83 protein-coding genes are annotated in these 49708 nt (G+C 54.0%); 53 read left to right on the top strand and 30 right to left on the bottom strand.

Annotated features, from left to right (window positions below; all coding sequences use genetic code 11):
* Positions 1 to 14: 14 nt before the first annotated feature.
* Positions 15 to 476 (bottom strand): hypothetical protein, encoded by a 462-nt coding sequence (locus ACIQY3_RS12245; protein WP_403019642.1) that lies wholly within the window; start codon positions 474 to 476, stop codon positions 15 to 17.
* A 259-nt stretch (positions 477 to 735) separates the two neighbouring features.
* On the opposite strand from ACIQY3_RS12245, the gene ACIQY3_RS12240 reads away from it, so the two are divergent.
* The 15 genes from ACIQY3_RS12240 (at position 736) to ACIQY3_RS12170 (ending at position 8164) form a co-directional block, all read left to right on the top strand.
* Positions 736 to 975 carry a hypothetical protein gene (locus ACIQY3_RS12240; RefSeq protein ID WP_403019640.1) on the top strand — a complete coding sequence of 80 codons (240 nt, stop codon included), beginning with the start codon at positions 736 to 738 and terminating at the stop codon, positions 973 to 975.
* 61 nt (positions 976 to 1036) lie between these two features.
* Positions 1037 to 1507 carry a hypothetical protein gene (locus ACIQY3_RS12235; RefSeq protein ID WP_403019639.1) on the top strand — a complete coding sequence of 157 codons (471 nt, stop codon included), beginning with the start codon at positions 1037 to 1039 and terminating at the stop codon, positions 1505 to 1507.
* Positions 1508 to 1565: 58 nt separating this feature from the next.
* On the top strand, positions 1566 to 1733 hold the full coding sequence (locus ACIQY3_RS12230) for a hypothetical protein (protein WP_403019637.1): 168 nt from the start codon (positions 1566 to 1568) through the stop codon (positions 1731 to 1733).
* 14 nt (positions 1734 to 1747) lie between these two features.
* Positions 1748 to 1978, top strand: coding sequence for a hypothetical protein (locus ACIQY3_RS12225; protein WP_403019635.1), 231 nt, complete (start codon positions 1748 to 1750; stop codon positions 1976 to 1978).
* 76 nt (positions 1979 to 2054) lie between these two features.
* Entirely contained in the window at positions 2055 to 2648 is a 594-nt protein-coding gene (locus tag ACIQY3_RS12220; RefSeq protein WP_403019633.1) for a hypothetical protein, read from the top strand.
* Positions 2645 to 3085 (top strand): hypothetical protein, encoded by a 441-nt coding sequence (locus tag ACIQY3_RS12215; protein WP_403019632.1) that lies wholly within the window; start codon positions 2645 to 2647, stop codon positions 3083 to 3085. The genes ACIQY3_RS12220 and ACIQY3_RS12215 overlap by 4 nt, the downstream gene beginning before the upstream one ends.
* Positions 3086 to 3098: 13 nt before the next feature.
* A complete protein-coding gene (locus ACIQY3_RS12210; RefSeq protein ID WP_403019631.1) occupies positions 3099 to 3431 on the top strand; it encodes a hypothetical protein in 333 nt (110 codons plus the stop codon).
* A gap of 13 nt (positions 3432 to 3444) precedes the next feature.
* The gene (locus tag ACIQY3_RS12205; protein WP_403019630.1) at positions 3445 to 3651 is read left to right on the top strand and encodes a hypothetical protein; all 207 of its coding nucleotides are present in this window, start codon (positions 3445 to 3447) and stop codon (positions 3649 to 3651) included.
* A gap of 456 nt (positions 3652 to 4107) precedes the next feature.
* A complete protein-coding gene (locus tag ACIQY3_RS12200; RefSeq protein WP_403019629.1) occupies positions 4108 to 4608 on the top strand; it encodes a hypothetical protein in 501 nt (166 codons plus the stop codon).
* 65 nt (positions 4609 to 4673) lie between these two features.
* On the top strand, positions 4674 to 5159 hold the full coding sequence (locus tag ACIQY3_RS12195; protein ID WP_403019628.1) for a hypothetical protein: 486 nt from the start codon (positions 4674 to 4676) through the stop codon (positions 5157 to 5159).
* Between the two features lie 252 nt (positions 5160 to 5411).
* Positions 5412 to 5759 (top strand): hypothetical protein, encoded by a 348-nt coding sequence (locus tag ACIQY3_RS12190; protein WP_403019627.1) that lies wholly within the window; start codon positions 5412 to 5414, stop codon positions 5757 to 5759.
* Positions 5760 to 6333: 574 nt separating this feature from the next.
* Complete coding sequence (locus tag ACIQY3_RS12185; RefSeq protein ID WP_403019626.1) at positions 6334 to 6747, top strand: hypothetical protein; 414 nt, start codon at positions 6334 to 6336, stop codon at positions 6745 to 6747.
* Between the two features lie 82 nt (positions 6748 to 6829).
* Positions 6830 to 7303, top strand: a complete 474-nt coding sequence (locus ACIQY3_RS12180; protein ID WP_403019625.1) for a hypothetical protein — start codon at positions 6830 to 6832, stop codon at positions 7301 to 7303.
* Positions 7304 to 7349: 46 nt separating this feature from the next.
* Positions 7350 to 7550: a hypothetical protein gene (locus ACIQY3_RS12175; protein ID WP_403019624.1), complete on the top strand. Its 201-nt coding sequence runs from the start codon at positions 7350 to 7352 to the stop codon at positions 7548 to 7550.
* A 179-nt stretch (positions 7551 to 7729) separates the two neighbouring features.
* Positions 7730 to 8164 carry a hypothetical protein gene (locus tag ACIQY3_RS12170; protein WP_403019622.1) on the top strand — a complete coding sequence of 145 codons (435 nt, stop codon included), beginning with the start codon at positions 7730 to 7732 and terminating at the stop codon, positions 8162 to 8164.
* Positions 8165 to 8185: 21 nt separating this feature from the next.
* On the opposite strand, the gene ACIQY3_RS12165 is transcribed toward ACIQY3_RS12170, so the two are convergent.
* Complete coding sequence (locus ACIQY3_RS12165; RefSeq protein WP_403019621.1) at positions 8186 to 8392, bottom strand: hypothetical protein; 207 nt, start codon at positions 8390 to 8392, stop codon at positions 8186 to 8188.
* Positions 8393 to 8455: 63 nt separating this feature from the next.
* On the bottom strand, positions 8456 to 9484 hold the full coding sequence (locus ACIQY3_RS12160) for a phosphoadenosine phosphosulfate reductase family protein (protein WP_403019620.1): 1029 nt from the start codon (positions 9482 to 9484) through the stop codon (positions 8456 to 8458).
* Positions 9485 to 9677: 193 nt separating this feature from the next.
* Between ACIQY3_RS12160 and ACIQY3_RS12155 the strand changes: the two genes are divergently transcribed.
* From ACIQY3_RS12155 to ACIQY3_RS12130, 6 genes are all read left to right on the top strand, one after another.
* On the top strand, positions 9678 to 10121 hold the full coding sequence (locus ACIQY3_RS12155) for a hypothetical protein (RefSeq protein WP_403019619.1): 444 nt from the start codon (positions 9678 to 9680) through the stop codon (positions 10119 to 10121).
* 263 nt (positions 10122 to 10384) lie between these two features.
* The gene (locus ACIQY3_RS12150; RefSeq protein ID WP_403019618.1) at positions 10385 to 10579 is read left to right on the top strand and encodes a hypothetical protein; all 195 of its coding nucleotides are present in this window, start codon (positions 10385 to 10387) and stop codon (positions 10577 to 10579) included.
* Positions 10580 to 10665: 86 nt separating this feature from the next.
* Positions 10666 to 11073: a hypothetical protein gene (locus tag ACIQY3_RS12145; RefSeq protein WP_403019616.1), complete on the top strand. Its 408-nt coding sequence runs from the start codon at positions 10666 to 10668 to the stop codon at positions 11071 to 11073.
* The gene (locus tag ACIQY3_RS12140; protein ID WP_403019614.1) at positions 11070 to 11240 is read left to right on the top strand and encodes a hypothetical protein; all 171 of its coding nucleotides are present in this window, start codon (positions 11070 to 11072) and stop codon (positions 11238 to 11240) included. Before ACIQY3_RS12145 ends, ACIQY3_RS12140 begins: the two co-directional genes overlap by 4 nt.
* Positions 11241 to 11420: 180 nt before the next feature.
* Positions 11421 to 11756: a hypothetical protein gene (locus ACIQY3_RS12135; protein WP_403019613.1), complete on the top strand. Its 336-nt coding sequence runs from the start codon at positions 11421 to 11423 to the stop codon at positions 11754 to 11756.
* Between the two features lie 110 nt (positions 11757 to 11866).
* Positions 11867 to 13618 (top strand): ATP-binding protein, encoded by a 1752-nt coding sequence (locus ACIQY3_RS12130; protein WP_403019611.1) that lies wholly within the window; start codon positions 11867 to 11869, stop codon positions 13616 to 13618.
* Between the two features lie 184 nt (positions 13619 to 13802).
* Here the strand turns inward: ACIQY3_RS12130 and ACIQY3_RS12125 are convergent, their stop codons facing one another.
* The 14 genes from ACIQY3_RS12125 to ACIQY3_RS12060 all read right to left on the bottom strand — a co-directional run bounded on the left by ACIQY3_RS12125 (position 13803) and on the right by ACIQY3_RS12060 (position 19988).
* The gene (locus ACIQY3_RS12125; RefSeq protein WP_403019610.1) at positions 13803 to 14321 is read right to left on the bottom strand and encodes a hypothetical protein; all 519 of its coding nucleotides are present in this window, start codon (positions 14319 to 14321) and stop codon (positions 13803 to 13805) included.
* Positions 14322 to 14391: 70 nt separating this feature from the next.
* Positions 14392 to 14670: a hypothetical protein gene (locus ACIQY3_RS12120; protein ID WP_403019608.1), complete on the bottom strand. Its 279-nt coding sequence runs from the start codon at positions 14668 to 14670 to the stop codon at positions 14392 to 14394.
* A complete protein-coding gene (locus ACIQY3_RS12115; protein ID WP_403019607.1) occupies positions 14664 to 15008 on the bottom strand; it encodes a hypothetical protein in 345 nt (114 codons plus the stop codon). The genes ACIQY3_RS12120 and ACIQY3_RS12115 overlap by 7 nt, the downstream gene beginning before the upstream one ends.
* A gap of 34 nt (positions 15009 to 15042) precedes the next feature.
* The gene (locus ACIQY3_RS12110) at positions 15043 to 15351 is read right to left on the bottom strand and encodes a hypothetical protein (RefSeq protein WP_403019605.1); all 309 of its coding nucleotides are present in this window, start codon (positions 15349 to 15351) and stop codon (positions 15043 to 15045) included.
* 5 nt (positions 15352 to 15356) lie between these two features.
* On the bottom strand, positions 15357 to 15689 hold the full coding sequence (locus ACIQY3_RS12105; protein WP_403019603.1) for a hypothetical protein: 333 nt from the start codon (positions 15687 to 15689) through the stop codon (positions 15357 to 15359).
* A gap of 207 nt (positions 15690 to 15896) precedes the next feature.
* Complete coding sequence (locus ACIQY3_RS12100) at positions 15897 to 16106, bottom strand: hypothetical protein (RefSeq protein ID WP_403019602.1); 210 nt, start codon at positions 16104 to 16106, stop codon at positions 15897 to 15899.
* Positions 16103 to 16354 carry a hypothetical protein gene (locus tag ACIQY3_RS12095; RefSeq protein ID WP_403019600.1) on the bottom strand — a complete coding sequence of 84 codons (252 nt, stop codon included), beginning with the start codon at positions 16352 to 16354 and terminating at the stop codon, positions 16103 to 16105. Before ACIQY3_RS12095 ends, ACIQY3_RS12100 begins: the two co-directional genes overlap by 4 nt.
* A 14-nt stretch (positions 16355 to 16368) precedes the next feature.
* Positions 16369 to 16722, bottom strand: a complete 354-nt coding sequence (locus tag ACIQY3_RS12090; RefSeq protein ID WP_403019598.1) for a hypothetical protein — start codon at positions 16720 to 16722, stop codon at positions 16369 to 16371.
* A gap of 164 nt (positions 16723 to 16886) precedes the next feature.
* Positions 16887 to 17504 (bottom strand): hypothetical protein, encoded by a 618-nt coding sequence (locus tag ACIQY3_RS12085; protein WP_403019596.1) that lies wholly within the window; start codon positions 17502 to 17504, stop codon positions 16887 to 16889.
* 58 nt (positions 17505 to 17562) lie between these two features.
* Positions 17563 to 17895, bottom strand: coding sequence for a hypothetical protein (locus tag ACIQY3_RS12080; protein WP_403019594.1), 333 nt, complete (start codon positions 17893 to 17895; stop codon positions 17563 to 17565).
* Positions 17896 to 18053: 158 nt separating this feature from the next.
* Positions 18054 to 18551, bottom strand: a complete 498-nt coding sequence (locus tag ACIQY3_RS12075) for a hypothetical protein (RefSeq protein WP_403019592.1) — start codon at positions 18549 to 18551, stop codon at positions 18054 to 18056.
* Positions 18548 to 19102, bottom strand: coding sequence for a hypothetical protein (locus tag ACIQY3_RS12070; RefSeq protein ID WP_403019590.1), 555 nt, complete (start codon positions 19100 to 19102; stop codon positions 18548 to 18550). The genes ACIQY3_RS12075 and ACIQY3_RS12070 overlap by 4 nt, the downstream gene beginning before the upstream one ends.
* Complete coding sequence (locus tag ACIQY3_RS12065) at positions 19099 to 19452, bottom strand: hypothetical protein (RefSeq protein WP_403019588.1); 354 nt, start codon at positions 19450 to 19452, stop codon at positions 19099 to 19101. Before ACIQY3_RS12065 ends, ACIQY3_RS12070 begins: the two co-directional genes overlap by 4 nt.
* A gap of 50 nt (positions 19453 to 19502) precedes the next feature.
* The gene (locus ACIQY3_RS12060) at positions 19503 to 19988 is read right to left on the bottom strand and encodes a hypothetical protein (RefSeq protein ID WP_403019585.1); all 486 of its coding nucleotides are present in this window, start codon (positions 19986 to 19988) and stop codon (positions 19503 to 19505) included.
* A 929-nt stretch (positions 19989 to 20917) separates the two neighbouring features.
* Here ACIQY3_RS12060 and ACIQY3_RS12055 point away from each other — a divergent pair.
* From ACIQY3_RS12055 to ACIQY3_RS11975, 17 genes are all read left to right on the top strand, one after another.
* Complete coding sequence (locus ACIQY3_RS12055) at positions 20918 to 21355, top strand: hypothetical protein (RefSeq protein WP_403019583.1); 438 nt, start codon at positions 20918 to 20920, stop codon at positions 21353 to 21355.
* Between the two features lie 51 nt (positions 21356 to 21406).
* On the top strand, positions 21407 to 21763 hold the full coding sequence (locus ACIQY3_RS12050) for a hypothetical protein (protein WP_403019581.1): 357 nt from the start codon (positions 21407 to 21409) through the stop codon (positions 21761 to 21763).
* Between the two features lie 93 nt (positions 21764 to 21856).
* Complete coding sequence (locus ACIQY3_RS12045) at positions 21857 to 22075, top strand: hypothetical protein (protein ID WP_403019579.1); 219 nt, start codon at positions 21857 to 21859, stop codon at positions 22073 to 22075.
* Positions 22076 to 22087: 12 nt separating this feature from the next.
* Entirely contained in the window at positions 22088 to 22318 is a 231-nt protein-coding gene (locus ACIQY3_RS12040; RefSeq protein ID WP_403019577.1) for a hypothetical protein, read from the top strand.
* Positions 22319 to 22331: 13 nt separating this feature from the next.
* The gene (locus tag ACIQY3_RS12035; protein WP_403019575.1) at positions 22332 to 22595 is read left to right on the top strand and encodes a hypothetical protein; all 264 of its coding nucleotides are present in this window, start codon (positions 22332 to 22334) and stop codon (positions 22593 to 22595) included.
* A gap of 96 nt (positions 22596 to 22691) precedes the next feature.
* Positions 22692 to 23030 (top strand): hypothetical protein, encoded by a 339-nt coding sequence (locus ACIQY3_RS12030; RefSeq protein WP_403019573.1) that lies wholly within the window; start codon positions 22692 to 22694, stop codon positions 23028 to 23030.
* A 118-nt stretch (positions 23031 to 23148) separates the two neighbouring features.
* Positions 23149 to 23358, top strand: coding sequence for a hypothetical protein (locus tag ACIQY3_RS12025; protein ID WP_403019572.1), 210 nt, complete (start codon positions 23149 to 23151; stop codon positions 23356 to 23358).
* A gap of 98 nt (positions 23359 to 23456) precedes the next feature.
* Positions 23457 to 23873 (top strand): hypothetical protein, encoded by a 417-nt coding sequence (locus ACIQY3_RS12020; protein WP_403019570.1) that lies wholly within the window; start codon positions 23457 to 23459, stop codon positions 23871 to 23873.
* 59 nt (positions 23874 to 23932) lie between these two features.
* The gene (locus ACIQY3_RS12015; protein WP_403019569.1) at positions 23933 to 24094 is read left to right on the top strand and encodes a hypothetical protein; all 162 of its coding nucleotides are present in this window, start codon (positions 23933 to 23935) and stop codon (positions 24092 to 24094) included.
* A 9-nt stretch (positions 24095 to 24103) separates the two neighbouring features.
* Positions 24104 to 24457, top strand: coding sequence for a hypothetical protein (locus ACIQY3_RS12010; protein ID WP_403019567.1), 354 nt, complete (start codon positions 24104 to 24106; stop codon positions 24455 to 24457).
* Positions 24458 to 24500: 43 nt separating this feature from the next.
* Positions 24501 to 24719, top strand: coding sequence for a hypothetical protein (locus ACIQY3_RS12005; RefSeq protein ID WP_403019565.1), 219 nt, complete (start codon positions 24501 to 24503; stop codon positions 24717 to 24719).
* Between the two features lie 415 nt (positions 24720 to 25134).
* A complete protein-coding gene (locus ACIQY3_RS12000; protein WP_403019564.1) occupies positions 25135 to 25698 on the top strand; it encodes a hypothetical protein in 564 nt (187 codons plus the stop codon).
* A gap of 184 nt (positions 25699 to 25882) precedes the next feature.
* On the top strand, positions 25883 to 26368 hold the full coding sequence (locus tag ACIQY3_RS11995) for a hypothetical protein (RefSeq protein WP_403019563.1): 486 nt from the start codon (positions 25883 to 25885) through the stop codon (positions 26366 to 26368).
* 48 nt (positions 26369 to 26416) lie between these two features.
* Entirely contained in the window at positions 26417 to 26914 is a 498-nt protein-coding gene (locus tag ACIQY3_RS11990; RefSeq protein WP_403019562.1) for a hypothetical protein, read from the top strand.
* 10 nt (positions 26915 to 26924) lie between these two features.
* A complete protein-coding gene (locus ACIQY3_RS11985) occupies positions 26925 to 27143 on the top strand; it encodes a hypothetical protein (RefSeq protein WP_403019560.1) in 219 nt (72 codons plus the stop codon).
* A 16-nt stretch (positions 27144 to 27159) separates the two neighbouring features.
* Entirely contained in the window at positions 27160 to 27540 is a 381-nt protein-coding gene (locus ACIQY3_RS11980; RefSeq protein ID WP_403019559.1) for an HNH endonuclease, read from the top strand.
* Positions 27541 to 27549: 9 nt separating this feature from the next.
* Entirely contained in the window at positions 27550 to 27945 is a 396-nt protein-coding gene (locus ACIQY3_RS11975; RefSeq protein ID WP_403019558.1) for a phage protein NinX family protein, read from the top strand.
* A gap of 10 nt (positions 27946 to 27955) precedes the next feature.
* On the opposite strand, the gene ACIQY3_RS11970 is transcribed toward ACIQY3_RS11975, so the two are convergent.
* The 7 genes from ACIQY3_RS11970 to ACIQY3_RS11940 all read right to left on the bottom strand — a co-directional run bounded on the left by ACIQY3_RS11970 (position 27956) and on the right by ACIQY3_RS11940 (position 31840).
* A complete protein-coding gene (locus ACIQY3_RS11970; RefSeq protein ID WP_403019556.1) occupies positions 27956 to 28738 on the bottom strand; it encodes a hypothetical protein in 783 nt (260 codons plus the stop codon).
* Positions 28735 to 29286: a hypothetical protein gene (locus ACIQY3_RS11965; protein ID WP_403019554.1), complete on the bottom strand. Its 552-nt coding sequence runs from the start codon at positions 29284 to 29286 to the stop codon at positions 28735 to 28737. The genes ACIQY3_RS11970 and ACIQY3_RS11965 overlap by 4 nt, the downstream gene beginning before the upstream one ends.
* Positions 29287 to 29433: 147 nt before the next feature.
* Complete coding sequence (locus ACIQY3_RS11960; protein ID WP_403019552.1) at positions 29434 to 29685, bottom strand: hypothetical protein; 252 nt, start codon at positions 29683 to 29685, stop codon at positions 29434 to 29436.
* A gap of 24 nt (positions 29686 to 29709) precedes the next feature.
* Positions 29710 to 29946, bottom strand: coding sequence for a hypothetical protein (locus tag ACIQY3_RS11955; RefSeq protein WP_403019551.1), 237 nt, complete (start codon positions 29944 to 29946; stop codon positions 29710 to 29712).
* Between the two features lie 622 nt (positions 29947 to 30568).
* Entirely contained in the window at positions 30569 to 30877 is a 309-nt protein-coding gene (locus ACIQY3_RS11950; protein WP_403019550.1) for a hypothetical protein, read from the bottom strand.
* Positions 30878 to 31205: 328 nt separating this feature from the next.
* Positions 31206 to 31517, bottom strand: coding sequence for a hypothetical protein (locus ACIQY3_RS11945; protein WP_403019549.1), 312 nt, complete (start codon positions 31515 to 31517; stop codon positions 31206 to 31208).
* 74 nt (positions 31518 to 31591) lie between these two features.
* Positions 31592 to 31840, bottom strand: coding sequence for a hypothetical protein (locus ACIQY3_RS11940; RefSeq protein ID WP_403019548.1), 249 nt, complete (start codon positions 31838 to 31840; stop codon positions 31592 to 31594).
* Between the two features lie 172 nt (positions 31841 to 32012).
* On the opposite strand from ACIQY3_RS11940, the gene ACIQY3_RS11935 reads away from it, so the two are divergent.
* The 6 genes from ACIQY3_RS11935 to ACIQY3_RS11910 all read left to right on the top strand — a co-directional run bounded on the left by ACIQY3_RS11935 (position 32013) and on the right by ACIQY3_RS11910 (position 36042).
* Positions 32013 to 32165 carry a hypothetical protein gene (locus ACIQY3_RS11935; protein WP_403019547.1) on the top strand — a complete coding sequence of 51 codons (153 nt, stop codon included), beginning with the start codon at positions 32013 to 32015 and terminating at the stop codon, positions 32163 to 32165.
* A 569-nt stretch (positions 32166 to 32734) separates the two neighbouring features.
* The gene (locus ACIQY3_RS11930) at positions 32735 to 33838 is read left to right on the top strand and encodes a hypothetical protein (RefSeq protein WP_403019546.1); all 1104 of its coding nucleotides are present in this window, start codon (positions 32735 to 32737) and stop codon (positions 33836 to 33838) included.
* A gap of 154 nt (positions 33839 to 33992) precedes the next feature.
* A complete protein-coding gene (locus ACIQY3_RS11925) occupies positions 33993 to 34514 on the top strand; it encodes a hypothetical protein (protein WP_403019544.1) in 522 nt (173 codons plus the stop codon).
* 88 nt (positions 34515 to 34602) lie between these two features.
* A complete protein-coding gene (locus tag ACIQY3_RS11920; protein ID WP_403019543.1) occupies positions 34603 to 35184 on the top strand; it encodes a hypothetical protein in 582 nt (193 codons plus the stop codon).
* A 57-nt stretch (positions 35185 to 35241) separates the two neighbouring features.
* Positions 35242 to 35547 carry a hypothetical protein gene (locus ACIQY3_RS11915; RefSeq protein ID WP_403019541.1) on the top strand — a complete coding sequence of 102 codons (306 nt, stop codon included), beginning with the start codon at positions 35242 to 35244 and terminating at the stop codon, positions 35545 to 35547.
* 114 nt (positions 35548 to 35661) lie between these two features.
* Positions 35662 to 36042, top strand: a complete 381-nt coding sequence (locus ACIQY3_RS11910; protein ID WP_403019540.1) for a hypothetical protein — start codon at positions 35662 to 35664, stop codon at positions 36040 to 36042.
* A 139-nt stretch (positions 36043 to 36181) separates the two neighbouring features.
* Here ACIQY3_RS11910 and ACIQY3_RS11905 read toward each other — a convergent pair whose 3' ends face one another.
* Together ACIQY3_RS11905 and ACIQY3_RS11900 are read right to left on the bottom strand one after the other, a co-directional pair.
* A complete protein-coding gene (locus tag ACIQY3_RS11905) occupies positions 36182 to 36388 on the bottom strand; it encodes a hypothetical protein (protein ID WP_403019538.1) in 207 nt (68 codons plus the stop codon).
* An 85-nt stretch (positions 36389 to 36473) separates the two neighbouring features.
* Positions 36474 to 36641, bottom strand: coding sequence for a hypothetical protein (locus tag ACIQY3_RS11900; RefSeq protein WP_403019536.1), 168 nt, complete (start codon positions 36639 to 36641; stop codon positions 36474 to 36476).
* A gap of 212 nt (positions 36642 to 36853) precedes the next feature.
* On the opposite strand from ACIQY3_RS11900, the gene ACIQY3_RS11895 reads away from it, so the two are divergent.
* From ACIQY3_RS11895 to ACIQY3_RS11860, 8 genes are all read left to right on the top strand, one after another.
* The gene (locus ACIQY3_RS11895; RefSeq protein ID WP_403019535.1) at positions 36854 to 37186 is read left to right on the top strand and encodes a hypothetical protein; all 333 of its coding nucleotides are present in this window, start codon (positions 36854 to 36856) and stop codon (positions 37184 to 37186) included.
* 246 nt (positions 37187 to 37432) lie between these two features.
* Positions 37433 to 37591 (top strand): hypothetical protein, encoded by a 159-nt coding sequence (locus tag ACIQY3_RS11890; protein WP_403019533.1) that lies wholly within the window; start codon positions 37433 to 37435, stop codon positions 37589 to 37591.
* 164 nt (positions 37592 to 37755) lie between these two features.
* Entirely contained in the window at positions 37756 to 37938 is a 183-nt protein-coding gene (locus tag ACIQY3_RS11885; RefSeq protein WP_403019532.1) for a hypothetical protein, read from the top strand.
* A gap of 13 nt (positions 37939 to 37951) precedes the next feature.
* The gene (locus ACIQY3_RS11880) at positions 37952 to 38410 is read left to right on the top strand and encodes a hypothetical protein (protein WP_403019530.1); all 459 of its coding nucleotides are present in this window, start codon (positions 37952 to 37954) and stop codon (positions 38408 to 38410) included.
* Between the two features lie 111 nt (positions 38411 to 38521).
* Positions 38522 to 38839: a hypothetical protein gene (locus ACIQY3_RS11875; protein ID WP_403019697.1), complete on the top strand. Its 318-nt coding sequence runs from the start codon at positions 38522 to 38524 to the stop codon at positions 38837 to 38839.
* A gap of 99 nt (positions 38840 to 38938) precedes the next feature.
* Positions 38939 to 39199 carry a hypothetical protein gene (locus ACIQY3_RS11870; RefSeq protein WP_403019529.1) on the top strand — a complete coding sequence of 87 codons (261 nt, stop codon included), beginning with the start codon at positions 38939 to 38941 and terminating at the stop codon, positions 39197 to 39199.
* A 222-nt stretch (positions 39200 to 39421) separates the two neighbouring features.
* Positions 39422 to 40297, top strand: a complete 876-nt coding sequence (locus ACIQY3_RS11865; RefSeq protein WP_403019528.1) for an LPD29 domain-containing protein — start codon at positions 39422 to 39424, stop codon at positions 40295 to 40297.
* Between the two features lie 451 nt (positions 40298 to 40748).
* On the top strand, positions 40749 to 41351 hold the full coding sequence (locus tag ACIQY3_RS11860) for a hypothetical protein (protein ID WP_403019526.1): 603 nt from the start codon (positions 40749 to 40751) through the stop codon (positions 41349 to 41351).
* A 242-nt stretch (positions 41352 to 41593) separates the two neighbouring features.
* On the opposite strand, the gene ACIQY3_RS11855 is transcribed toward ACIQY3_RS11860, so the two are convergent.
* From ACIQY3_RS11855 to ACIQY3_RS11840, 4 genes are all read right to left on the bottom strand, one after another.
* Entirely contained in the window at positions 41594 to 42133 is a 540-nt protein-coding gene (locus ACIQY3_RS11855) for a site-2 protease family protein (RefSeq protein ID WP_403019525.1), read from the bottom strand.
* Positions 42114 to 42851, bottom strand: a complete 738-nt coding sequence (locus ACIQY3_RS11850) for a hypothetical protein (protein WP_403019523.1) — start codon at positions 42849 to 42851, stop codon at positions 42114 to 42116. Before ACIQY3_RS11850 ends, ACIQY3_RS11855 begins: the two co-directional genes overlap by 20 nt.
* A gap of 567 nt (positions 42852 to 43418) precedes the next feature.
* Positions 43419 to 44369, bottom strand: a complete 951-nt coding sequence (locus tag ACIQY3_RS11845; RefSeq protein WP_403019521.1) for a SprT-like domain-containing protein — start codon at positions 44367 to 44369, stop codon at positions 43419 to 43421.
* Positions 44370 to 44394: 25 nt separating this feature from the next.
* Positions 44395 to 44967, bottom strand: a complete 573-nt coding sequence (locus ACIQY3_RS11840; protein ID WP_403019520.1) for a hypothetical protein — start codon at positions 44965 to 44967, stop codon at positions 44395 to 44397.
* Positions 44968 to 45588: 621 nt separating this feature from the next.
* On the opposite strand from ACIQY3_RS11840, the gene ACIQY3_RS11835 reads away from it, so the two are divergent.
* Complete coding sequence (locus ACIQY3_RS11835) at positions 45589 to 46314, top strand: hypothetical protein (protein ID WP_403019518.1); 726 nt, start codon at positions 45589 to 45591, stop codon at positions 46312 to 46314.
* Positions 46315 to 49708: the final 3394 nt, after the last annotated feature.

Here is a 49708-nt window from a genome sequence, read left to right as displayed (position 1 = left end):
TGCAACACGACGTTTTAGTTGGGACGGTGTAGAGCGAGCTCAGACTGTTCATCACAGTGAGTCTGGTAGCCCGCCAGCCAGTGACGCGCCAGGACATCTCCACCATCACCGACTGCAAAGCCTTCGATGAGGCGGCCGTACTCAGGGCATGAAGCTGGTGCACGTGAGTGATTGGCAGCGGCGGCCGAGTATCCAGCTGCACGTGCCAGGTTTGCTTTCTCAGCAGTGATCTTGGGGTGCTGAGGTGCTGGAATACACCACAATGCCCAATACTCGCCGTGGCGATCCTTATTCTTCACTGCCCAAACCAGGCGAACAGTGAAAGGAACTTGGAGCTCTCGACCGATGATGCTCGACTTGTACTTGCCGCGATCAAGCCTCTCCTTGGTGCACGCCGCCAGAGAGCCGTATTCGTCAGGCTGAAACAAGCTGTTGGCGATTTTGTTTTTCGCGTCGGTCGCGCTGAGAGCTATCATCGATTCCTGTCCTGGTAGGGTTACGACAGACACATAGGTATCCGTTTCGATGAGCCATTATGAAATATGCTTCACTTCAAAAGCAAGAAGTATATTTCCCGTGCCAACAAGCCCCACTCAGCGGTGAACCGAGCGACAGGTACGCAAGCTTCAATGCCTATGAGTACCCAGATCGCGCACAAATGGGAAATATATTGCTTTACATGTTGTGAAGCATGCTTCATATTTTCGCTATCGAATCAGCTACGGATCAACTGAAATGGGCCCAAACGTCGAATCAATCCGCAATGTAGGCGTTCGCCAGATCCGAGGGCGAGTTCCCGTTCAAGTCCGCAAAGAGTTGATGGGCGCGGTTAAAGCAGGAGAGCTTGGACGGCTGAAAAGAGACGGTTTGAAGCCGGAATTCTTTTTCCATCCTGAGAAAATTCAGGAAGCGATCGATCTGCAACAACGCGAAGCTGAGCACTCAATTGCACTTCTGAGTAAAGTCCTCGCATAGCTGCGCGGCCTTTGTCTCGCAGTACTTTTGACTGACATCAAATCAACTTTGGAGTAGGCGGATGACGATTCCAATTGCTGACATTCAACCATGCTCTGAAGGGATGAGCCGAGCTGTCGCTGCGCTTGAGTTCAGCGGAAAATTTCGCATCGGCGCTATTGCCATGCTCGATGATGAGCACCACGAATTGGTTGTGGAAGTACGTGACCTTTCTGACAAGACCCTAGACAGCAAGGCCTTTGCAATCTTCGTTTACGATGCGCCCGATGGCGCGGTGAAGTTCTCTGCCATTTTGAGCCATGAAGACTTCCCGACCGAGCAGCTCGATGCAGCACGCGAGGCCACGCGGATTGAAGCCGAGAACGTCGGGTATCCCATTATCTTGGCCGTAAGCGAAACAGGCAATTTGGAGCCGGAGCTCCTCGTGAAAAGCGAGGATCCCCTCACGTCCCTCGCATCAGCCTTTGATGCATTCGTGACCACTTCAATTTCCCTCGACGGAGTGTTTGAAGAGCTACTCCCGCTTCCATGAAGTGGGGCCCGCTGTATCAAGATACGCCCCCCCCAACAAAATGAGCAGAGCACAGGCTATGGCGCAGCAAATGTATCGTGTGGTTGAAGCAGTTTTTGAGGGGCGCTCCCGAATCGAGCGGGACATCGGCTGTACCTGGAAACCTGAAAAAGCGGCCAAAGCAGAGTTGAAAACGATGCAGCTCAAGGCCCCTAAAAAACTGCTTTCCATTCAGAAGAAGCCCTAGCTCAAGGAAGCATCATGAACCTGATTTTATGGACAGTCGCTCGATTCCCTTCCGGAATGTGGTGCGCGGGCGGGAAGGTATCAGACCCTGATTACTCGAAATGCGAGGTGTACCAGATCCCGGATGAAAACCGCGAGAAGGCGACTAAAAGAGCGCAGGGGATTCGTTCGCGCCTTGTGAAGACCGGAAGCCAGCTCCCGACTCAAGCCGCCCCGTATAAACTCGAAATCAGCGCCAAAGAGTGACCGCTCCAACAGGCCCCGGAAGCGGGGCGTTGCCAGTATCGTGGGCATAGCCGCCCATACAATCGAAGGAATGAATATGGGTACCGCTCAACAGACGACATCAGTGCAAACCCAAAAGGTTCTTCTGGAGAGGATCCGCTCTCGCCTCATCAAGCTCGGCGAGATCGACGATTTCGCCCAGGAACTTTTCCAGCTGCTGAACGTGGCGCAGCCTGAGGATCCCGAGATCACCCGACTGAAGCGAGAGATCTCGCAGCTGCGCCAACACAAAAACGAATACATGGAAGCAGCTACTGAGACCGCTGGCGCTCTGGAGCGTCAGATAGTTGAGCTGAGATCGTTGATCGTCGACATCGGCGCAGACCCAGCCGTCCTCAATATGAACGACGCGTTAACCGAACGCATGCAAGCGGCACTGTGTCGCCGAATTGCTACATCCCAGTCTGTAAAGCTGGGCCCAGACAGTAACGAAGATGCCGCCCTGGCGAACACCACATTGAAGGAATGCCCAGTTATGACCGGCACCCCGGACACAACCAAAGAACAACAGAACACCTGGACACGGGGCGGCCAAGCGAAGTCCTCTGATGCGACGGCGGTGGCCAAATTCCTGACATTCCAGACACCTAAGCAGAACCAGCCCAAGCAAGTGGGAAAAGAAAATCGATGAACTCGCTCGAACGTTCAATACGCCGGACGAATTGGGGATTACTGCTTTGTGGGTTGGCCAGCCTTATTACGTGGTGCGGAGTGATGCTTTACATCTGGACGCACCCATTCACTGGCCCGGATCTGCGCAACGAATTCAGTATGTTTCTGTCGCCTGTATTTGCTATCGGAATCACGTTTACTGCTTGGGGCGGCCTCGAATTGATTCGGGACGGCAAGAAGTCAGCCAATAGAAAACGGCCTTTGAACAAATTTTTCTTGTGGGCGGTGGTTGACCTTGTTCTCGCCCTTGTACTGATTGCCGAATTGGCTACTGCCTGCCTGGCAGATCTGTTGGGGCTGGAGGTTTTTGTCATCCCATTGACGCTATTTGCTCTGGGGTTAGTAGTGCTAGCCGGTCGTCAGCATTGGAGTAAATGGAAACAGCAGCAAGGATAGGAGAAAAGTGCCCATGCCTAAGCCCAGTACAAAAAGCGTAAAGATGGTAGCTCTGTGCCAATGGTTTGAACGCAATGCCGCGACCTATATGTGGGAGCCATTGGACAATGAAATCGTCCGTTGCCCTGCACTGGTGGGTCAAAGGAAGGTAACGGTCTGGCTACCCAAAGGTGCAAAAATTCAGCGGCGCTATGATTTCGCTAAGACCTCTCCTGAGGGTGGCCCATTGGTCATTCCACCGACTTACAAGCTCAACCACGCTTTCGGGCGGATGCACACTGCGCTAAAGGTGAAGTCCGATTTGATTGAGTTTGTTTTGGTGCCGGCAGATAACCAACCTGAATGAGAGGACAAGCAATTTGAAAAAGACTCGTGTAGTCGAAATCGTAGACGTTTTCTGCGATGTGTGTGGCGATGTGTGCGGTAACCACGCGGTTCACACCGATGCCAAGGGCAACGAGTTTCATGCGTGCCTGAAGTACAACGAGCAGCTGGGCAAGCAGTGCGCCACGGTTCTTGAGGAGCGCCTGTTTGCCGTCACGATTGTGAGCCGCACATCGGCGTGAGATCGAGGAATAGCGGCTGTGAGCGACCAGGACGAATTCACCCGCGTGGTGTAGGACGACTTATCGGCTCTAGTCCGACAACTAGCATCAGCTCACCGGACACAAAACTGCGCGGGAAGGAAGTTATTGACATGCTCGCGCTGAAAAACACCGCTGTATAGGAAATGTCATTTGGGCTGCCGCGTTGCCATCGTGACATTCCACCGACTTCGGCGCGGGGTGGGTTCTACCTCATCAGAACAGCAATATACTTCGCTCCTTCAAGCGCATTTTTAGTAACCGATAAATTTAGGCCCTAAAGCGACTTAATCCATAACTGCTGAGTTTTCTGAGATGCCCAAGGCCATGACTCGGTACACAGTGGAAACTGGCGCTCACAGACAGGAAATATATTGCTTTACTGAGTGTGAAATATGCTTCATATTAGAAGCATCAAAACACACATCGGATCGCAACATGAAACTCATCGAAAACAACCGCAAAGTTCGTGCCGCTGGCGTTGACGTAAACGGCATGCAGAAAACACCGGGACACGATGGCATGGTTTGGTCGTGCTCTGTTTATCTCGACGGGGCGAAGATCGGCGGTGTTCAAGAGGACGTGAATGGTGCAGGCCTGTGGGTCAATATCAGCCCAGAATGCCAAGCCAAATTTGTCTCCGCCCTCAAAGGTGTGGACTACCCGGTAAACGACTTGGCTTTTGAAGATTTGGGAATGACCTGCCCTGAGGAAGACACGGGCTATATCGAGTGGGTTGTGCCCAAAATCGTCAATGAACTTATGGCATTGAAGCCACTTAAGAAAAAGTGCAAAACCATGACTCTCTACCAGCTGAGCACGGATGAAGACGCCAATTACTGGTTTGTCTCAGAGCCATTTACGCCAGAATTGAAGGAACAACTTCAGGCAAAATATGATGTGAAGCTGTTTTTGAACGAAGCACTTGCAGAATTCTGACTGCAACGGCCCGCGATAGCGGGCCATTGCCGCCACCAATGTCAATCACCCCCACCGGAGGAGCTGTGGCTTCTATTCAATTTTTCATCCGCACCGACCACCCCGCCCGGCTGAAGGAATTTCTTGATAGAGCCCTCAACCTCAACATCGAGTTGGAGTCCATTGACGACATCAGGAGCTGGGAGTGGGCTGACGCAGACAAGTCGATCAGCGCGGTGGCCGGAGTGTATTGGCGTGGTTGGCGCGAGTGGTACACCTACACCGACACGCTGAGCTTCGACCATTGCCTCTACTTGGCATTGCTTGAATCATGCTCAAGCCTCTACACGGATATTCGAGAAAAACACAGCACCTACGTCGATACGGTCTGGATGCCCGGCGCTGGCGCTTGCTTTGATCGTTCAGCTTTCATCGCGCACCTTGAGAAATACCGATCCTCAACGGAATGGCGTGATGAAGAAGGAAATGTCCGACTGCCCTACCCGCAAGAAGTGGTAGACGCCGGTAAAGAAAAACCGGAATACGTCAGTCAGTTCAGAGTTGTTTCATGACCATCGGAGGGTGATGCAATGCGTTATGGAATCAGTGTAGCGATGCACTATTTGACCGGGAAAATTACTACGCACCATGCGATTCATGCGCTCCGGTTTAAACCGATAGCAGTGGCCAGTAAAGGCCGAGTCTGGATTATCGAACCCGGTTTCCAGATCTAAGCAAATTCCGGTGCCTGCCGACAGAACCTCGATCACGGGGTTTTGCCGGTAGGGATGAGATCTCCCCATCCCAAGCAAACAAGGAGCTGTATGAAAATGAAGGTCATAGCCCGCGTTGGATTGGCTTTGATAGCTGCCGCTGGTCTCTTTGCGGCGGTTGTGTCGGTTCAGATTTACAACACCATGAAACAGGACAAGGTCGCTCGGAACATGGCCATCGAGCAGTGGCTGGCGATCAATCCAGACGGCAACCACGTCGTCAACAGTTACAGAGCGTTGTGCGAGGGTGGGCCTACGGCAAGCACTTTTCGCTCTGGTGAGTCGTACCCGCTGACATTCGCTGAGTGCTCAGCCCAGGCTGGATCTGCGTCTTTGGCCCAGGCAATCGAACAGGCCTCCGCCACGGTAGTTGCGCCCGCACCACTGCGCTGGTTGTAAATCGCCCCTTTGAGCCGCCTGCGTTGGCCGCAGGCGGTTTCGCCGGGCCGACACAATCTATTCAAGATCCGGAGCCATGCCATGACGTTTCTCTCGCAACTTTTGATCGCATTACTATCCCGCCTGGGAGTAGCACAGAGTCTCGGATCTGCGCCGCACATGGCGATTGGGAGAATTTCGTCAGTGCGCAGACCCGAGGTAGTTGCACCGGAGAAAATCAGTACGCTCGAAGTTCGCAAGCCACTGTCACAAGATGAGTTCACCATGCTGCGCTCGCTTTTGAAGTTTGGCTCTTTGTTTGAAGGTGATAGTCCGTCCTGGCGCACCAATGGCCGTGGCAGATGGGATCGACACCTAAGCCGGTCTAAAGCGGTAGATGTTTGCGAGGATCTGATTCGACGGAACTTGGTGGAGTACAAGCCCGCTCACTGCTGCGCAGATCACGCAACGACGCACAGGGTGTTTTCATTGACGCCCAGTGGGCGCTCATTCATTGAGCAAGCGAATACCCCCAACCACCCAACTCACGCCAGGGCGATGCCGACTTCGCTCTCTCAGCTTTCCGGATCGCGAAATGAATATTTTTAACCCAAAAACTGCTCTGGATTTTGCCGCGAAGAAAGATGACGAACTTGTGGATGGTCTCCACTACTGGTTTGCCATCCAGCGTGATAGCAACGCCTTGCTGATCGAACACATCAACGCTCAGCCAAGCGAACGTCAGCTCGAAGACGCCCTTGCATACCTGGAAGAAACCACTGACTTGGCGTGGACAACTGCCCAAGTAACCATGCTCATCAGCCTTTATCCTCGCGCTCGGATAACTTTGGCTGCTGGCGGGACAGCCCACGAACAACTTGCATTTGCAGTGGCTCACTTCTTCCTCAATACCTCATGGCCGACTTATGGGGATAAGATGGACATGAGTGCATTTGTCGAGTTGCTCCAGCGGCAAGCAATGCTCATGGGGTTTCGCAAAGCGGCGTAAATGGGTTTTGCATGTAAAAGCAAAACAGGTCGCAAATTATTCAAGCGCCAGCAGACGCTGGTGATCACAACAGGTCTAGCCAATGACAGAAACATCACTCTCCAGACGTGATCCCTTCCCGCCTCTGCTGTTTACCGAGGGCGAGGGCCCTTGGCTGGTTTTCTGGAAGGATGAGCTCGTTGCCGAGGACACTGAGTGGGCAGAACTCGCCTCCCACTCCTGCAACGGATTCCGTTGCGATCATTTGGACGGCTATGTGATCCCGCTCACGCCTGAAACGCCCGCAGTCGCCGAGCTTTTAAAGGAGATCGCGTTGGAGGCTTTCTGCGTTGGCTGCGCCGCGCCAGATCTGGACTACGGCGTTGAACCTGAACATCCGACAGCCTTTTCCCGCTGGCTTGAGGATCGAGGGTTGGCAGCAGGTGAAATCTCGCTTCTGATGCAGGCTGTTTATCCATTGCAAGCCTCGGAAGCTGTGCTGCTGGCGCTCGGTTTACCTGGCGTTGTAATTCCACCAGGCGCACACCTTTTGGTTCTAGGCTGGAATTGCGATTGATGGAGTACACCGGTTCAAACCGGATGATCAAGACGAAGGAGCTAAGATGATGGGAAACGTGAATTCACCAAGCAACTTTGATATCGGACAGCAGGTTGAATGGGAGAGCCAATCCAACGGCACCAGCAGCCTAAAACAGGGCGTGGTGGTTTTGAGTGAGTCCGAAGCACGTAAGCGCTTGCCAAAGCAGCCACGCGTGTCAGGAAACCCTGTACGAGCCTCTCAACCGTTGTTTGCAGAACACTGACTTATGTTCGACGGAATTAGCTGGGGCGAAGGGCGTGTAATCGTCGAGGTGGCGTCCTTGAAGGGGGAGCCTGCCCTGTATATGCCAAGGCTGGGCAATCTGCGCGTGCTGGCCACTGACTGACACGCGAACGCTGACTTAAGGGGCGCTGGCCTCGCCCCTGAGCTGGAGCAAGTAGCATGAACGGTTTCAACGAATGGCTGTATCACAACGAAGGCGAACGTTACGAAGGGTTGCGCGAAGAGTTTTTCGAGGGTGGCGGTGAACCTGGAAATTTTTTGGACTGGGCGGAAGACAAGTACACCGCCGAGCAAAAGAAGAAAGTAGCTAGCAAGGCGGATTCGCCACCTACCAAATGGCCCAGCACCGGCATGCTCGTTGGTGTGGATGCTTTCAACACGGCTCTGTATCAGTACCGTGATGCGGCCGGTGAACTGGCCACCGCCCGGATCCAGGCTGAGCAAGTTAAAGGCGGGGATTATGACCAAGATGTGCGCGAACGCGTGTGCACCTTCCTTGTGTTGTGCGAACAACGTTTCGCAGAAGCAGCTCAGTTACTGGCTGAACAGGTCGACGCGGCGGTGGCGACCGCCGACACTCGAAACTGCGACTGACGGTGGCCACCAACGGCCAGCTTATGCGAGAAGGTGGTGCGCCGCATCGGCCTTCGATGCGAACAGATGGGCTACGTGCCGCCCTTCATAGAACAAGTCTTTATCGCCCGCCAGGCGCGCATCCTGAACGGTGTATCCCCGCGCCTCCAGATCTGCAATAGACAGCGGCTCTCTCGACCAACTGCGTTTGTCCCCAGTCACACAATAAAAACGTTCATCGTTCGCCATATAACCTCCGGGATGTAACAGGTCTGTGATGATTTGTTGTCCGCATTGCTGGCGCTCACCTGATCAGTAGGCAGTCGCCACGCAGTGACCATGACTCATTCGGTATTCACGCACCCGCTCATCACTCCAGTCGGCGAATTTTTCTTTCGCCTCCCGGATTTTGACTGGTAGGGGCATCGTGCCGAACACGCCGTAGTTTTTGTTGACTGTCTTAGTGCCAGTTGCCGTCGGTACCAGTACCAATTCTTTGTCCCGATGCTTTTCGAGCTTGGCGGCCTCAAGCCCAACCCAGACGTCCAGATGCTCGGCGTGGAATCGACGGAGGTACTCCAGCTCTTCAAGGCTCAGCCATGGGCAAGAACGGCAGTTGGATGGGATGGGGACGGGAAGCCCTTGGTTGGCGATGTACGCCTGACATGCAGCGCGATCCATACCGAGGTCAATCAGGGGGTAAATGTTGTGGATACTGTCGCGGTACCAGCGGTTTGGGTTTTTCGCCGGATCCGCAACCCTCCTCTCCTCCCCCTTGGCGATACCGATCATTACTTGGATCTTGCCGTGCATCATGGCGAACTCACGGATGCCCTTTTTGTGGTGACACTGAACGCCATACTTCTTGCTCAGCCAGTTCTCCAGAAACCGATAGATCGGCTGCAATTTGAGCCGGTCGGTGCAGGTTTTGGGAAACGCCTTGGAGCCGATGGTGTTCTTTGCCTGGAAGAAGTTCAGCAGACTTGTCCAGTCACCTTGGTGCCAGCCCTGATCAGCAGTAAGGAAATTGAACTCGATCCCGTGACTGGCGCACCGCTCGCGCATTTTTTCAACGTGGGCGTAGGTCTCGGGAAACTCATCCCCGGTGTCGCTCATCACCACCATGAAATCGCGAGGGGCGTAACGTTTCCGGAACGCCGGATCGTTGATGTACAGCTCAAGAAGCGCCGTCGAATCCTGCCCGCCGCCAAAGCTTAGGACAGTTAAGAGTGGCTCAGTTGCCGCAAAGAGATCCGGCTGCGCTTCCATAGCGTGAGCTGGCGCGGACTGGTCGGCCTCGGTCGTAACATTTGCTGGAGAACTTTGGGTAATAGTGCTCACGCGGCATTCCTTGAGTGTTTTTGAATATGGACTCAGCGGCCCATCGAATGACGCCATTGTGAAATATGCTTCACCATCAAATCAAGAAATATATTTCTCACTTGTGGATTGCCAGCAAGTGAAACATACTTCATACTCGTTTTCATCAAAACCCAATACCACCAACCATTCCGACACCGGCAGGAGCCTCCTGATGAATACCACCCAACCCAAAGTCGACGTAGCCAAAATCGCCAAGGAAGTGCATGACTACGAAGCCGCTGGCGCAACTGATAGCGAAATGGCAAATGCCTACGAGTTCGTCCGTGCCAATGCGGAAGCGGGCGGCTATGAGGATGAACTCGAACTCGCGCTACAGCGCATGACGTTCTCCAAAGCGTTGTCCTCGTACCGAGGGCTGTTGGATAGCAAGCCTGGGCACGCACTCAAGATTGGAGAAGACAGCGCGGCGCTCATTGTTGAAGGGCGTCTGTGTGCTGCTCACATCCATGCTCAACCCGCTGGTTTCAAACTGGGCAAGGCTTTTGAATTTGATGAGAGCGGCTGGGACAGCGACAACGAATGCTGGGACAACGACATCAGCACCATTGCCACAACTAAATACATCAAGAACCCTGAATATCTCCCGCTCGCCTAATTCAGCGCAGCTGGCCACCGCCGCCCTCGGAGGACACTCCTATGTTCAAGCATGTGATCGGTGTCAATGATCCTAAGCCCGCTGAGCGCCCTGCCAGCGGCATGAAGTGGGTTCGAATGAAAGGAGGCCCCCGCGATGGCCAGTGGGTTCAAAAGCCCAAGTAGGCGTACTCGACGTCAAAACCGAGCCCCGGCCAACCGGGGCTAGATCAGTAATCGGCCGCTAGCGTGCCGGCCCATAAACCAAGATTGGATAACCGCCTCATGAGTATGAGCGTCGCAGTAGATACAGTAGAAAAAGGTGACAGAGTCGAACTGTGGATCGGGGAGGCTCCCCAAGTCTGGGTGATCGATGGAATCACTGAAGGAGGCGCGACACGAACTTTCCACGTTCGCGTCAGCAACCAGACGATGGAGCTGTTCGTGCAGCGCGGCCAGACAGTAACCCTGATGGCGTAATTCATCAGTGCGAAATTTGACTACCGCCGCCCTGCCACCCTTCATTGGGGGTTTGGCAGTCAAGCACTCACATTTTGGAGGTTCCAATGGACGCAGCGTTGATGTTTAAACAGGCATGCCGCCTGCACCTTGACCACGCAATCCATCGTTACTTGATGAGCAATGCAGCAGGCCGACTCAACGGCGCAGAGAAAGCAACGCGCCACATCGAGTTGTGCACTTTCTACGTGGCAACGGTGCGGGGTGTTGATGATCTGGACACCGTCCGGCGTAGCGTTGGCGGCGAGGCTGACTACCAGGCTGTGCACCGCGCTACTCAAGCCTTAACCGACCATTTGGACGAAGTTATTGGCTTTCCGCTTGAGGGCCGCCCGGATTACGGCGCACTCGCTCCAAAGTTCTTCGAACACTTCCATGAACTCGCCATGAAAGCCCTTGGCATCACTCAACTACATGATCCAGCGCAATCACCTCTGCCGGAGAGCCGTCCATGAGAATCATCACACTGGCAGCGTTGATAATGCTGGTCGCCGGTATCGCTCTACTGGACGTCATTCTCGGTGCGCTGGGCGTTTCAGCGCTTGCTTTTACTGCGGCATCCGCGCTGGCCGACAACCTGCCGCCGGAAACCCTAAGCCCATCACTCAACAGTCGCTCCTAGGGCATCTCCCAATAGTTTAGGATGCCGCGCCTGGCTTGACGCATGACGCGAATCCACCGGCTACTCAGGCCTACATGGCAGCCGCTCGAACGATTTATATTTGGTACCGGAAGAAAGAGATGAAACAACGGACATTTATCTTTGCAGCGATACTGTGAACCTGATTCAGTAAGGAAAATCATGAGCAATTACAAGCGCAGCTTCGTTCAGACCTCTAGAGCTTGGTATGCAACGTCAGCCCTTTATAGGGAAGCACACGAGCGATTCATTGTCAGCGTTGAAGCCGGCGAAAACTACCAGGGCGAGTTTGAAATCTCCTGGCCGATGATTTCTCCTGCTGGTAGTGCAGAGTTGCGCGTCCTTGATGACGGTTGGCGCGCACTCTCACTCTGCAATGATTTGATTGCTGTAGTCGCAGGTATTGGGCCTATGAAACTGACTGTCGAAGCATTTCAGGAACATTTGGCCAAACTAGGCTTTGAGGACGCTACAGAAACTGAGCGGCAATCTACATAGGAAATGTCGGCACCATGGTGCGGACTTGTATCAACACGGTTCACAGACTGGCAATGCGTACTTTGTTGGCGCGGCAACGACGTTGATCATTTATATTAGGCGGGGTCTAAATGGGTAGTCCTGAGGTCAGGCAGTTCAACGTTCATCCAGGGATAATTAAACACCTGATTAAAGAGCAGGCCGGTACTTTCGTGAAGGCCGTTGTAGAGCTGGTGATGAACTCCATCGATGCGGGGGCAACGAGAGTAGATCTCATCTTTTTGGAGAACGGGACGTTCACTGTAAAAGATAACGGACGGGGTTTTGCTGATCGAAGAGAGATCGAAATGTTCTTCGAGACCTTCGGTACGCCTCATTCTGAAGGTGATGCGCGATTTGGCCGGTTTCGTATTGGGCGTGGGCAGATCATGGCTTATGCCAACACCGTATGGCGCAGTGGCAATTACAAAATGGATGTGCGTCTTTTGTCAGAAGATGCCCCGCTCGGTTACAGCCTGCATGAGACTGTTGAGGAGCAGGCTGGCTGTCACATCGATGGAGTTGTCACGGATGAATCTGTGCTCCGCGAACTCCATTACTCGGGATTGATGAAGACTCCATGGTGCCGCCCTGCGAACTCCGATTTCGCGAGAGCCATACGCTACCTGGATGTCCCGGTTTATGTGGATGACGAACAATTAAATACCTCTCCAGCAACTTGTAAGTGGTCCTTCGAAGACGATTATGGTTACTATCTGTTCGACGAGTCATCTGAATTTATAGTATATAATTTAGGCGTTTACGTTGCATCCGCTAAACGAAGGGATTTTTTTGTTGGCGGAATCTTCGTTTCCAAAAAGCCAATCAAACTAAATATGGCCAGAAATGCTTGGCTAAATCACGGCTGCAAGGTTATAGAAAACCTCATAAAAGTCACAAATCGAGAGTTTCGCAAATCGGTCGCAAAATCGGCCAACATGAACGATGCAGACCTAGGCGCTCTCATCTACAAAGTTGCTCGCCAAAGTGAAGATATTAAAGAGGATGAGGCATCAATTCTATTTGATAAACGCTTTATCTTGGATCTATCAGGTAAAAGGCTTTCACCACGCGAATTCTTGAAAAACCGTGTTTTTAGCCTCTATGACGGCGAATCAAGCCTAATTGCGGAACGTGCTGTGGCCGAAGGGGCCATCGCTATGCTAATACCTCGAATGTTCCACCTTGCTGGAATGGAAAGTTCTGAAGCAGTCGCAATTGACTTCATGCACGCCCTTGCTGGGTTGTTTGGGGAATTCACGGATGGGTGGAACATACGATTCGTTAAGTTCGAGACTATCAAGGCAAGCTACTCCAGCATTACCGAGCGAGTCGCCGATGCCGATCTCACACCGGAACAATTTGCTGCTCTAAAAGCACTAAGGCATGTGGCAAAAGATATTGCCTGGTCAACAAAAGATCCAGCCAAACGCACGAGGAGGATATTCGCTGGAAAGTCCGACTGTGCAGAAGCCTGGACGAACGGTTTTGATTATATAGAGATCAATGTCAAAGTGCTTCAGGAAGCCTGCTGGAGTGGGATTTCTACATTACCTGCATTAGTTCTTCACGAGTTTTGCCATCAGAGCGCCAGCTCCTTGGACGAACACGAACATGGGATTGAATTCTACAAACGCTTTCATGATGTTGTGCTCAGCGAAAATTTTGCCTCCATTGTTCGTGCGTGCCAGATGAAATATATGTCTTTGCTACTCGAAGCCGGCATTAATATTTGCTATTCTGACCGCCGTATTGCAACCAAGATGAAAAGAATTGTTCTCCAATCTGATGTAGTAAAACGTCGTATTGAGCTTGAACGCAAAAGACGATGGGCAATGGAATAGTATCGATTTCTAAAAGTGCATCATAGGTAACCTGACACCCTTAAATATTCAACTCTGCCAAGTCAAGTAAAAAAGACTTGTCCGAATACTACTCGGACGATGAGTGGGAATGATCAGAAATCAGAGACCTAAAAAAACCCGCCGAGGCGGGTTTTTTGTTGCACGAGCTCGGCAGCCGGCGCGACTAGTGTGAGGTTGCCGGAATCTTTGTCGGTGAGGGCGATTCGCATAGCGCTGCTCCGTCGCGCATGTTGAACCTGGAGGAAGTCACTTTGCCCTTCGACTCTTTCACCAACCAGTCGCACCCTGCTGAGTCTCTGACCACCATTCCGCTGCCTACCGGGACGGCATCAGCAAGCATCTGCTCGCGATAGACTTCATCGGGGTCTAAACCTCTGGCGTACATTGCCAAATCGAAGTTTGAGAGTGCTGCACCACGCCAGATGTAGCCACGAGCATCACAAGTGATGGGAGATGCGTCTGTTTTGCCAGGCGCAGTTACGCTGATGGGCTTGTATGACAGTTGGGCAATACCGCCCTGCCTTCCTGTCACAGCCACATAAGCTTTGCCCTGGCTGCACATCACGTCGGTCTTCACGAACTGGTCAGCAGCCTCAACAAAATCTGTTGAGTGTCCAGGCGCGGCGCTAGCTGCGCCAGCAAGCAAAGGAATCGCAGCTAAAAGGGTTTTAAATTGTCTCAAGTGCCTCTCCTGCGTTACGCAAGGCATTCCACCGTGGCATTTTTGCGCCATCGGTGGCGGTGGGTTCGAATTATTTGACTTGTTTCCGCTTGTGCCCCCAACAGGCATAAGCCGCGCACGCAATAAACGTTTGGAGGCAAGTCGCGATGATCACAATGGTTTTGGTAGCGCCCGGTACCGGCTCGCCGTATGGCTCGTTACCCAGCCACAGGGCCAGACAGACCAATCCGAGGAAGGTCATCGGGATCTTTTGAGCTGTCCCGCTGGCGCGATGGAGTAAAACGGCCACGAGCGTGATCACCAAAAAGAACCCAACAAGCACCGGGGAAACCAGTTCGAAAATCAACATTTAACTGATCCCTTCTTGTTGTCACGATAGCCGCCGAGGTAGCTGATTCCTATAAAAGCAGCCGCCAGCACAACCACTACGACAAAAACTATTCCTGCACAAACGATGGATTGTAGAAAACCCACTAAAGAAAGGTTCAGCACACGGCCGAGGTACGAGCCCTGGTGGTAAAAGTAGTCCGGATTGGCCCAAAAAATCAGGTTGTGTGTGATGCTCTGATATCCAATCACATTGAACACCACAAGGACGGGCACGATAACGGCCGTTGCAATGCCAGTCCATTTGCCAATACGGAAAAGGCCACGCCAGAAAAATCTAGTCATCGCCGCTTCTTTCATCGTTCAACACTCCCTTGCCGCTTAGTGATCGCCATCAGTTCTTGTGGATGGCCGGATAGGCCTGAACCTCAGCAGAGTAAGTCTTGCTGAACTCGCCCTTCCCATCCTTCACTGTGAGGAAGCGTGTTGAGCATTTCACTCCGCCCTCCGGCGTACTTGAAAATTCGCCGGCATCCATTTTGACGATGGCATAACCGCCCTTGGCGGCATTGAGCTCAGCAATACCCCGCAACTGCGATACACACTCGTCTCGTTCAGTAAACGTGCCGGTTTCGGCATGCGTCACGGCAGACTGGCTCAGTAGTGCCAGAGCAATCAGGGTTGTGGTCGTCGACTTGCGCATGACATTCACTCCCAGCTGTGCAGAAGACATGGTTTTGTGGCCTCGGCGAGGTCTGCGCGCAATGTTGTTGCGAGCTTTCCATCCTCGGTGCGCATTTCACCATCAAGAAGCGCATCACTGACCAGTTCTACGTCGCTGGCGCCCTCATTATCATCGCCAGGGTATTGGTAATGCTCGACCAGAAAGGCTTTGGCCTCCTCCGGGGAGTAATGCGCCACAATGTCGTTATCGCCGACCTGGTATGCGGTGAGGGTTTTAGTACTCGCGTCGTCAGTTTTCAGTTGGCCGGTGATCGGTTGCTGAGCGTTGAGATTTTTGGTGGATACTGCGGTTTCCATTGCGCTCTCCTTCGAGTCTTTGCGGTATCTATTGCTCAGCTCAAATGCTGAACAAATCAACTTGGTGGTTATCTTGATCTCGCTTAGGCGTAGGCTTCGGCAAGCACTTTGAGTAGCGTCCGCAGCTCCTCGCGACCGACTTGCCGAATGACTGCCGCCACTATCGGTGGTACATCATCAGCCCAAGACATCGCGGTGCACCCTTGCTTATTCTGCTGGCTGCTTGAGCCGGGCCGTAAGCTCACTCACGCCCAGACAGAGCATGAAAACCATCAGCATCAAGCCAATCGCTACACAGGTACCTGGGTAGGCCGAGTAAAGCGCCAGCAGGGCCGCAGTCACTGCCAGTGGATCAATGGGCGTAATAATTTTTAGTTTCCTTTCTGACAGGGATCCACCGATGAGGCCAATGCTCATACAAGCTTGCTGGTATCCGGAAGTTCAGCCCAGGCACGCACACCTGAAAGCTCTATGGTCAAACCGCTTACGCGGCACGTGAAAACCTGCTCTTCCATGCTGTAGCTGGCAACGACAAAATCGCCTGCCAGCATCCAGAGCACAAAGTCATTTACGGTGGCGCGGGCAGGCAGAGGAGCCACGCTTTCGGTCGCCCCCTGGAATTTCATCAGATGGTTGAAATCCAGCTCAACGATTGTCGAATACACAATGCGACCTACCCTTATTTGCCAGCATGATCCGCGTCGGATGACGCGGTCGACATGGCTTTATCGACGCATTTGTAGTCCATACCGGTCAAGGTCAGCCCTTCTTCCGAAATAGGTTTTTGCACTACCATGATGTACGTGCACTTCACCGCTTTTCCATCTGCGTCTGTTGTTAAACCCTCGACCGTTATACTGCCGTCCTGATTGAATGATGTTCCGACAACCTGAACTTGTCGCGGCGGCTTTTTCCCAAATAAGGCTTCACCGTTCACAAATAAAACCACGAGAACGACGATTAACCCCAAGCACCACAGTGCTGAGTTATCAAGCCAGGAAAAGCGATTATCGCGTTTTGATGTTTCTTTCATAAAATTTTCCAAAATACGTCGCGACTTGCGCCGCTACACAACCCCTACGAGAGGCAGCTAACATGGCGCAAACGACTGTGAAGTATCCTTCAGTTAAAGTAAAGAAGGATATTTCCTGCAACAGCACCTCAGCACAAGATCTTCAAATTTAAGATCGGCACTCATTACCGTACGATCAAGTCCGCGACGTAGGGTTGCCCTTTCGCTCCAGCCAGGTAACCAGTTGCTTTATCCTTGACGGCTTCCAGCTTCTGGTTGCACAGGACGTTGTCAGCGGCATCGTAGAAGGCACTGAACACATCAAGCTTTGTTCTCGGATAGCCCAGCGGTGGAAACAGTTTGGCGGCCAAGCTCAGCACCTTACTGGCCACCATGTAACCCATGAACCAGAAGCCGCCATAGCCAACGATTTTGCTGTTGAAGGCCAGGACGTATTCACCGCCGTACATCTGTGCGATTTTCGGGTCGTTAGCCATCGTGTGCACCATGGAAATGAAGGCCGGCCGCGCGACCATGGCGAAGCCCCCACCAATCATTGTGGTCAGAGTGATCAACCCAACCGTCTTGTGGGGTTCCAGAACGTTGTGGTCTTTGTAAATCGACCTCACCCTCAGGGCATGGACTGCAACCAGACCAAGAATCAGCGGCATTGATTGCTTCAGATCCCGCAGGTAGATCAGCAGGAGCGCGGCAAGCGCCACACTCCCCACGACCACGAAATAAAACCAACTGGTTTCATAACGAGTCGGCATGATGAAAGGGCTTTCTGTGTCAGTGTTCATGGATCGCTTCTTATCTGGTAGGAGGTCGGTACAGGTCGAAAGGGGTTAAGCGCTGGCGCTAATCTTTCGGGCAATACGCGAGGTAACGGGGTGTCCTGGCGGCGTGTAGATCGGCCCGCAATGTCGGGGCGTCGGCCCCGTCGTCCGTCTGCAACGGCGCGTCTAATTCTTCGTCACCCACGAGCAAGACGTCCCCTAAGGTCACTGGCGAGCCGCTCTCACTCAGATCTTCGCCCAGCTCATCAAAAGCAACTTGCAGGGCCTGCTCCGGCGTATGCGCAGCCACAACATCACCGCCGATACGAAAGGCTCGAAGAGGGAATAGACGCGCGCGCGAGTACGCCAGCGAAACCGAGAGAACCGTAGCCAGTACGCCCCAAAAGGTCGGCATGTTCGCGCCTGGCGAAGTCTTCATCAGATACAAAGCGACAGTCGCACTCCCGCTGATCACGAGAACGTTGCCCCAGCTCGGTAGCCAGTGATACAGGGTCGAGCTTTTAAGCGGACTGGCGCACGGCGTTGCTGGTGCGCACGGTAGCGGCCGATTGATCATCGGCCATGAACGCAGCGAAGGACTTTTTCGCCGAGCTCCGATAGCTCAATTTGAAATTGGCTCTGGCTTGGGTAAAGCCTGCTCGGGATCGTTTTTATCACTCCTTTCACCTTGAGTGCAGTGGCGACGCGGAACTCATCGCGGGGGCAGTAGACAAGCTTACCTGGGCCACTAAACACATCGAACGTTTCTAAGAAGTTGCGCTGGAGGGTTGTCAGGCGCATTTCGATGCGTTGGGCCAGGTGGAACTGCTTGAATTCTTCGACGTCCGCCGCTGGGACTTCTTCATCTGCCCAAGTCGCGAACCCGGTGCGCGTCATGTTGGATTCGGTACCAACGTCAGGGATCTTTCCCGAAGTGTGCACGCGGTACCGAACGCAGTCTGCGTTTGTCGCTCCGTAGGTGTTGAGGTGCTCCCCCTCCTCGATCACCTCGCGAAGTCCTTGCTTGCCATCGGTATAAAAGCCGCCGACTCGGATCTCTGCTTTTCTCATGAGCGTCCACCTACGGCATCAGTTGCGGGTTCAGCCGCTGGCGATTCTTCATAGCCGCACGAAAAATAATGATCCCATTGATTTCCGCACTCAGGACAATCAACCATCTGAACGCCGCAGGGTGAAATGCGAGGCTTTGACGGCTGATCCGCTTGCGCCAGGATGTGCATGATCTCAATGCCGATGCTTGGCGTTTTCCAGCTCAAAGCTTCCTTCTGCCAGCTCAGCAGTTGTGCATGAGTCACAGTTAAGCTGCTAGGGGGAACCGGAGCTGCTCGGAAAAAACCCAGTGCCGAAAGAGCCGCGACCACATCGTCAACGTTCTCAAGAGAGGTACGGACGTTACCGGGACGCATCAGTACCTGGGCATGAATGGCTTCCCGGTCAGGCAACTCAATACCGGCATTTTCCGCCAGCTCACCGCCCGACGATGCTGCGATGAGATCAGCAATCTCATGGGCCAAGGCTACCTGACCGGAATCCTTGGCGAGCCCATGAAGCTGCCACAGTTTTTGGTGTCCGATGGATGCCTTCGGTTCGACTGTACTCATGCGTGTTCTCCAATGCTCAATCCATGATCCAAACTCGGCCACCCTCTTGACGTGAGAATCCCGACGACGGCGATAAATGCTCGCTGCTTGTTTATCCAGCTCACCTCATACTGGCGCTCTGACGGTCTATCCTCCGCGTCAGAAGTACTCACAACGACTTCGAAGCCTTCCACGGCTTTTTCCATTCCAGCCTGGCGCAAGCGCTCGACGGCGTAGGCGTGGAGACGCTTGGCCAAGCCGGGGCTCACAACCTCTGCTGTGACCCGCACCTGTTGTGGCAGGGACTTACCGGCCATATACCTGATCGGCAGCTTTTCAAAAACCTCTGTTGCAATGATGGAAGTTTCCATGACATCCCCGGCCGCGAGCGATTGTAATCCGCGCAAAATGCTGGCGCTGTTCAGTGAGTCTGTTTCAATCGAAGACGCTGGCGCGCGGCCCGGGCCTCATTCATGCACAGAGCTCGCGCTGCGCTGAAGGACTGCGCAAGACTCAGGCTTGAATGCTGCTTCATCCGGCGGGCGGTTTGCGAACATTTGCGAGCCAAGCGGATGTTGAAACTTACTGGGTCGATATCGACCAGTGTGTAGATAACTTCAAAAGTACTTGCCGGATCATCCTGAAACAGGATTTTTGATGTGTCTCGAAAGACGATCGCCTTCTGCACAAGATCGAAGGTTGCACCAATTTTCTGGGCTTCGATCCAGAGCTTCCCACCATCCGAAATGGTTCCAGCCAGAGGGGCGGAATGGTCAAACCCCGCAGCACGGAACGTATGCTCCGCGTTGGTGAGAACGGTGGCGTCTTGAAGGCTCGCCAGCACAGGACGGGGTACAGCGTGTCGGGAAGCTTGGGTAATACCTGACTGATGTTGAAGAGCATTCATGACGAAGCACCCTGTTGGTTAAGATGCAACGATTGTGAAGTATATTTCCCATCGAATCAAGCAATATATTTCCCTATTCGTAACTCATCGATCACGCCTGCATTCCCGGCCGCACTCGCAAGGCTCGCTAAGTCTTACTTCGCACCCGCATCGACTGGCTTCGGCCGTACTCTGCCCGCTTCAACGTACCGCACCTTCGATATGTGATCCCGACCTTTCCAATACATCTCGCCGAAAACAAGCAGCTTTAGTCGACCTTTAGGGGTAGTACCCAAGATATGGCAGTGCATCGTGTACTCGCGAACGTTCGAGCCCAGGTGATGCGAGCATTCAAGGAGGTGGGTTGCATTAGCTGCTGTAAGCGTCATGGATGGATCCTAAAATGAAGAGCCTGATCGGTGAGCGTCGACCTGAAAGACTCGATCAGCATGAACGATACTTCACCATCCGATCAAGAAGTATATTGCTCAACATTTTGACGCGCACGTGCAGCTTCCAAGCGGAGCCATCAAGCCCGAGCGTATTTGCGTGCAAATGTCATCAAGGGCCGGGCCGCGAAACATCTACCTCACTCATGGCAAATGCCTTGCTGCGCTTGATGCGCGGTTTGAGGTGCTTCATTGCCGCCGTTGGGGGCTTTCCGGAGCAGATGAGTACCAGGTTGCGCCCAGTTTCAAAGCTGATCCTGACGCACAAGCGGTAAGCCTTTGATCAGGCGTTCAAACACCGTCTGTTGGGCAGCGGGCCGGAGGTGTACCGGGCCTGTGACTCGCATAGACCGTTCGCGCTACTACGATGATCGATTGCATGCGCGGCATGCAACACGTGCACAGGGAAATATACTTCTTTACAGGGTGTGAAGCATACTTCATACTAGCCTGAATGAACCGGCCTGCATGTAAGGCTCGGAATAAAAGGAAAGCGCACCAATGACGATATCGCCCAAAAACCTGACCTTTGCCGCAGCACTCGATGCTTACACGGCTGTTTTGCAAGACCAACCGGGAAAAGCGTTGCTTCAGTCGAACGGCGAGGCTGTGTTCTTGGAAAATGGCGAAATCTATTCCTCCACCATCAACGAGGCCGGCGAGCTGGATATGGACAATGCTGGTTGCATCAGTCCTATAGCGCGGGAGGAATGTGTCGACAGCGCTGAAGTGTGTGCGTTGGCAGTCAACTCCCCAGTTTTTATTCACCTCGACTCACCGGGTTGGCTTGAGTTTTCTCACGGCGGCACGCGCTGGGCGTTCGACGCTGATCAGTTGGCTGAGTGGGATGACGACGAGGGTGACTTTCAATTCCTTGTGTTTCATGGTCTTGATGATCCAACCGTTGAATCCGTTACTCGGTTCATTGAACAGCTTTAACCATCCAGATTGACACTGCCCCGGCAAATCGGGGCTTCAAGGAAAACGAACATGGAAACCGAAAACCCGCTGTACACGCTCGAAGACATGCGCGCCGATCAGGAAGCGATTGATCGCGAAATGAAAGAGCTGCATGCCAAGAATCAGGTCGTGCTCGATCAGGTGCAGGCACTCGTTTCTCCTGAGGCCTTTCAGCAGATCCAGGAGACGCTTTCTGATTCCGAGTACACCTGCGATTACCAGATCGTTGGTCAGCCCGTTGGGGTCGCTCAGGATGAGGGATATGTTCTCGGTGACGTGTTCGTGAATCAGACCATGAACGGTGGGTTCACCGGGGACGAGTACGCAGGCACGATCTGCATGCCGATCACGGCTGACAGCTACTTTCAGTTTCACTACACCTGTTAACGGAAATCGCCGCCACATAATAAGCCCCGCCAGTCGGGGCTAAGCCAGTGAAAGGACGCCATTTTCGCGTCCGTGCAATCGAGGGATTGACCCGTGGCCCGTAAAGTTAGCCTTCCAGCTCTGCGTGAAATGATCGAAAGCAAGGCCGCTGAAACGACCCTGGCGGATTCGCAGTACGACTACGGTCACGTAAACGGCTGGCTCGATGCGCTGCATTGGGCTGAAGAAATCGACAGTCCAGCTCTGTACGAGCTGCGAGACGTGGCAAAAGTGGCCTTTGAAAGCGCAGTTTCAGACCTGCAAGCCGGTTGAAGGAAAACGACCATGACCACCAATCCCAGTGACCCGCAAGCACGAATTGCAGAGCTGGAAGCACAGCTAGAGCAGCTTAAAGCGCAGGCTCAGTGCATAGCGTGGGAGACGGATGCGGCTAATGGGTTGACCCAGTACTTGACGGCCGAGCGCTACAGCCAGATTCATCCCCGGTTCAGAAAGCATTACAGGCCATACCGTTGCAGTGCATGCAGCCAAAGCCAAAGCCAAAGCCAAAGTTGAAGGAATTCAACGCATGTCGCTCCTCCTGGAACTTCAGTGCATCAATCAAGAGGACTGCTCTGCTGAGGCTGAGGACTGCTACAGCCTCAACGAGAAGTCAGTCTATGAGTCAGCCGACGACACTCAGGTCGATCTGATTCGGGCTTACCAGCTAGTTCAAAAACTGGCTGAGCAGAAGGGTTGGAAGAAGGCGAAACTCGCGCAGGGTAAGAAAGGGATGCTTTGCCCTCACTGCGTCAAGCTCTACGAGGCGCAGACCGGCCACCAACTGACCTAATAGTGGAAATCGCTGCCACCCTCCCCCCTTGATTGGGGGTTTGGCAGTACCAGGGCGCCGCTTTCGCGCCCGCGACACTGAACACGGAAAAATCCGATGCTCTCGATCTTCACCAAAGCCAAAACGGCAATCTACGTTTCGGAGCCAGATATTCAGGCGGCGCTAGACCATCTGCGCGCCCTGCCGTACTCCAAGGCTGATTCAACGCCTCGGGCATGGGATCGCCAAGGGTTGTTGGTAGCGCTACAGGAGCAGGCCAGTAAGGGCGCTCTCAAGCAGGTAGGCGACATGCAGTCAATCGGCCCAGGTGTTTGGGCTTTGGTGAAACCGCTGGGAGTGGATTTGTTGCGCATGCCAAATAAGCCAGAAGGGTTGCAAATCTGGCTACTCCTACGCAGCGCCGGCACAGATCCATCCGCACTAACTGAGTTATAGGAATTCGCGGCAGACCTGTCGCCCAGGTACACCACAAGCCCAGCCCTAATAGTTGGGCTTCGCCAGTAGAAGCAGGGCACTTTCGGCCCTCGCGAATTGGGCAATATACGATATGGACATGAATATTTCCGGAAAGAAAGTCGTCCTGAAGGGAGACTTTCTGTCACCAGAGCTTGAGCAAGAGCTTCAAGCCCTAAGAGCAGAGAGCAAGGTTTTTGCAACCATCGTAGATGTCTGTTTCGCTGCCGGTTTTCGAGGCGATACCAGCGTACTTGACTTCATTCAATCGAAGCTCAAACCGGTCGCCCCAATTGAGCCTACTCGCTAAAGGAAAACGCCCAGGTGCGCCCAAGCCCAGCCATGCGCTGGGCTGAGGTCGTAGAGGGCACCGCATCGGCGTCCACCCAATCGAAGGAATGACCAGTTATGACCAGCAAAACGGATACCCCCAACAACTGGACTCAGGGCGGTCAAGCAAAGTCCTCGGACGCAGCGGCAGCCATGGCCAATTTCAACGAAACGCGGCAAAAAATTAACGATGCTTTCGGCATCGGTGGCGTCGCACGCGCAGCGGGTGTTTCGTCCGAACCCCTGCGCTGCTATCAGGTTGGCGATTATGACTGGTTCGCCGCTACGTCTCCTGAGCAAGCGCTGGAACTGATGCGCGAAATCGTCAGTGATGAAGACTGGGATGCGAGCGACCACGCGGTAACGTTGTCCAGTGATGAGCTGCTTGATAAGCGGTGGCGTGAAGAAGACGAACCCGATAAAGACGCTGGCTCCCTGCGCGAGTGGCTGGCAGAAGCCAAAGAGCCGGGTTGGCTCAACGGCATCGAGCCATAGGAAAACCCGTGACAGACAGTCGCGAAGCTCACAAGCCAATCAGTTGAGGGAAAAAAACGATGAATAACGTACCGGTAAGCCGCGAAGAGTTTTTGGCTGAAACCAAACGTCAGATGGAGGCATTGCACCTGATCCAGAAGCGGGCAATGCGTCGGTCAGATATCGGAATGGTGCTGGGCTTGATCGCCATAGCCCTATCAATTGGTTTCAAGTTTATCTAGGAAAGCGATATGACATTGACGCCGGCCTGGACGCTTTTCGAAGCGGATGATTTCCTTAAACGGATTGCAGATGATTTGTTTAATCTTGGCGTTACTGCACAGGTGGTGGGGTCGGTGGCTCGGCAAGGGTTTAGCAATAATGATCTAGACCTGCTCCTTACGCCGCTTTTGCCTATGTCGTTAGAGGATATTATCGATGCTGTTGAGGCGCGGTTGCTGCCTAAGATTTCAACCGATAGTCACGTCAACCCCCTTGAGTCGGCGCATCACGACAACGTGTGGTTCTTAAACATTGCGCTAAAGGATCACCGCATTGTTGAGCTGTACTTGCCAGAATCCACTTTCCCTGTGGAGGGTATGTAAATGCATCCCTGCACGGCAGCTAATTGACCAAGGAAAAAAGCGCATGAGCACTGAACATCAAGCTGCTTGGCATGACGGTGTGGCCACATCTGGCAACAGCTATCTAATTCATCGCTTCAAAAGGACGGCGCTTGTAGACGATATTTCGGTGATGTCGGTGTACAGCTCCAAATGCGGTTCTGTAGCCGTCAAGTCAATTGATACTGACCTGGCGCTGCTGGCCATTTCTAGCCGTTGCAAACGATGCTTCAAAAAGGCATGAAAGCGCCCAGGTACACAACAAGCCCCGCCGTCACGCGGGGCCGAGGCAGTAGAGGGGCATGGTGATCGTGCACAGGATCAAACAGGGTGAAATCCGATGGCAAACACAAAAGCGAAGTCAAAACGCGACGTCATGTCGGTAGTAATAATCCTCGGCTGTGGCTCAGCCTTGTTGTTCATTTTGGGTGCGATTGGTTTCGCCGCGAATGACTTTTTCTATGACAGTCGCCCAGGCTGGCTTGGGACTAGCAGCGCAATGGCTTTGTCATGTGCGGGTGCAGGCTTTTTCGCCACGTCGGTGTTTTTCGCCGGCAGATCCGTAACACCTAAGAAAAATAAGCCGAAGTAGCGGGAAAACGATGCGCTCAGATCCACACCCATTGACGGTTTACGATCGTCTAACTAACCGGAATCCATTGACGCAGGCTGAGGCCGAAGCCCTCGATCAAAAACTTGACGAAGCGCTCGCCTGCGCTTTGCTGGCTCACTCGGTGCCGGCAACTGACGTCGATGAACTGCGTCTAGAGCTTAGTGATCTGGAGCAGGCATTCCGAGACGCAGCTTGTACGGTCGATTTCCAAGTGATGGCTCGCGATCTTCTAACGGATTGGCTTGCTGCCGGAAGTTGGCTGGAGCCACTTTTGAAAACATGCGCAATTGAAGGAAAAAAAATGATGCGCTGCAAGATTAAATTATTGGATGAATACGCCGCCGATCAACAGCTCGCCATGTGGGCCTTGTCGGTAGGAACGGGCCGCTTTGGCCCACAGGATCAGCAGGGGAAGCCCATGCAGTACTTGTTTATCATCGTTGCCGTTGCCGCCATTGTGATTTATTCGGCCCAACACGATCTGACTACGTTCAGCCAATTTATGGATTATGTGCGCGACGATATGTTGTCGCTCATGTTGTGGCTCGCCGTCGCTATTGTGGCTCTCGGCGCTTTGTACGTCGTCATGCGGATTAACCGAAATAAATAGGAATTCGGTGCCTTGTGGGTGGGTGCAGGACGACTCCGATAGGGCCTGAGTGCGGCAGACAACTGGAGGTGCTAGACCTCCCAGTGAAACCACAGGCGCGCACCTACCACCACACGGCATCAGTTCAAGACAGGGCGACAAGTCCCCCCGTCCACCACCAGCTCCACGACTAAAGGAAAAACGAATGAAGACGTTCGCCATTTTGGGTTTTGTCTCTGCTTTCGGGGCTTTTGTTTGTTCCCCGCTCGCAGCTGCTTCGACTGAATGCAATAAGGTTTGCCAGAACGCTATTGAGGTTTTCAAGACTCCGACTAAATACGACATGTTTATCGGGGATAGTAAGGGGGGAGACTCCATTGTTTACGTTACGTGGACGTCAAAACAGAATCCCTCACTAGCTCCCGTGAAGTTCGGAGGAGTTGTTCATGGCAGGTTCCGCAACACAGTGATGGACGACGTCAAGCTACCGAACAATGAAGATGGATGCGAAGCGATTATTGAGCTTATCGAACAAGGTTCAAAAGGGAAGAAACTCTTCCATGTTCCTGTAAGGAATGTCCTGTGCGATACGCCAAGGCCAGCAAGTGCAGATCCCCAAAAGGAAAACGCGGCGGATCTGCCGCCCAGGTACACCACAAGCCCAGCCTTAAAAGCTGGGCCGAGCCAGTAGAGAGGCGCGGTGATCGCGCCCGAAATGAGCAATAAGGAGCAATACGGCATGAAAGATAAAGAGCCAGACGTATTCGCCGAAGCCGCTGCGCAGATGCACAAAGGATTTCCGGTACTCGTCAAAACCGGCATTCAATATAAGGCTCAGCTGGAGCGCCTTTATCCCAAGGGCGGTGATGGTAAGTCGAGCATCGCTCGGCATCCGACGCAGAATGTCACTGATTTTCTACCAGAAGCTCACAAAGCTCTGTTCGATGCCTTGGAGCGTGTGCTGCTCGATCCGACAGTTGCAGCCTTGCCTCCAATTGAGCAAGCGCGCTTAGCAGCCCAGCTCGTTATCGCAGAGTCCGCTGCAAGAGCTTCTGGCGTGCCAGTTCATGATGCGAAACGCTATCTCGCCGGGCTCACATACGTGAATGACGAAAACGTTGAGGCTGATGGGCTGGAGTCGGGAACAAATGCCCCCTACTACTTCGGTCACTCGATCATCACTGCATTCGAAGCCGGTGCAATCTGGCAGGCCCAGCAAACTAGCGGCTGTAAATAGGAAAGATCCGATGCTAAACAAATCACTTGCAGACCAGTTGAAGGCCCATTGGGCGCGCATAAACAGCCCCGAGTCGCTGGCACTTGCCGAAGGCCTGCGGGCATCGTCCGGTGTTCCTAAAGTGACGATTCCACCCATTCTGCAAACCGATGGGCCTGTAACGGTTCTTGAAGAAGTGTTCGACCTGCCAAGGCTCGAAAACACGACCATCGACGATCAACCGAAGTAGCACGGAATTCGACGCCATGAGGCTGACGAAGAAACAGCGCATCGAGCTTCACGCGAAATTCGCGGGCCGCTGCGCGTACTGCGGGTGCGAGCTGGGCGAGCGTTGGCACGCTGACCACTTCGAACCGGTCATTCGGTTGGCAGATGAGCGCGGGGCCGAGCAGCCAGCGAATCACACGTTCAGCAACATGATGCCCGCCTGTGCGCCCTGCAACATCAGCAAGGGCCGTCAGACGCTTGAAGGGTGGCGTCAGTGGCTGGCCGACCACATCAAAAGCCTCAACAGCTACACGCCGATTTACCGCATTGCGAAGGCTTATGGGCTGATCGTCGAGACGGGAAAACCGGTGGTGTTCCACTTCGAAACCGTGGGTTCGCTGACCCACGGCCAACCGTAGGAAAAATACATGTCATACATGGTGGCTGTAAAAACCTGCGAGTTGGCAGGTGCTGGTCTGGATTGGGCTGTGGCCAAGGCTGATGGCGAGCAGGTCGTCGAGTTCGAAGGCAAACATTCTGTGATCGTCGGATTCCGCCTGAACCCTATTCGAGCGCCTGGCGGTTACACGCCATCCACCGATTGGAGTCAGGGCGGGCCGCTGATCTTCGAACACCGTGTGAACTTACTTGAGGTTAGCGACGACTGCTGGGAGGCATGGGTTACTGGTCGTGAGGATCATCGGTACAAGGGTGGGGATGCGCCGTTTGTGGCCATCTGCCGTGCTGTCGTTGCGTCGCAACTCGGCGATGCCATCGAGATTCCAACTGAGCTTTTCACCGTTCACCGTCCACCACACTCGTGATCCCTATGTATTAGGTTGGTAGTGCTGGCGCTAAGGCAGGGTGAGCTACCTGGCTATTGCCGCTCAAAAGCGAGGCAGTCATTCGCAGCATGTCGGGATCCTCACTGATCTGTGCTAGGCCAACGTAATCGCGAGATGCCATTCTGGCCTCAATCAGTTCTTTGATCGCACTCACCACTGCGCCTGCTGATTCAACGTCGGCCACGACACGCAGGTTTTCCGGGTGACACCCCGTCCCAAAATTGCTGACGCGCCCCATTTCCCAGACGCCCACCGGTCGCTCAGAATGAGAGCCGATTTGTTTAACCCAGCCTTCAATCCATTCGCCGGTCTGCTCGCTTTTAAATGCGCATCTTAATCCGACCTGGATCAGGTTACCGTTCACATCTAGCAGGGGCCGAAGGTCAGGATCGGGATGGATACGCTCCCACCAAAACCCCCTGAGATAAATCGGTTTTGCCGGGAACAGTTCCATGAATGCACGCGTTGTCAGCCGCTCCAATTCATTCACGGTCTCAGCTCGTTTTTTTGCAGCTTGCTTCGCTGCATCAACCGAATTGCCGATTTCAAACCGCGTACCGATATCGACGCGATTAAACGACAGAAACGTTAAGGTCGTTCCTTCGCACTCGATGCTGAACGCTTCAAGCGCCTCGCTCCCACCAAGCTCACACAGAAGCATTTGCTCGGCATCCGTCATGCTTCCGTTCAGTACCTGCGCTGTATAAACCCAAGGCGAATCTACAGAGTCGTCGTCTGTTCGTGATGAGATCTCAACACAAACAGTACTCATCTCGAAAACCCCTTTGGTCGCAGCGACTCGCGGTCACGCTTCCCAGGCAGATAAACGACATAGCGGTAAATAAGCGCCGCCGCCAGCAGCGAGACGCCAATAATCGAAAACGAAAACTTGCTTGGGGATTGGTATAGCAAATATCCGGAAGCCACAAGCGACACCAGCAGCATCGCGGAGGAGAAGAGCGTTACGGATATGGCGCTTTTCGTCTGCATCGCATACATCTCCCTGATGTGATCTTCCCAAACCGAGTTTTCACCACTCGCGAAAGATCTGAGCAGGTTGGCAGTGGCATAACCATGAAAGCGTTTAGCCTCGCTCTGAGCGGGTGCGTTATAGCCAGGCAGGTTCAGCAGGTAACCGTCCAGCAACTGCTGGTGCTCAGGCGGGAGGCTCCCGGCCGTGGCGAGCTGCTGAAGCTGCTCAAAAGAGATCAGGCTCGCGATCTCAGCGCTCGTAGCTGTTGGCCAAAGAGCGGCAACCAGTTCGCCTAACATGTCTCGCTTTTGATTGTCGTTTGATGAACTCGGCAAAGTTTGTGACATTGTGCTGTGATCCCTGCAACGAAGATGTTTAAAGAGTAGGAGCGCCGCCCCGTCTCACGACTTGGGAAGCGTCCGGCCAAAGACGTTTAAGAGCGAAAAATGTGGCCACCATCAAATGGCCTGACACCCGCGAGCGATCCACGAGGATTATGCGCCCTCGGGCTTAAACCACTGAGGCCGACAGTAGCGAATGTTGCAGATCCAGGCTCGTGCAAGACCATCAGCCAAAGGCGGGCCAACGATAAAGTTAAACCACCAGTACCCCGCCAGATAAATCACGGTGAACGTTCCGACAAGTACGGCCGCTACCCAAACACCGCACAGAATGGCCAGACAGATCACAGCCCGCGTGCTTAGCGCCAACATTTTCTCGCGCTTGATCACTTCAATAAGAGCCATGCGTTTCCCCAAGTGTTATTGGATTCAGCTTCTACGAGGGAGAAGCTTGTGAAGAAACAAAACGCTTGGCAGGCGCTCTTCAGTCGCCAGCTCTTCGGCCAGCCACGCTTCTACCTTTTGTAGCGCAAGACCTCTCCCCTCTTTGGTGTCCTCAAGAAGGCTCGCATAAGCATCCACATTCACTGGCTCATAACCGGCCAAGAGCCGGTCGAGTTCATCCGCCCAAGAGGTCGTCAGTTGCACTAAAAAGTAGGAGGTCACAGACGCTACGAGTCCGGTTCCGAACGGAACAACTACGCCGCTCTGAAGCCATACAGCCACAACAAATGCGGTGAAAACCCCAACACCGAGGGCGTACCCCGAGCGCCGAGATGGCAGACCATTCCTATGGGCATACACCGCGCGCCGTATTGCATTCAGTTGGCGTCGGTGCGCTCGTTTACTTAAGCAGTTTTGCAAGTTGGGGCCTCTTCGTTGGGTGCGGCTCGGGCGCTCAGTCTGCTGGCGACATCGCGAAAATTCACCCAAGCCTGCCAAGCAGTAAAAGAGAGAAAAACAAGATCAACCGCAATCGCGGCTGCCTCACTGGGCGACGGAGCAAGATGGGAGCCATTGATCGAAAGCAACAACGCGAATGTCAGCATTGTCGTCAACGTGGAATGCACCACGAGCAACTGTAGGGAACGAGTGCATTGTCGCTGTGTATCGGCCATAGGCGCGCCCTTCTTAAATCCAACCATCCCAAACTCTGCAAATGGTGCTGGGGCTGGATGAAGCTGATGAAAACGGTCAGTGGAGATAGTGAATTATACTTCAGCCCACATCAAGCAATATGTTTCCTGCACATTACCCGCTCGTGCAGCCCCCCACTAACCGAGTGTCATCACCAGTCGTAAGTGGCCAGACCTTCTACGGGATCTGCATCATTGTCGAGGCGAACCCAACGACTGTTATCCAGCAGTCCTTGATTCTCAAGATCCAAGCGCCAGTCTCGGATTTCGGTCAGGCATTGTGGGACAGGCTCAGCATCTGTCCCATACGGTTCGTCGAGGTAAAGGAAGAAACCGCAACCATCGAGCGGTGCGCAGGCACACCAAGGGCCACCGGCCATTTCTAGGCGGTCGTTCACCTCTTTGGTGATGTGCGACAAGCTGATGACCGGAATTCGATGCACTTCGAGTTGGCGAGACATGAATCTTTCCTGTAGTTGAAGCCCGGCCGTAGGGCCGGGGCTGGCGCGGGATGATGAGGGGAGATACCTGTGTGCCCGGCGGGCCGGGCGCGAGAGTCAGGCAGTAACGTCTAACCAGGTGCGCGCATCCGCAATGGATGCGCGGGCAATACGGCGATACTCGCGGGCCTGCTTAGGGCTATTAGCGTGCTGCCAACTGTCGCGACTGGATTGGCGGGCAAGCCTTACGGCGGAGCTGATCTTGCGTTGAGCGAGGGGTGTCATGTTCCTGTTGTTCCGTTCGAGTGTTGACCAGCGGCCGGGGCGTGAGTGGGTGAGCAGCAGAGGGTCAGTAAAGCCCTTCAGCGCCCACTACTTCGATGCCATCCAGCAAGCACTCCTCGCCATCTTCAGGTTCATCCACGACCACATACCCGCCCTCGATGCGGAACGAGATATTGAGATCGGAGAACGCTTCATCCCCCAATACCTGATCAACAAGCGATTGCAGGGTTGGGTAGGTAGCTTGGACGCCCTCCCAAGTGGAAGAAACACGGCTGAACGTCTCGCTGTGTTGGTCATAAGCCGTGTAGCCAAAGAGGACAGCGTCCGAGCCGCGAGTACGGAATTCAGTAAGTTCGATGGTGAGGATGTTCGACATCAGAAAAATCTCAGTGAGTGCTTGTAGGTTCTGGGGAGAGGCTCGGTGCTGGCGCTCACCCCCGGCGAAGGTGGCTATGCTGCCGCGCTTTTAATGCGCGCCAGCTCGATCACGCTTGGCATTTGCGGGTCATCGCAGTCCTTGGCGAGCATGGCAAACGTCCAGCCATTGGTGTATGCAGAAAAGAGCTTGCTCAGGCCCTTCATGTCGCCAGCTTTGCTAGCGCATGCATCCTTAAGGAACTGGGCGTTGTGTGCTGGCGCTGATCCGAGACCAGCCTCGAATGCGGCGACTCCTTGCAGTTTGGCTTGAGCAATTTCCATTTCATGACACCCCGTTTAGGCTTTTGGTAGATGACTGCATGGGGCGTATTGTGAAATATACTTCACACAATGACAAGCAATATATTTCCCTTTTTTTGTTGCGAACCTCTTGCCAATAAAGGGGGCTTATCTCATCGTGTACCGCATCACTCACTAGCAGGCGCAATCAACCATGAAGCACACGAAGGCATGGGCCACGTTCGATTACTGGTTCGAACACAATGGCCACTGGGTATTTGGCACCAACGGCAAAGGCAAAGCCGAAGAGAGCTGGAGCCACCGTGGCATTGAGGGACTTCCCCCATATCCAGGTGCGCGGCACTGACCCGCGCAACCACCGCCCCCATCAAAGCCCCAGCTCAATGGGGCTTTTATGTTTTTATGTGCGCATAAGTAGAAGGTCACCGGCAACCAGGTTGTCTAGGGATCCTGCCCAAGGGCGAGCACGACTGTTGTCGAGCACTTCATGGCAATAGTTACTTTGGACGCCCTACCCCGCCCAGCCCCGCCAGTGACCGCAAATCCTCCGCCGCCCTCCTCATCCAACCCAGCCCGTATAAAGGCAGTGACACGCGGCTGGCGCTCACCGGGTGACCACAGAAAGGGCGCAATGATTTCTGACGTACAGAAGGCGCCAACACTGTGAAATATGTTTCCAAAGCGGCAAGGAATCCATTACTTTATGTCGCCTGCTGGCGGCGCCGGCCGGCCGGAACCCCAACAAACACGACGAAATAATCATATTGATGCTTTTAAAGTAGCTTTTTTAATCTTTTTGATACTCATCGCTTGCGCGGCGCCGGATTTCACAATAAGATAACACCAACTTCAGCAGATAGCCGATATCGGCACTGCACCATCAGCCACACACTGCTCGACGCCTGAGGAGGCAACATGGATAACAAACCTCAAAAGAAAGTTACTTCCCTGCGTGGTTTGCAGGAAAAGTGGGCCGCCGCAAGCAAGAACGATCCGAGCCATCCGAAAATCATTCGTGAGCGTGGCCACGTTGTTCACCCGGATAACCTGTACATCCCGGTTGAAGACAACATCCGCCCGATCAACTGGAACACCGTCCGCGAGTACGCCGAGGCAATGAAGCGCGGCGACGTGTTTCCTCCGATTCAGGTTGATGTCGATTCGGAAGAGCGCATTCGTGTCCGCCACGGTTTCCACCGCGCCTTGGCCAGCAAGATTGCGATTGAGGAAGGCGCAACGATGCAAGGTTTGGACGTTACCGAGTTCCAAGGTAACTCCGCCGACGCCATCTTCCTGATGCTCAACACCGATAATTCGCTGGTCGTTGATCCGGTGTCCCGCGCCGAAGCCTATTTGAAGCTGTTCCGCCAGAAGTTCACCGCAGCCCAAATTGCAAAAGGCATCAATGGCGATGGGGACAAGCCACGCACAGCGACTCACGTAGAGTCCAACCTGCTTCTGGCGATGGCAGAGAATGAAGTGAAGGAGCTTGTCCGTGAAGGTCGCATTTCTGCCACTGAAGTGATCGACATCATGCAAGAAGAGCGTGCCGGCGGCCGCCATCACGTCGAAGTCGTGAACGAGATGATCAAGAACGCCGCCGCCGTGGGCGCTCCTAAAGCCACCAAAAAGCACCGCGCAGCACCAGCAGCTAACACCGGCATCGTTCCAAAACTGCGCATCAAGGAAGTCAGCTCCACGCTCTCCAATCTGGTCGGCATTTCTCACACCCTGCGCGCCGCGCTGGATGAGCAAGCAGTGAACGCACTCTCCGCTTCAGTGACCACTGAGACCGCCGACGCAGCCGGTGAAGCAACCGAAGACCCAATGCTGTCGGTGGCGCTGCCTGCCTCCAAGATGAAAGAGCTGCTCGAATTGCTCGACAAGCAGGCCGCAGTGGAGCAAGCCCTCAAAGGTGGCAACGCTGCTGAAGACGAAGAAGGCGAGAACGCCGCTGGTGCTGAGAAGGCGAACGATGATCAGACCGACATGTTCGAAGCCCCAGAAGCGGTTCAGTAAATGCTGTCTTTATCCGGGCACACCACTTGGGTGCCCGGTCACACCGACCTCACAAGTCGCCCCGGCCCGCCGGGGCCTGTTGAAAGCCATCTTTCTTAAGTCGGCTTTCAACAGGTAGACGAAGACCGTTCCAGGTGCAGAAAAGGAATTACCGATGGGCATGTATGACAACCTTCGATTCAGCTATCCCATGCCCAACGGCTACGTGGGCACTGATTACCAGACCAAGAGTCTGGAGTGCCAGCGCGACCGGTATGAAGTCACCACCAGTGGCCGACTGATGCGCCAGTCGAGCGAACCCGACGAGGAATTTGCTCAGGCGCATCCTGATTACTTTGAAGCGCCGACGGACACACACTTTTCCGGCCAGATCTTCATTACGTCGCTCGCCGGGATAAGCCAGCGATTTGAACTGTTCTTTGTGGCGGGCACCCTTCAGTCGATTCGCGACGTGAAAACGGATCAGTTGAGTCAGTACAGTGTTGCCGATCATATGCGGCACGCACTCTCCTTGTCAGTCAGTGATGCGATGGCCACCGCTGCTCTCGCGGAGGCTATCGAGCATCAGGTTGTAGCAGAGCCTTGCGATGAGGGCGAACGCAACCGGTTGCTCATAGCGATGAAACGTATTCTGCAAACCGGCCTAAGCGCTGGGGTTCCAGAGGCATCCATTTAACCTGGCATTCGCCAACGCATTCATGGCGGGCAAAGATTGATCGCCCACCTTCCCTGCATAAGTTGCCCTACACGTTCCGGAGGCTCACATGAGCGACAAGATCATTCCGAATGGCTACAAGCTGGTACCAATGGATTGCGACGATGACATCGCCGAAGCAATCGCAGCAAATGCCCAGCGCTGCGGCGGTGGCGCTTACGAGATTTGGGTCGCAGCCCTTGCAGCCGCATCCGACGCCCCGCAGATCGAGGTCGAGCGCAAATTTGAAACCCTCGGTGCTGATCTGGAGGCCACACAGCTGGCGCTTGCCTCAGCCGTTGAGAACACTCGCGCGCTTCGCCGTAGCCTGTCGGCAATGATTCAGCAGTTCGCCAATCCTGTCGGTCAAGACAGCACAGATCGCCAGCGCCAGGTAGTGCAAGAAGCATTGGCCGCCCTGTCGGTAACTGAAGCCACCCCGCCACCATCCCATAATGGTGAAGACGATTTCAGTCACCGCGAACAAGAGGCGGCCGGTTCCAACGCACAGCCACCTGTAGGCTGGGTACATTGCTCCCCCGCCTGGCTCCACGCTGGCGGCAACTGCGGCGAGGCAGAGCGCTGGCACGCTGGCGGGGCTATTGGCCCCCATTTCCACCCACCAGTTGTTGACGCAGCCACTGCCCACTGACAGCGGCCGCTGGCGCTGAAACCCAACACGAACAAGTAATCAAGCAGGAAATGACTCATGAGTGAGCAAACAGCGGCAGACGCTTTGCGTGCAGAGTTCGAGGCAAGTTACACCGAAGAGCTGGTGCGCCGATGCGGTGAGGGGTTCCGCTCCACGGTCGAGCATAAGCTGAGCCTGAAGGCCCCCGACGGCGAGTACGAGGGGCATCCAGAGTCCATTGCTTTCTGGTCTTGGAAGGCGTCGCGGGCCAACCTTCGGATCGAGCTGCCAGCCACGGGCACATTGCTCACACCGGGTTGGAATGAAGCCGTTTACAAATGCCGCGAAGTACTCGAAAAAAAGGGGCTGCCGGTCGCTCCGTAAGCATCGCACCGGGTGCCCCACCATATTCGGATCCGGATGCGCACCTGGGCGTGCCCGAATCCGTCCCCACTCGCTTTACTGCCTCCCACGGCTGCTGATCCGATCAGGTGACAAATGAACCAATTGACCAAACAAATCCCTGCCTGCGGCTACGAACGCCGCGATTGGGAATGCCGCGAGGGCGGGTTCCTCTTTGATGCGGGATCCGGCGAGGGCTGGGATCCTCAGGACGAAACCCACATCTGCCCGTGTTGCCGGACACGCGATTACCTCGAATCGAAGAAGGAAGATGCTGAGTCTTGCAGCAGGTGGTCTGACTGCGGCGCAAGCGGTACCGGCCTTGATATCTGGATCGCTGCTGAGCGCATATCGCTTGCAGCGAATGAACCGGCAGCGCGCAAGGCATTGGCTGAAATCGGTGTAGTGAAAGCGCTGGAAGCGAACGACAGCGCTCAAGGCTTTGCCGAGGTTCTGTGCAACACGGCGCAGCAGTAGCCGCCTTAAAGTGATCGCGGCCCAACCCCGCAGGTTACAGGGCGTGGCATCTCCCGCGCCCAAGAAGGTGCGGGGGATACTGACGTTCAACTCAAGGCGGATTAGAGGCGGCCACCCGCCTTTACTGCGCACCTCACTTCTATTCAGACGCCTGATCGGGTTCAGGAAACGGCGGATCGAATGCCACGTTTTTGATTGGCGTCCACTCAGTCCCGGCTCGATCCAGCAGAACCATGCGATTCATCCAGTCGATGCCCAGCACATGGTAGACGCCCGCATCCCCCTTCACTTTGGCACGGTATTCCGGCACTGGTGGCATGTTCCCGTATTTGCTGCGCTTGGCCATCAAACCCTCTCTTGTATTGTGATTCTGCTATCGACAGCCGACTGACGAAGTCGACCAGGTACAGGCCTCGGAGGACCAAGCTTGACTAGGCGCAAGCTGCGAGCATCGCGCGCAGGGTTTTGTCGCGATCAGCGGCAGAGTAGACCTCCGCCAGCTCTGCATCATTCCACGGACGTCCCTCGAAGATCTTGTCCAGTTCGATGGCTCGAACCTTGAGGTTTTGGAGTTCAGCGTTGATTTGCTCTTTTGTCATGTGGATCACCTGGTAGCTTAACCAGCATTAGCTGGCAGTGGTTGCTTCAGGTAATTGTATGGGAGCTGGCGCAGGAAGAGAAACATATTTCTCACAAAAAGAGGAAATATACTTCTTTACCACTTGTGAAACATACTTCATACTCCTGCACTCTTAACCAATTCAAACACCAGCCGAAACACTGCTTTCGGCGAGCACCGAGATTGTTTGGCATGAGTAACCACATCATCAAGGAACGTTCCGAAGTTCCACTTACCGCCGACCTCAACGCTGGCGCTAAGGCGGTTTGTGTTGAGCTGGCGAGCGGGTACTCCGCATGGGGCTTTGCGAGTAACTGGTCAGAAGCCGAGCGCCTTGCTGTCGCTGAAGCAAAGTGCCTCGAACCCCATGCCGTTAAGGTCATCCGTAACACCGTTAACAGTCTCTTCATGAAAGCGGTCATCAGACGGAAGGGATGGACAACGCAAGAAGCCACGCAGCATGTGAAAGGCTGGCTCACCAGTGGGGCGAAGGGGTCAATTCTCGATTACCTGAAACCACTTTGAACATCGCCCGGTAACCGGGCGATCACCACCTCACCGCTCCTTGCTGGCGCTGCGCCGCCGTCCGGCCGCGATGCAATCGCCACCGCTAACCACGACCGGCGCGCCATCCGCCGACGCCCTACAACATCGTTTTGATGCCTTTGTACCCAATTAACACATCACTTTGATTATCTACCTGTTGCAGTGAAGTATATTTCACATTAAACTCCTCCCCCATACCAATCAAATAGCTTAGGGGATGATTCGATGAGCACGCTTCAAGCATGGTTTTGCGAGCAGTCCTACTCGTTCCAGGCAGGCTTTCAGGACTATCGCGGTGGCGAACAGTTTTCGCGTGATCGCAATCAAGAATGGCAGCGCGGCTGGAATTGGGCCAACTGCAACAACATCTCGCGCAGCCGCTGAATCAAGGGTAGGACTACAGATGGACATTGAGCAGTGCACCTGCTGCCTCGCAGACCTTGAGGAATCACAGATCGGCCTGTGTGGGGATTGCCAGCCGCAAGACGAAGCCGACACCGATGAATGATCGCCCGGTTCGCCGGGCCACCAGCCCAAGGGAAATCGCCATGGCACACGAAGACCAGCAAATAGAGACTCTTGTGCGAGTTGCCTACGGCATGCACAGCGGCTCACCCAAGTTGTGGGGCTGGGAAGTATCCGGAAGGAACGGTTATGGCTGGGGTACGGCACAGTCAGAGCGCGAAGCGTTGCTCGACTGCATCAGCTATTTGCAGACCAACAACCTGTAACGGGAAAAATGCGATGAACATGCACCCAGATATCGGCTTACTCAACGGCGGCCAATGCTATGTCTTTCTGGAAGGTTATGGCCTGAATCGGGAACCCATGTACGGCACCTATGAAGAATGCCTCAATGCCATTGACGCACGTGGCGGCGTTGACGACCCGATCCCAACGGATGGCAGTCACACCATGGCCGACTACAAAGCCGCGCTTGCAGCGTCGAAACTGTCTACAGCGATCAACGTGGAACCGTCCCCTAAGGCGACCACCACGACAATGAGTGCGCAGCGTGAGTACATCCTCACGTTCCGCACGATTGACGAGGAATGGCGCGGAGTTGATGGGTATCGCGACGGCCAAGAATCGGTGTTCGCCTGCGACCGGAATGATGCCATGCGCAAGGGGCGCGAAATCATCCGCGACACCGTCGGCCGCTATGGCCCAAAGATCGCCATCAGCGCCCGCCTTAAGGCCTGAGCACAACGCGGGGCCGAAGACCAAGCCGACACCGGTTCAGGCCCTGCCTCCTCTTGAATACAACCAATGTCAGACGACTGGCCACTACATGGAACCAAAACCTTGAGCCAAATGATAAAGATCCGTACTGAGGCACTCACCGGCCGGGCGCTGGAGTGGGCAATTGACACCATTGAAGGTTGCCAACCAGCATGCACTGGCCAGCTTCAGCTGTTCGCCACCAAGATCAGCGCCAGCGTAGACGAGTTGATCGACAAATACGCCGTGTGGGTCGACCGTGGTAACCAGTCGTCATGGTTGGCCGACACTACTCGCGACCCGTGCAACCGCCAGCCGGGCGACACTCGTGAAGAAGCCGTACAACGTGCAGTTGTGTTTGCAAAGCACGGAGCAATCTTGAATGTCCCGGCCCACCTCGCAAGCGCGTGATCGGCTCACACCCTCCACCTACCGCATAACACCTGGCATTCACTGTTAGAGGGGCTGGCGCTCCAACCTAAAAGCCAACTTGAAAGCGGGGATCTGAACATGGCCATCACGCCGAAAGCTCTTTTTGATTACGCCACCGAATTCGCGGCCAACGCAGAAAGAGAGGGGAAAAGCAGGATCTACCCGACGTTCCGAGAGGTAGCCAAGCGATTCAAAGTGACGCACGACGATATCGAAGCGGCCTGCGATGACTGGGATCAATCGAACGGCTACATGCAGCCAGCCGTGGGGGTGCGCTCTGGCGCTGGCGTGGCCGCGTACCAGCACCGAGGAGATTGCCTTGTAGAAGCGTACAGCTAACCCGTCGCGCGCACCTGGGCGCTCTGAACAACGAGCGTCACCACCAGGTGGTTCCGGGCTTATGCTGGCGCTGACAACAAGGCTCGGGAGACCGCCGAGCCAATAATCATATTGATGGTTTATCTCGCTTTTTATTTATCTAAATGACAGCTCGCCTATTGCAGTGAAGTATATTTCACAGTAAGATTCCCCCCATGATGTTTACCAACTGGGGATTGTGAAATGGCTATCAACACTGTCAAAGTCGAAATCGGAACCCGCGTTAACTGCGCGCTGTGGTACTGCGGTACCGGCACCGTTTATGGCATCGTCGGCGAGCAGTCCCCAGAGTCTGTGCGCTCGATGATGGGCGTGGTTGCAATGGGCGGATCTGCTGAGTTCGAAATCGTCTTCGACAACGGCGCTAAGTCGACCACCAGCGAAAGTATCGTTCGAGGCATTCAGTGGCAGATCTTCGACGAAGTTGTTGATGCCGAATTCATTGAGAAGGCCCTCCAGTACGCCGACCAGCGTGCTGACGAGAAAGCCATGGAAGAATCCTTGCAGCGCTTGGCCTACGCCGAGGCGTTGGGCGCACTGCGTAGCGATCCGCAATATAAAGACCTTGAGCAAGGCGCTGATGGCAGCGGCAAGCTAGCCGCAAAGAACATCCGCACTCAGCTGAAAGCGGCATTCAAGGGCGTTAAGTTCAGCGTCCGTAAAGCTCACTACGGCACCCTTTACATCAACTGGACTGATGGCCCAACCAAGGAAGAAGTCGAAGCGATCACCGCGCGTTATAAAACTGGCTCGTTCGATTCGATGCAGGACTTGGCATCTATCAATAGAACCCCATGGAGCGAAACGTTTGGTGGCAGCGAATACGTTTTTGTTTCTCGCGAGTACTCGGACGAGGCAATCTCCAAGGCGCTGGCTCAGGTAGAGATTACCTACGCCGACGAGCTGGACGGTCGCCCGTTGACCCTCGAAATGTACAAAACCGGCCAACTCAACGATATCTATCTCGGGTTCCGGCAGGACAGCGTTTCGTGCGTGGCCCGTCAGTCCCTCGAAGTCTCCCCTCGCGAACTGGTCTGGGGCGAACACGAAGCCGCGTAACCACCAAGGCAATGCAGAAGCCCGGACATGAATCCGGGCTTCCCTCCCCTCTCCCGCCTGCGGGACTGCTCCGCCAGGCACTGATACCGCTTCCCCTGTAGAGAGAGACCGCCGATGACAACACCAACGCAAGGAGCCTGCGGCCCACTTGTGGCGTGCGTAGTCTGTACCGCCCACGCAGAACGCCAGACTAACAAACACCCAGAGGAAGCCAACGGCGATCTCCTCTACCGTTGTAGTTGCAGCGATAGCGATTGCGGGTACTCCACCGGCTGGGCTGAATCTCAGTTGGTGGCGGATGCGATGTGGAATCGCACCAGGGCATCTATGGACGACTACCTGTTCATGCCGCGCATACCTCTAGAGGACGCCATCAGAGCATTGCACGATGAAATGGCTGAGCACGGCTTAGCTACCAGTCCAGCGTTGCGCATGATCGAGCAGCTCGCTGTTGCAAATCCTGCTGGCGCGCAAGGTCGGCGCAGCTGAGGTACTGAACCTGCTGGTCTCTGCCGGGCCAGAACGTCTAGAGGAGTGCTCCGAGAGCGTTCCCAACGCGGATGCCGGTGATTACTCCAACGTGTTCGATACAGCGAAGTTGAGCGCGTTGCTGAAGGTTGACGGAGTGACCGCCAGCCGCGTTGATCACGCGCAGGCCTTGTATTTGTCCGAGGCAGCGAAGCTCAGTCATACCGAATACAGCCTAGAGCAGGCCCTCTCGCAGGTTGGCGAACACGTGGCGCTGCTGGCGTCTCTACTGGATAACGCGGCATTCACCGCTGACGAGATCCACAAGGAAGGGGATTCATTCTTCAACTTCGAAGAGTGGGCGGATCATGCTGCAAGGCTCAGGCAAGGCGCGTATTCAAACGATCGGCTGGCGCTGAAGGCCCAGGTATGCAAAACCGGTGGTGATGAGGGTATGACCCACATTGAGGTTCAGACAGTAAGAGACTGTCTGTCGCTGATCGGAACCGGCTCATTCGGTTTCAGAAAGCGTGTTGTCGAAAAGCTGAACGACGCGCTGCCGGAGTCGGATCAACGCAACGCATAACCGTGTGTAATGGAACTCCCCACCAGTGTTTGACCAGGTGTGCTGACCAACATGCGCAAACAAAAAAACCGCCATCAGATGGCGGTTTTTTGTGGGAAGCAATTAGTAGTTGCTCCCGCTCGCAGCCCAAGGGGGTGCACTGGCGTACGACAGTATTCTAGCGGTGACAGCGTATGCGAATCAATAGCCCATGCTGGCGCTGTGAATGGCGCGGCAGAAGGTGGCGCATGGATCATTGGGAGCTACTTCGCGCGCGACCTAGACCACAACCATATCTGGCGCGCCACCGCCCGACCGTCGTAGGTGAACGGTGTAAGTCCGAACACCGCCTGAACGAGGCTGATCAGCAGTGCAAGCTTGCCCGGCGGGGACTGAAGAAAATCAAATGTGCAAAGACAGAGCAAGCACAGGAACACCAGCAGATCTGCCAACCAACCGCCTGCCGATATCGCCGCCATTTGCAGCGCGCTGGTGTGGTGCCAGCGATCCGAATATGACACCTGCCCGGACAGAGGATAGATCCCTAGCGCGAATTGAAATCCTGAGGAGGTCTGCCAGCGCAGACCTGGGCCAACTCCGACTCTGATGCCTACTGAATCCACGCCACACAGCCGAGCAACAACCGAATGCCCAAGTTGATGAAACCCCAATGAAACGGAACCCAAAGCCATCGACCAGGCAATCAATTCCCATGGGGTCAACACCAGCATGTCAACAACAGTGCTTAGCAACCGTACAGGCACATCAGTCATTGGTGATTGCTCAATTGTTGGCGCGGCCATCGTCACTACCTCGCGCTCCACGTCGACGGATGCCGTTACCCATGTCAGCCATGAGTTTGTGCGCGGGAATACCGTACTGGGCTCGCTGAACGGTGGCGCGCCCATCGGTGTGAATTCGAACGACAACCGGCTTTGTCCCCCAATTGACCAAGTCGAGCCACAACGGCTCTAAATCTGCGTCGGGGACAGCACTGGTTATGTCCAGCACACTCAGCAAATCGCGCGCGCTCAGTCGTTTGACTATCCCCGGCCAGTCGTGAGACTTATTCGATGTAACTGGCTCATGCTCTGAGGCATAACCGGGAACGAGGTGACAAAGGGTTGAGACCACTGAGCTGGCGGCCGCACCCAATTCAATGTCATGGATATGCGCCAGTTCGGCCCTGTCTAGCTCCGCCCATTGACCTACTTGTAGATCCAGACGTGACCCATGCTGGCGCAAGATCGACACAGCGGTCAGATCGTCCAGTAGTCCCCCGCCGATCTCCTGCCGATGCTCTTCTGTAAGCAAATACAGCGCGTCCAGGTAGATGTCCCGGCGGACTCGCAGTCCATGCAGAGCGCGTTCTGACATCTCCCGTTCCAGATCGATTCCAAGCATAGAGCATAGGTCTTGGACATCCTGTGGCGCACCAAGGGCAACCATGCCCCAGCCCGTGCTGATTTGATTGTTCAGTTCGGTCACACACAAGGAGACCGCTTCCAGTGTGTTGGTCATGACTGAATCAGCCTCCTACCTGCCTCAGGGTCACTGCCCCCAAAATTGGATAACACTTTCGAAAAGCCACCCACCCTCCGCGACCGATACACCAAACTGCAATACCTGTGGGTTGTGGCCAGCGACAGAAGTAGGGCAAATAGCAACGCGCCCAGGTTAGCGAAGTGGAGCAACTGCAATGTCGCCGCATTCCACACTGGCACAATCCAAACCGCGATAGCTTCAGTTCCGCCTGACGACAAGCAGACAAGCACGGCCAGAATTCCCATGGGCCTGAGCTGGCGCGAGAAAATGGCGAACATGACCGCGAATGTCCAACCCACCGCCAACACCAGCCCAACCAAACCGAATAGACCACTGGTAACGAAGGTCTCGTGAGCGGGACTGGCGCGGCCGAGTAACTCAAAGCCATCCATGAAAATGCGTTTGAGTGGTGTCACAACCCACAGAAGGTATGCATAACCAGACCAAACGATAGGGGCTGCGATAATTTTCGCTTGCCGAGTTGTGAGCTGTTGAGGCGTCATCGCTATCCCCCCTATAGGTGCATGTGCAGGCGTGAGCAAGTCATGCCGGTACCCCCGCCATTCCAGGTTTGTCCGGACAGTCGCCACAGCACAATAAAGCACTAGGCTTTGCCCATGCATTGGTTGAGCAAACGGGACAAGTGAATTTGTACCGATTGGGGGTACCGGCTTTCTTATCACGAGGTTGTTCAATCCCCATTCGCTCAAAATCTGCTGTAGTGGGCGCAGCGAACGTTTTCATGGGTGGAGGCGGAGGGCCTTGCGGTTTTTTCTTGACGGCCGGCTGAGGTGACTCTCCCAAGGTTGCATTTCCAGCGGAAAGATTTTCAGACGCTGGGAGAGCGTGGCTCTCATCTGAGTCCAGGTCAATCAGCGTGCCCAGGTTATCCCCTCCCCCCTCAGCATTGAGTGCGTGAGCAGGACTAATGACGCCTTCAGACTCTCCATCTTCACCCAGATCTACACCCGCCATGGCTGACATGTATTCCGGTAGATCGATCTTGTTCGGGAAGCGATCCAGCCATCGCAGTTTAAAACTTTCGTCGATCAGTTTTTTACAAGCCAGATCAAAGCGTCCACCGTCGATGATGTAATGCTTCATCTGATCGCCCTTGCGCTTCCCACCAGGCAATCCGGTCGAGGACGGCATCAACCCCCTTTCCTCAAGTAAGTTTCCCCACTCCGTATTGTGGTACCGCGTTCGACCTGGTGAGCCGTGGAGCTCTTGCCACATGTGCGTCATGTTGTGTGCCATCCATGAGAGGGTTATCTCAATTGGCTGCATTACAAAATAACTTGGGTTCAACGAGATCTCGTGTCGCTGATCCCCCTCGGTGTTCGCCCAACGATCCTTTGAGAAGTAACCAGGCGTGTCCTTCTCGCGTTGAAGCGTGATCATGCACGGCGGTAACTTGCCGTCGAACAGTTCTTCGTTCAAGAAATGGTATGCGCGCTGGAGGTCATCGTAGATTTCTTGCGTTGGCAGAATCATCGGTTATCTCATTCTCTATCTGTAGTCAGCGGCTGGCGCTCAAAAGGAATGGCACGCGCTGGGCCTTTCCGCCGCGAGGATTAATGCGATGCCAGTTAGGGTCTGTAGGTAAACCGGGCCGGTAGTTGGCCTGGCCTTCGCTGATTTCCCCCACAAAGCCAAAATGCTTGGCTCTTCCATTCACGACAGTGCGGGGGCCGTGAACCAGCAATGTCCATGTTTCAGGCATAGCTTGGCGCACAAGGTGATGCGTGTTGCTCCCTACCACGTTGAACCATCGAATCCACCGGCTTGTTCGATTCATCTTTACCAGCCGTACCTCTTCATAAGCCCCGCAGAGCACAAACGAAAGGAATGGCCACGGATGATCATGGACAAGTGTGTCCTGGTCTTTATCGACATACCGATGCAGGTAGATGGTTAGGAACCGCGACCGAGTAATGCAGTAGCGTTCCAGATACGGCGAGGTCGTGCCGTCAGTGTTCGACCGATTGATAGTGCGTAATCTTAAGTGACTACTAAGCGTGAACAGCATTTGAGCGACTAAATTTCGCCGTGTAATTTTGTTCTTGCTCTTTTGGGCGCCCTGTGTTTGCATTATCGCACCAGAAAAAGTGTTATCACTACGATATGATAACACTATACCATGCGATCAGCTTGCACTACCGCATGGCGCGTGGGCGCTTGACGACTTACAGACCACAGTAGATGGGATGAAGATCTGAGAACACCACGCCATTCGATGCCGCGATGTTTAGGCGTCACCTCGTTTTTCACCACAGTTGTGTGGCGCTTTCGCTCACCCTGAATTTTGGTAACCCCAAAACTGGGTGGGCGAATTTTGTTCACCCGAGATAACTAAGACCAGAACTGGTTAAACATACAGCTCTGATATAGAGGAGATAAAGGCAAGAAAAAAATACCCGGTACCACTGTCTACTCTGGCTGCTCTCTGGAAGGGGAAGCCGGGTGGTCGTGAGACCGACTTGAGTAAATTTTGCTGGATACCGGGCACTATACGTGTTCGTGAGACAAGTCGTCTCGCGATCAGCTTGCAGAACGAATAGTGCTACTTCCGCGTAATGCTGTCAACCTTCATTACGCTCCAACAGCAACTTTTATTACGCTTAGCGTACCAAGTCAGTCTCAGCCATCTCCCGCCTCCCCTCCCCGCAACCTCAGCCAACCTCAGTAGTACTGGAAATCTTGCTTAATAGACATGGTTTCCGTAGTCGAGTTTCATGGACGCGCTGTAGAACGGCTGCAAAAGTACCGGGATAATCCCGGCACTTTGCGTGCGCTCCAGTTTGCTCGATACGCTTTAGACCCTCGCAAGATTGTAAACAACAAAGACAAACGCCCCCGTACACATCAACCCAAGATTGCTAAGTACGCTGAGCGTAATCACAAGCCGCATCAAATGCATTTACAGCACAGGGATAACTGCATTCGTGTTCTGGAAATCCTCATAAAGCGGTGTGACTTCAAGACCCTTCAGTGCAAATACATCAACCCAGCCCGCAATATTCGGCGAGATCTGTATGTCTCCGAACTCGCCCGCCTATTGGAGCTTTCCTGCCGGACTATCTCAAGAGTATTGAGCAGTCTTACCAGGGCACGATTTATCTTGCGCAAAGGGCTGACCGGCATATCTCTGTCCCTGAATCTGTTCCGAGAGATGGAGCTGGACATCACGTTCCAGCGACTGCAAAAGATGCTGATGGGCCTTGGGAAAAAGGGTGATTACAAGGGCCCGCTCAAGAAGAACGGAAACAGTTGGAAAACTCAGTACGCTAAGCGTACCGAGCCTCAATCAGTAACAGACAAGCATCCAGCCTACGTGGTCAACGAACCTGTAGTGGCAGTTGAACCCAAAACGGAAGATCAGCTGGCGCGAGGAAATCAATTCCTCAACGGCCTCAAGGGTCGACGGCGAAGGCAATAGCGCGTCAACCACCCTTCTCACCTCATCAAATCCCTCCCATGAACAAGCGGGTTGGGTACCCCTGCCCGCTATTTAGCTTTTCGATGATCTCCTGTCGACAAACCCTCCCATGGACGCTCGTCCGCCTTTAAAAGCGCTTAAAAAAACCTACAAACATGATGTTCGCACGTCAGCAGGCATCGACTGGCCCAGTTATCCACAGAACCACAATTAAAATGTGTCATGGTTAAATCCAAAAAAGTGTCACCCATAGTCTTAGGGTAAAAGAATCACCCTGCGGGGCATTTATCTCTTCGAGATTCAAAGGCTGAAGCAGAAGCCCTGAGGATGGGCCAGAGAGTGAGCGCTAAAAGCGCCACGGGAGAATGCAGATGAGGAAGGTCAAACAACACTGCTTAGGTAGTATAACCGAGAACAAAGCAGCATCCATCTTCTACGAATCCTGAGTAGATAAACATTGTTCACCAAACGTCGAGCAGCCAATTCACCACCAATTCCGCTACGGAGGATTAACTACCAATCCTCTAACTGGCTCTGCTCGCTGTAGCTTTCCTGGTTAACACCATACTGATATCCAGCATGAAATGCAGGCAGGCTCTAACATCAAACCTCTGCGTGTTAGAACCGATCAAATCGTCTCGCGCCCTATGCGAAAGCCTCCTTTTCATTAGACCGCTGTAACGCTGAAGAGCAAACAGATTAGTACGCTGCGCGTACTGCCAGAATGAGAACCAACTCAAGCGAAGCGGTGAAGGTTTCAGGGATCACATCTTGTGACTGAGCTCTTGCCAGGCACGCCATGAAATCCATAATTTCAGACCTGATCAATCAGGTTTGATGCTTTATTGGCACCGTAGTTACTCGGCATGCATTCATGCACCTGCGCAGATCAGTGCTGCTGATTAACCTGGAATAAATTTCAGATCTTTCTGTAGCTACCGGAAGAGCTGCGATGACCATCCATATTGCAACCAAGTGAACAGATCGAACTTTTCTGCTGTTTGCACCTGCCCTGAATTCAAATCTCTTGAAAGCAAGTCATCACTTGTTCACCGAATTGACTACTGGGGCAGTAACCATGTCGCCGACCTCAGAGAGACAATCGCTTTATGGAAGGGATATTTCGAATTAGCGCGTGCAATCTATTTGCAGATTCCAAGACGAGGCGACCGACCGAATGACAGGTAAGTAGTCGGGCCGGGCGACTGACGATCCGTAACCTTAGAACAGGTGTGATGCGTCCTGACGTAAGTTTTAGGTGGTCGTGGAATGGGACATCCATTATTCATGACCCGAGCTACCATCCGGTTTGATGCTCAAACAACCACACACCAGATTATGCGGTGTCTTGCCCCGTCGTTTACTCACATCACTCACGATGACTGATCAATAGCTCGCGAACTCATCCCTGTACGCTCAGCGTACCAATCTCCTAAACAGATCGATTGGCCCGAGGAGGATCAATGCTGCCACGTCGATATCTATGTTCGATACTGCGCAGCGGCTGTAATCATGAACCGAAGGGAGCATTGGCGATTAGACCTTTACTGCGGCTGACAACGAACTCAACAACAACACAGCCAATAAAATTGAGCATACCGGATGAATAGGGCAATAGACGTCACTAGGTAGGCGTGCTGTATACGGTGGGTGATCTTAATCGCCAGAGGATTGTTGCAGTACGCTGAGCGTACTAAAACTTTCTGCGCAATCGGGAAGCTGCGCTTACATGCCACGAATAGAATTAATCTATCTATTGCATCTGAACGATAGTATCTATCTACTGTTGGTCCGAAAACAGACCTCCTAGGATCTCTCCTGAGCGCCGTTTCTGGTTGTGCTAATACGATTTGCAGGGCTTGCGATCATCGCGGCTCAGGCGGCCTCTCAGGCAACTTTGACAAGGTCGATCGCATGGATAGATGGCAATACGTGGTTCATATCGCACCTCCGTGCCAAGTTTTACTCTCAACAAGACCAACTTCCCGAACTAGGTGACAAAGACGAAGGAGAGCTGCATAATCAAAACCGCTTAAAGAATAAGCACGCAGATAAATTGGATTGTACAAAACACGAAAGCGATGACCGGCGTTGGCCGGTTTTTTTATGCCAATGTGAAATTTCCTGTATCTCACAATCGACTGGTTAGTACGCTGAGCGTACTGACATTTTGGCCCTGGCCTCACTCAATCCAGCTTTTACCTTTTCTGCCGCAGGCCCATTTGACGACTAATCAAATCCGCATGAACCCAGAGAGCTCGGCCGGGCAGGGGGCTTGAATATTGATTGAGCTACTACGCTCAGCGTACTAATACTTTTCGCATGTTTTATCCATGAAAAAATCAGGCGCGACCGGTGTAAGACCAAAGCAGAGCACCCCTGAGTTCAGCGGTAAATACTCCTTGGAATGGGTCTCTACGGGCTGCGACGGGATTCGACAATCACTGTGGTCTGCCAATATCGATACCCAGGTACAGCGCCTGATTTCAAATCACCTCACTCTCGCTACGCCAGCCGATTCCCAAAGCGGACGCACTCTTGGTATCCAACTGACTTACGTGGGGAAGGTCTGTCCTAGGCACACTAGGTGATATAACCGCTCGCTGTTTTCATCCTCATTTAATCAACATCTAATTCGCACGCCCCACACGGCGTTGCCTGTGATAGTCTCCGCATCCAGTTCGCTTAGCTGGGTGATATCCACATGGACTACCGGCAACGGTTTACCGAGCTTCGTTGATTTGAGGTCGGTGCATTGATCATCTGTCGTCACGCTGGCTGGATCAGCGAAGGGTGGTTTGGCCGCACCCGGCCTCGCAACCTTACGGCGTGTGTCGTGGGCTGATGACCTGGGTCAACTTAAGTTAGGGAAGGGTATTTTTTGTTCACGGCCGCCTCGCTATGCATGGCACATGTTCAGCCCGTACGTTTCTGCTCATGCTCAGCATGACTCGAACCCACATACGTCACTCCGCGTTGGCTTGCCCCGCTACCGTGCGCTAAGCTCGCGACCAATCCAGGTAGGGAAGGGTGCTTTTTTTGCCAGGCTGCCTCGCTGCGCTCGGCATCACCTTCACCCGGTACCGGTTTCTCCTCATGCGAAGCATGACTCGAAACCTCGCGTGGCACGTTGCACCACGTTGGCCTGCCACCGCCATCGCGCACTGATGACCTCGATCACTCCAAGTGAGGGTGGGGTGGATTTTTTCGCGCCGGCCTCGCTTCGCTCGGCGTCACCTTCAGCTGGTACCGGTTTCTCCTCATGCGCAGCATGACTCGAAACCTCGCGTGGCCCGATGCACCACGTTGGCCTGTGATCGCCATCGCGCACTGGCGACCTCGATCACTCCAGGTGGGGGTGGGGTGGATTTTTTGCGCGCCGGCCTCGCTTCGC

This window comes from Pseudomonas sp. NPDC096950 (assembly GCF_044762525.1).
Taxonomy (GTDB): domain Bacteria; phylum Pseudomonadota; class Gammaproteobacteria; order Pseudomonadales; family Pseudomonadaceae; genus Aquipseudomonas.
This window is presented reverse-complemented; position numbering and strand designations above follow the sequence as displayed.

Bases quoted from the DNA above. Each gene is read 5' to 3' on its own strand.
- ACIQY3_RS11980 (WP_403019559.1), top strand. From the start codon at position 27,160: ATGAGGCTGACGAAGAAACAGCGCATCGAGCTTCACGCGAAATTCGCG.
- ACIQY3_RS12115 (WP_403019607.1), bottom strand. From the start codon at position 15,008: ATGAAAGAAGCGGCGATGACTAGATTTTTCTGGCGTGGCCTTTTCCGT.
- ACIQY3_RS11885 (WP_403019532.1), top strand. From the start codon at position 37,756: ATGGCACACGAAGACCAGCAAATAGAGACTCTTGTGCGAGTTGCCTAC.
- ACIQY3_RS11850 (WP_403019523.1), bottom strand. From the start codon at position 42,851: ATGACCAACACACTGGAAGCGGTCTCCTTGTGTGTGACCGAACTGAAC.
- ACIQY3_RS12035 (WP_403019575.1), top strand. From the start codon at position 22,332: ATGTCGCTCCTCCTGGAACTTCAGTGCATCAATCAAGAGGACTGCTCT.
- ACIQY3_RS11835 (WP_403019518.1), top strand. From the start codon at position 45,589: ATGGTTTCCGTAGTCGAGTTTCATGGACGCGCTGTAGAACGGCTGCAA.
- ACIQY3_RS11910 (WP_403019540.1), top strand. From the start codon at position 35,662: ATGAACCAATTGACCAAACAAATCCCTGCCTGCGGCTACGAACGCCGC.
- ACIQY3_RS12055 (WP_403019583.1), top strand. From the start codon at position 20,918: ATGACGATATCGCCCAAAAACCTGACCTTTGCCGCAGCACTCGATGCT.
- ACIQY3_RS12030 (WP_403019573.1), top strand. From the start codon at position 22,692: ATGCTCTCGATCTTCACCAAAGCCAAAACGGCAATCTACGTTTCGGAG.
- ACIQY3_RS12240 (WP_403019640.1), top strand. From the start codon at position 736: ATGGGCCCAAACGTCGAATCAATCCGCAATGTAGGCGTTCGCCAGATC.
- ACIQY3_RS12165 (WP_403019621.1), bottom strand. From the start codon at position 8,392: ATGGCGAACGATGAACGTTTTTATTGTGTGACTGGGGACAAACGCAGT.
- ACIQY3_RS12015 (WP_403019569.1), top strand. From the start codon at position 23,933: ATGAATAACGTACCGGTAAGCCGCGAAGAGTTTTTGGCTGAAACCAAA.
- ACIQY3_RS11925 (WP_403019544.1), top strand. From the start codon at position 33,993: ATGGGCATGTATGACAACCTTCGATTCAGCTATCCCATGCCCAACGGC.
- ACIQY3_RS11965 (WP_403019554.1), bottom strand. From the start codon at position 29,286: ATGTCACAAACTTTGCCGAGTTCATCAAACGACAATCAAAAGCGAGAC.
- ACIQY3_RS12085 (WP_403019596.1), bottom strand. From the start codon at position 17,504: ATGAACACTGACACAGAAAGCCCTTTCATCATGCCGACTCGTTATGAA.
- ACIQY3_RS12155 (WP_403019619.1), top strand. From the start codon at position 9,678: ATGAATACCACCCAACCCAAAGTCGACGTAGCCAAAATCGCCAAGGAA.
- ACIQY3_RS12185 (WP_403019626.1), top strand. From the start codon at position 6,334: ATGAATATTTTTAACCCAAAAACTGCTCTGGATTTTGCCGCGAAGAAA.
- ACIQY3_RS11930 (WP_403019546.1), top strand. From the start codon at position 32,735: ATGGATAACAAACCTCAAAAGAAAGTTACTTCCCTGCGTGGTTTGCAG.
- ACIQY3_RS11960 (WP_403019552.1), bottom strand. From the start codon at position 29,685: ATGGCTCTTATTGAAGTGATCAAGCGCGAGAAAATGTTGGCGCTAAGC.
- ACIQY3_RS11995 (WP_403019563.1), top strand. From the start codon at position 25,883: ATGAAGACGTTCGCCATTTTGGGTTTTGTCTCTGCTTTCGGGGCTTTT.
- ACIQY3_RS11890 (WP_403019533.1), top strand. From the start codon at position 37,433: ATGAGCACGCTTCAAGCATGGTTTTGCGAGCAGTCCTACTCGTTCCAG.
- ACIQY3_RS12140 (WP_403019614.1), top strand. From the start codon at position 11,070: ATGAGAATCATCACACTGGCAGCGTTGATAATGCTGGTCGCCGGTATC.
- ACIQY3_RS12020 (WP_403019570.1), top strand. From the start codon at position 23,457: ATGACCAGCAAAACGGATACCCCCAACAACTGGACTCAGGGCGGTCAA.
- ACIQY3_RS12245 (WP_403019642.1), bottom strand. From the start codon at position 476: ATGATAGCTCTCAGCGCGACCGACGCGAAAAACAAAATCGCCAACAGC.
- ACIQY3_RS12105 (WP_403019603.1), bottom strand. From the start codon at position 15,689: ATGGAAACCGCAGTATCCACCAAAAATCTCAACGCTCAGCAACCGATC.
- ACIQY3_RS11985 (WP_403019560.1), top strand. From the start codon at position 26,925: ATGCTAAACAAATCACTTGCAGACCAGTTGAAGGCCCATTGGGCGCGC.
- ACIQY3_RS12190 (WP_403019627.1), top strand. From the start codon at position 5,412: ATGAAAATGAAGGTCATAGCCCGCGTTGGATTGGCTTTGATAGCTGCC.
- ACIQY3_RS12200 (WP_403019629.1), top strand. From the start codon at position 4,108: ATGAAACTCATCGAAAACAACCGCAAAGTTCGTGCCGCTGGCGTTGAC.
- ACIQY3_RS11990 (WP_403019562.1), top strand. From the start codon at position 26,417: ATGAAAGATAAAGAGCCAGACGTATTCGCCGAAGCCGCTGCGCAGATG.
- ACIQY3_RS11940 (WP_403019548.1), bottom strand. From the start codon at position 31,840: ATGGAAATTGCTCAAGCCAAACTGCAAGGAGTCGCCGCATTCGAGGCT.
- ACIQY3_RS12145 (WP_403019616.1), top strand. From the start codon at position 10,666: ATGGACGCAGCGTTGATGTTTAAACAGGCATGCCGCCTGCACCTTGAC.
- ACIQY3_RS12050 (WP_403019581.1), top strand. From the start codon at position 21,407: ATGGAAACCGAAAACCCGCTGTACACGCTCGAAGACATGCGCGCCGAT.
- ACIQY3_RS12060 (WP_403019585.1), bottom strand. From the start codon at position 19,988: ATGAATGCTCTTCAACATCAGTCAGGTATTACCCAAGCTTCCCGACAC.
- ACIQY3_RS12100 (WP_403019602.1), bottom strand. From the start codon at position 16,106: ATGAGCATTGGCCTCATCGGTGGATCCCTGTCAGAAAGGAAACTAAAA.
- ACIQY3_RS12225 (WP_403019635.1), top strand. From the start codon at position 1,748: ATGAACCTGATTTTATGGACAGTCGCTCGATTCCCTTCCGGAATGTGG.
- ACIQY3_RS12005 (WP_403019565.1), top strand. From the start codon at position 24,501: ATGAGCACTGAACATCAAGCTGCTTGGCATGACGGTGTGGCCACATCT.
- ACIQY3_RS12025 (WP_403019572.1), top strand. From the start codon at position 23,149: ATGAATATTTCCGGAAAGAAAGTCGTCCTGAAGGGAGACTTTCTGTCA.
- ACIQY3_RS11900 (WP_403019536.1), bottom strand. From the start codon at position 36,641: ATGACAAAAGAGCAAATCAACGCTGAACTCCAAAACCTCAAGGTTCGA.
- ACIQY3_RS12235 (WP_403019639.1), top strand. From the start codon at position 1,037: ATGACGATTCCAATTGCTGACATTCAACCATGCTCTGAAGGGATGAGC.
- ACIQY3_RS12135 (WP_403019613.1), top strand. From the start codon at position 11,421: ATGAGCAATTACAAGCGCAGCTTCGTTCAGACCTCTAGAGCTTGGTAT.
- ACIQY3_RS11935 (WP_403019547.1), top strand. From the start codon at position 32,013: ATGAAGCACACGAAGGCATGGGCCACGTTCGATTACTGGTTCGAACAC.
- ACIQY3_RS12110 (WP_403019605.1), bottom strand. From the start codon at position 15,351: ATGCGCAAGTCGACGACCACAACCCTGATTGCTCTGGCACTACTGAGC.
- ACIQY3_RS12130 (WP_403019611.1), top strand. From the start codon at position 11,867: ATGGGTAGTCCTGAGGTCAGGCAGTTCAACGTTCATCCAGGGATAATT.
- ACIQY3_RS12040 (WP_403019577.1), top strand. From the start codon at position 22,088: ATGACCACCAATCCCAGTGACCCGCAAGCACGAATTGCAGAGCTGGAA.
- ACIQY3_RS11970 (WP_403019556.1), bottom strand. From the start codon at position 28,738: ATGAGTACTGTTTGTGTTGAGATCTCATCACGAACAGACGACGACTCT.
- ACIQY3_RS11945 (WP_403019549.1), bottom strand. From the start codon at position 31,517: ATGTCGAACATCCTCACCATCGAACTTACTGAATTCCGTACTCGCGGC.
- ACIQY3_RS12215 (WP_403019632.1), top strand. From the start codon at position 2,645: ATGAACTCGCTCGAACGTTCAATACGCCGGACGAATTGGGGATTACTG.
- ACIQY3_RS12120 (WP_403019608.1), bottom strand. From the start codon at position 14,670: ATGTTGATTTTCGAACTGGTTTCCCCGGTGCTTGTTGGGTTCTTTTTG.
- ACIQY3_RS11950 (WP_403019550.1), bottom strand. From the start codon at position 30,877: ATGTCTCGCCAACTCGAAGTGCATCGAATTCCGGTCATCAGCTTGTCG.
- ACIQY3_RS11880 (WP_403019530.1), top strand. From the start codon at position 37,952: ATGAACATGCACCCAGATATCGGCTTACTCAACGGCGGCCAATGCTAT.
- ACIQY3_RS11905 (WP_403019538.1), bottom strand. From the start codon at position 36,388: ATGGCCAAGCGCAGCAAATACGGGAACATGCCACCAGTGCCGGAATAC.
- ACIQY3_RS12010 (WP_403019567.1), top strand. From the start codon at position 24,104: ATGACATTGACGCCGGCCTGGACGCTTTTCGAAGCGGATGATTTCCTT.
- ACIQY3_RS11855 (WP_403019525.1), bottom strand. From the start codon at position 42,133: ATGGCCGCGCCAACAATTGAGCAATCACCAATGACTGATGTGCCTGTA.
- ACIQY3_RS12180 (WP_403019625.1), top strand. From the start codon at position 6,830: ATGACAGAAACATCACTCTCCAGACGTGATCCCTTCCCGCCTCTGCTG.
- ACIQY3_RS12230 (WP_403019637.1), top strand. From the start codon at position 1,566: ATGGCGCAGCAAATGTATCGTGTGGTTGAAGCAGTTTTTGAGGGGCGC.
- ACIQY3_RS11895 (WP_403019535.1), top strand. From the start codon at position 36,854: ATGAGTAACCACATCATCAAGGAACGTTCCGAAGTTCCACTTACCGCC.
- ACIQY3_RS11875 (WP_403019697.1), top strand. From the start codon at position 38,522: ATGATAAAGATCCGTACTGAGGCACTCACCGGCCGGGCGCTGGAGTGG.
- ACIQY3_RS12170 (WP_403019622.1), top strand. From the start codon at position 7,730: ATGAACGGTTTCAACGAATGGCTGTATCACAACGAAGGCGAACGTTAC.
- ACIQY3_RS12065 (WP_403019588.1), bottom strand. From the start codon at position 19,452: ATGGAAACTTCCATCATTGCAACAGAGGTTTTTGAAAAGCTGCCGATC.
- ACIQY3_RS12075 (WP_403019592.1), bottom strand. From the start codon at position 18,551: ATGAGAAAAGCAGAGATCCGAGTCGGCGGCTTTTATACCGATGGCAAG.
- ACIQY3_RS11865 (WP_403019528.1), top strand. From the start codon at position 39,422: ATGGCTATCAACACTGTCAAAGTCGAAATCGGAACCCGCGTTAACTGC.
- ACIQY3_RS12080 (WP_403019594.1), bottom strand. From the start codon at position 17,895: ATGCCGACCTTTTGGGGCGTACTGGCTACGGTTCTCTCGGTTTCGCTG.
- ACIQY3_RS11840 (WP_403019520.1), bottom strand. From the start codon at position 44,967: ATGCAAACACAGGGCGCCCAAAAGAGCAAGAACAAAATTACACGGCGA.
- ACIQY3_RS12210 (WP_403019631.1), top strand. From the start codon at position 3,099: ATGCCTAAGCCCAGTACAAAAAGCGTAAAGATGGTAGCTCTGTGCCAA.
- ACIQY3_RS11915 (WP_403019541.1), top strand. From the start codon at position 35,242: ATGAGTGAGCAAACAGCGGCAGACGCTTTGCGTGCAGAGTTCGAGGCA.
- ACIQY3_RS11920 (WP_403019543.1), top strand. From the start codon at position 34,603: ATGAGCGACAAGATCATTCCGAATGGCTACAAGCTGGTACCAATGGAT.
- ACIQY3_RS11975 (WP_403019558.1), top strand. From the start codon at position 27,550: ATGTCATACATGGTGGCTGTAAAAACCTGCGAGTTGGCAGGTGCTGGT.
- ACIQY3_RS12150 (WP_403019618.1), top strand. From the start codon at position 10,385: ATGAGTATGAGCGTCGCAGTAGATACAGTAGAAAAAGGTGACAGAGTC.
- ACIQY3_RS12175 (WP_403019624.1), top strand. From the start codon at position 7,350: ATGATGGGAAACGTGAATTCACCAAGCAACTTTGATATCGGACAGCAG.
- ACIQY3_RS11845 (WP_403019521.1), bottom strand. From the start codon at position 44,369: ATGATTCTGCCAACGCAAGAAATCTACGATGACCTCCAGCGCGCATAC.
- ACIQY3_RS12090 (WP_403019598.1), bottom strand. From the start codon at position 16,722: ATGAAAGAAACATCAAAACGCGATAATCGCTTTTCCTGGCTTGATAAC.
- ACIQY3_RS12070 (WP_403019590.1), bottom strand. From the start codon at position 19,102: ATGAGTACAGTCGAACCGAAGGCATCCATCGGACACCAAAAACTGTGG.
- ACIQY3_RS11870 (WP_403019529.1), top strand. From the start codon at position 38,939: ATGGCCATCACGCCGAAAGCTCTTTTTGATTACGCCACCGAATTCGCG.
- ACIQY3_RS12220 (WP_403019633.1), top strand. From the start codon at position 2,055: ATGGGTACCGCTCAACAGACGACATCAGTGCAAACCCAAAAGGTTCTT.